Here is a 57,671-nt window from a genome sequence, read left to right as displayed (position 1 = left end):
GCGGCTGGGTGTCGTACCGCAGCACCGTCTCACCCGGCTCGCCCGCGCGGCCGTGCAGCAGCGCCACGTCCCGGTCGCCGAGGTCCACCTGCGCCATGATCTCCGACGTCGAGTACACGAGCCGCTGGCGCGCCAGGTCGTAGCCGGCCGCCAGGATCTTGAAGTCCCGCCCGTTCAACGCGACCGTCGGCGTGTACGGCGTGCCGTCGACGGCGAACGTCGTCGACACGGGCGCGGCCGACGTCGGGTCCTGGTGGCGCACGAAGTAGAACCGCGCGCCGGTGTCCGGGTTCCGCTTCACCCACACCCGGACCGCCGGGTCCGTCCCGGCCTGCTGCCCGAGGTCGTCGGTCCTGCGGAGGTCCTCGACCGACGCCAGCAGGTAAGCCTGCTGCTTGAGCACCGCCACCTTGTCGGTCGGCACCCGCTGCTCGTCGAACGCCGCGCCGTAGTCGTAGGACGTGTAGACCACGTTCGGGTCGGCCTGCCAGCCCCAGTTCGTGCCCCCGTAGGCCATGTAGACGTTGTGCACGGTGAACTGGTTCTCGATGTTGTTGTCGTAGAACATCCGCTCGAACGCCGGTCCGGTCATCGCCCGGCAGCGCTCGTAACCCGGGCCGCCCCACGGGTCGAACGCGCCGCCCTGGAACTCACCCCAGATGAACGGCCGGTCGCCGACGCCGGGGCGCAGGAAACGGTAGTCGGTCACGACCGGGAACGACGTGCGGTTGCAGTCGAAGCCCGCCGGGTAGGTGTCGGTGCCGTACAGCTCCGGCGCGCCGGCGCCGCTGGCCCACCGCAGGTTGCGGCCCTTGTCGTTGTGGAACAACGGAACCGTGATCCCGTCGGCCCTCGCGGCCGCCATCAGCTCGGCCATGTACACCGCGTCGGGGCCGTCGTACTCGTTCTCGATCTGGTACAGCACGACCGATCCGCCGCCGTCGGTCAGCTGGTGGCGCCGGATCACCGCGTCGACGTGGTCGTACCACTCCTCCCACGCCGCCTCGTAGTCGTCGGCGTTGGTCCGCGCCCTGCCGCGCTGCGTGGTCAGCCACGCCGGGAACCCGCCGGCGTCGGCCTCGGCGTTGATGTACGGGCCCGGCCGTGCGATCACGTAGAGCCCGACGTCCTCGGCGATGTCCAGCAGGCGGCCGACATCGCGGACGCCGGTGAAGTCGTACACACCGGGGGCGGGGGAGTGGTAGCCCCAGCTGAAGTACAGCGACACCGCGTTGAAGCCCGTGGCCTTCAGCTTCTCCAGCTGGTCGCGCCACAGGTCCTGGCTGGGCAGCCGGAAGTAGTGGAACTCGGCCGACCACAACCACTCCCGGTGCCCGTCGATCATCAGCGAGTACCGGTCGTAGGTGACGGTGTGGTGCCGCGGCGGTGCGGTGGCGGCGGCCGGGCCAGGGGCCGCCGGCAGTGTCGCCGCGATGACGGTGACGAGTGCGGCGAACACCCGCACCGTATGTTCCCGGCGCCGGCCGCCGGCGGGGCCCGGGGTCGTCGCCAGCACGGTGAGTCCGGACAGCGCGACCGCGGCCACGGTGAACGAGAGCAGGGCGTTCACGGCACTTTCCCTTCGTCGGGAGCGCTCCCGAACCTAGCGAAGCCGGCGAGGGCGGACCACCCCCCGCGAACGGCGTGGCGCGGGCATAGTGTGAGGCCGGCTGGCGATCGACACGGGAGGCGACCTTCGGGATGAGTGACGCGATCAGGGCGGAGACGGTCACGATGGCCGGGCACGGCGGGGACGAGATCGAGGCATACCTGGCCCGGCCGCTGGACGGCGGCCCACGGGGCGGCGTGGTCGTGATCCACCACATGCCCGGCTACGACGCGGCCACCAAGGAGATGGTCCGCACGTTCGCGGTCCACGGCTACGCGGCCATCTGCCCGAACCTGTACGCGCGGGAGGCTCCGGGCGCGAGCCCGGACGACGCGGCGGCGTTCGTGCGGGCCAGCGGCGGCGTGCCGGACGAGCGGCTCGTCGGTGACGTCGACGGCGCCGCGACCCACCTCAGGTCCCTCGACGGCGCGAACGGCAAGGTCGGCGTGATCGGGCACTGCTCGGGCGGCCGGCACGCGTACCTGGCCGCTTGCTCGCTGCGGCTGGACGCGGCGGTGGACTGCTACGGCGCGTTCATCGTCGAGAACGCCCCGGAGGGCATGCCGAAGGCCATGCAGCCGATCCTGCACCTCGCGCCGGGGCTGTCGTGCCCGCTGCTCGGCCTGTTCGGCAAGGAGGACAGGTACCCGGGCCCGGAGCAGGTGGCCAGGCTCGACGACGAGCTGACCCGGCTCGGCAAGCCCCACGAGTTCCACAGCTACGACAACGCCGGCCACGCGTTCTTCGCCGTCGACCGGCCCAGCTACCGGCCCGAGGCCGCGACGGACGGCTGGCAGAAGATCTGGGACTTCTTCGGCCGCACACTGAACTGAGGAGCAGCCATGTGCACCTACCAGACCGAGCGGATCGAGATCGACGGCAGCGGCAAGGGCGCCACCGGCTGGTTCGGGCTCACGAACGCGCAGGTGTACGTCGACCACCCGGTGCACGCGCAGTACGCGCACACCGTGAACATCGACTTCACCAACCCGGCCGCGGGCCCGGCGGCCCGGGTCGCGGTCGAGCTCACCGAGGAGGCCGCCCGCGCGCTGGCGGCGGCCATCAACGCGGCCCTCGCCGCGGCGCCACCCGGGCTGGCGTCGGCCACCCAGTAGCAGCCCCGGCCACCACGAGCCTCGACGACCCCCCGGACGACCTCGCCGGGGGGTCGTCGAACGTCGTGACGACGACACCGCCGCGGCCCCGATGCGCGAACACCGCGACACCGTTGTGGCGGCTCGTGAAGGCCTGGCGCGTCATGACGCCGTGCCCCGCACGCCACGGCGGCGGGTGGTCCGACACCCTGTGTGGCCGCGTCGTGACGGCGCGCCCCGGTCGCCGATGCGCTCGCCGCCCGGGCGTCACAGACCGCCCGAGATCTGCGATAACACGAACGTCTCGCGCCGGCACCGGTAACGCGTCAGACGTGTGCGGACGGGAAGAACTCGTAATTGTCCCCTGTGGACTCAACCGCCGGTGGTGATCACTGCCGGTGAGATTTCCCGTGCGCACCGGGACTAAAAGTCACTGGAATACGCCGGATTGGACGGTGTTTCGTACAGTTGACTACCGGTTGATACTCCGTTCCGCCCCATGCCGTTGGGTAGGAGGAGGTATTCGAAGAAAATCGGCCCACGTGCGTGGCGCTGCCGCCGAAATCATTAGCGAACGGTAGGCCAAACGGGTGTGTCGGCGCGTCAGATCGTGCCACCAAAGGGGCAGGACAGCAGGTCAAAGGCATGATCAACGATGTGACGGGTAGCTGGTCAGACCGTGGGTAACCGGACAATCACGTTAAGCATCGTTTACTTTTCGCCTTCTCACCCCGGGGGATCTGAAGTACAGTCGCCATCGCCGTCGACGAAAGTCGCCCGACGGCGACCCGGCGCTGAGTCCCCTCAGGGGGAATTTGCGCTGCACATTTCTGGTTGGGAGGTGACCGCGATTACGGCCACTGAACCGCGGCAGACCGGCGTATCGGAATGGGTCGACGAGGTATTGCTGACGGGTGCGGACAATGACGTCTGTTTACACCTGTCGACTGGCCCGATTGCCCGATCCGCACTACGCCGCATGGTCGGGGAGAAGCAGGAGACGCTGGTCGCCGCCGGACTGCGGCCGGGCGGCTGCGCGGCCCTGAACCTCCCGCCGTCGCTCGCCTACGTCGCCAACCTGCTCGCCGTCTGGCGTATCGGCGCCCAGGCCGTCCTGCTCGACCACCGGCTCACCTCCTACGAGGTCGACGCCGCACTCGAACGGCTCGGCGTGCAGGTGCTGGTCGCCACCGGCAGCACAAAGGGCAGTCCCCTCAACGTCTTCCACGACGTCACCGAGACGGTCACCGCCCGGAAGGGCAGACCCGCGGCCACCTCGCATGCCGTCCTTCAGCTCAGCTCCGGTTCGACCGGACCGTCCAAGGTGATCGGTCGAACGGCCGCCGACCTCGTCGCCGAGGTCGAGCGGTACACCCGGATCGACGGGGTGCCACTGAGCGGCGAGCGGATCATCCTGCTGCCCTCCATGGTCCACGTCCTCGGTCTGGTCGGCGGGCTCCTGTACGGGCTGCACGCGGGCGTCGAGCTGGTGCCGCCGCGGCGGCTCACCGGCGACAGCATCCTCGAGGCGGTCGCCGCGGGCAGCGCGCCCGCCACCGTGCTCGGCGTCCCCTTCCATATCGGACTGCTCAACTCCGTCGCCGACCCGCCGAAGCTCCCGCAGCTGAAACGGATGACCACCGGCGGCGAGCTCGTGCCCACCGCCGTCTCCTCGGCCTTCGACCAGAAGTACGGCGTGCCGCTGGGAAACATGTGGGGCATGACCGAACTCGGTGTCATCGCGACCGACCTGTTCGGCGAACACCGGCCCGCGGTGGCCCCCGCGCCGGGCATCGAGGTCCGCGAGGTGGCCGGAGAGCTACTGATCCGCCGCGCGGAGTCACCGTACGTCGGACTGTCCGACCCGGCCAGGTGGGCGGACGGCTGGCTGCACACGAAGGACGCCGGCCGGGTCGACCCGGACACAGGCCTCGTCACCGTGCTCGGCAGGCTCGACTCGCAGGTGTCGGTCGGCGGCCTCAAGGTGGACCTCACCGAGGTGGAGCACACCCTCACCGAGCTACCCGGCGTCGCGGCCGCGGTTGTGTTGTATGACAAGGAGATCACCGCCTTCGTGCAGCTGACCGGTGACGCCACGGGGGAGTCCGTGGAGGCCTCGCTCGCCGAGCGCGTCGCGGGCTACAAGCGGCCGAGGACCATGCACTTCCTGACCGCGCTGCCGCGTACCACGACCGGCAAACTGGTCCGCGATCGGACTGTGCTCCGCGACACAGTCCAATGAAGCCCTTACGCAACAGTGGTTTGCGACGAGTACCAAGTGACAGTGGAAGGTGAGAGATGGATGCTGCTGAGGTCCGTGAGTTCGTGCTGGAGACCCTCCAGGAGATGAACTACGACATCGAGGGTATCGACGACGACAGCACGTTGGGCCCGGCGGGTGTCGACCTGGAGTCGTTGGCCATGGCCGAGTTGGCCGTGCGCGTGGAGGACAAGTTCGACGTGCGGTTCGGCGAGGAGGAATCCGAGGAGCTCGCACTGATGACCGTCGGGGAGTTCGCCAGGACAGTGGCGGACCGGGTCGTGAACGTGGCCGGTGCGGGACAGGCTGGATGATTGAGAAACCCGCTGTGGCAAGGGAAGACGTCGTGTCCATGCTCGCGAGCCTCGGGGACCGGGCGGCCGGCGAGATCGGCGACCGGATCGACTCGATGCAGCTCGCATGGCTCATGCACCAGGTGGAACAACGCTACGGCGTGGAGATCGATCTGAACGACGGGCAGTACGCCCGGATGAGCACAGTGGACGGTGCGGTCGAGGTGCTGTGCGAGACCATCGGGGCGGCCGCACATGACTGAACCCCCGTTACGTGCCGGGATCACCGGCCTGGCAGTGGTCAGCGCACTCGGGAGAGGAGCGCAGGCACAGCTCGCCGACGCTCCCGCCTTCGGTCCGGTACGCCGGTTCGACGTGAGCGCGCGCAGGGTGGCGACCGCGGCGACCCTCGCCGACGCGGGCACCCTGGCCGACGAGCTGTCCGGCGTGATCGCCGGCGCGTGCACGGGACTCAGTGCGTTGGAACGTGCCAATACCCCACTGCTGCTGGGAATCCACGGTCACCCCGACGCCGGCCGGTCGGCGGCCGCGACCACGGCCGGGTTTGCCGCGAACCTGGCCGCCAGGGCCGGACTCGCCGGGGTGGCGAGGATCTACACCTGCGCGTGCGTCTCCGGCAGCACCGCCGTCGCGGACGCCGCCGCCGCGATCCGCGCGGGACGTTCCGGCCGGGTCGTGGTGGCGGCCGGCTATCTCGTGGAACCCGACCAGTTCGCCCTCTTCGACGCCGGCCGGGCACTCGCCACCGACGGGGCCGCCCGGCCGTTCAGCGCCGGCCGGAGCGGGCTGCTGCTGGGTGACGCCGTGTCGGCCGTCGTGCTCGAACCCGTTGGCACACGGGAGGTGGCGGCGGAGGTCGTCGGCTGGGGCCGCGCCGGCGACGCCCACCACGTCGTCCGGCCCGACCCGAACGGGCGGGGCCTGGCGCGGGCGGTCGGCGACGCGTTGCGCCGCGCCGGGATCGGCCCGGACGAGCTGGGTTACGTCAACGCCAACGCGAGCGGCGCCGACGGCGACTCGGCCGAGGCCGCGGCGCTGCGCGGTGCCCTCGACGGCCACCGGGTGCCGGTCAGCTCGACGAAGTCCGTGCACGGGCACGGACTCGAGGGATCGGGCCTGCTCGAGCTGGTCGTCACCGTCCTCGCCGTGCGGGCCGGCAAGCTGCCGGTCAACCACGGACACCTGGGCGCCGACCCGGACTGCGACCTGGACCTGATCCTCGACGCACCCCGGCCGGCCACCAGCCCCTACGCGCTGACCGTCAACGCCGCGTTCGGCGGCGCCGACACGGCCCTGCTCGTGAAGGCGGTCTCATGAGCGTCGTCCACGGAACGAGACCAACAGCACCAGGGGGCGACGTGCGGACCCTCGCCGAGGCGGTCATGCCACCGGGGACGGTGCCACCGCCGCTGCCGGGGTTCGTGGTGTCCTCGTTCAGCCCACTGGCCGCGGCCGCCGCCGAACGGTGTCTCGCGACCCGGCACGGGAACCCGCCGGCGCTCACGAGGACGGCGATCGTCCTCGTGAGCGGCAGCGGCGACGCGGGGATGGCCGAGCACGTCGCGCACCTCGTCGACGGCGGCCTCCGGCTCGGTCCGCTGCTGTTCTTCCAGGCCGTGCCCAACAGTGTCGCCGGGCACGTGGCCGCCCGCTGGGGCCTGCGCGGCCCCGTGGTCTGCCTGTGCCCGACAGGAGACCCGAAAGCCGACGGACTGGCCCAGGCTCGGCTGCTGGTCGACGACGGCGACGCCGACGAGGTTCTCGTCGTCCTCGTGGAGCAGACCGGCGCGGGGGACTCCGCGCACGCCCTGCTGGTCACCAAAGGAGACTCACCATGAACGCAAGGGGCCTGCGCGCCGTGCTGGCCGCCGACCCGGACATCGGCGCGGGCAACGTGCTGAGCAGGGTGCTCGCGCACGGCGCGGACCCCGCCGGTCCCGGGCTGATCTTCGACACCGAGGTCGACGGCCACCCCGCCGAGTACGAGCTCACCCTCGGCGAGCTGGACACCATGGTCGACGCCCGCGCCGCCTGGCTGCACGCCCGCGGCATCCGCCGGCGCGACCCGGTGGCCGTGTGGGCGACCGCCGCGGCGGACACGGTCCTGAGCTTCCTCGCCCTGACCCGCATCGGCGCGATTCCCGCGCTGATGAACGGAAAGATGACCCCGGACATCGCCGCCGAGTTCATCCGCAGGCTGCGGGCCAGGGGCGTGCTGGCCGACGCCGCGCACACCGCGCTGCTGGCCGGCCACGACCTCGGCACGGAGCTTCTCGGCCAGCCGGCCGAGCTCGCGTCGGGCGACCCGGCCGCCGCGCCGCCGCACTACCGCCACCACCAGGACGACCCGGTCGTCATCACCCACACCTCCGGCACCACCGGCGTGCCGAAGGCCGTGCTGCACCTGCATCGCACCCTCTTCGCCTCACAGCGCCACCTGCTGTCGATGCCACAGGCGCAGGGCACCAACCGCGTGCTCAACGCACTGCCCATCCCGCACACCGCGACCGTGCTCATGGTCAGCCAGATCCTCTGCAACCGCGGCAAGATGCTCTGTCTGTCCCAACAGGACGGTCCGACCGTGCTGGCCGCGATCGAACGCTGGCGACCGGAGGCGGTGTACGGGTTCGCCGTCACCTGGGCGGATCTCGCGCGGTTCGACCTGTCCACCCGGGACGTGGGATCGGTGCGGATGTGGTTCAACACCGGCGACTGCGCGCACGAGGCCCACATCCGGCGACTGGTCGCGGTCGGCTCACGCGAGACCGTCACCCGCGAGGGGCGCGTCCGCATCACCGGCTCGCACTTCGTCGACGGGCTCGGCTCGTCGGAGATGGGGCACAACGGTTTCCACGTCACCCACACCCCCGACAGCGACCACTACGGGCGCCGGATCGGCCGGCCCTACAAGTTCGCCGAGGTCGCGGTCCTCGACGAGGACGGCGAAGCGCAGCCCCCGGGCATCGTCGGCAGGCTCGGGTTCCGGTCGCCGACGCTCTCGCCCGGCTACTGGAACGACTCGGTCACCACGTTCCGGTCACGCCTCGCCGGCTGGTTCCTCACCGGCGACCTCGTGTACCGCGACGAGGACGGGAACTTCTACCACGTGGACCGCGACCCGGACGCGCTCGTCGGCGACGGCTTCTACACGGCGCTGTCCGAGGAGCGGGTTCTCGCGGCCTGCGCGGACGTCCTCGACTGCACGGTCGTGATCGTGCCCGAGGACGGGCGGATCGTCACCGACGTGCTGCTGGAGCTGACATCCGACGCCGACCCGGACACCGACCGCACCGAGACCGTCCGCGCCGCGCTCGGCGAGCGGGTCGGCGCCACGCTCGACCGCGTGGTCGCCGTGCGGCAGGAGGACATCCCGCTCACGGTGACCGGCAAGGTACGCAAGTTCCTGCTGCGGCAGCAACATCTGAGCAAGGAACCGGCATGACCGCGGCCGTCACGGGCATCGGGCTGCTGACGCCGGTCGGCAGGGGAGCGGCGGAGGTCTTCCACGCCCTGTGCGTCGGCAAGTCCGGCCTCTCCCTGCCGCCGGAAGGACATCCGGCCGCGGCGTCCGTGGACGTGGGCGGCTTCGTGCCGAACGTCGACCCACGCACCGTGGTGCCCGGCCCGGCCGCCACGGTGGTCGACAAGACCGTGGTGCTGGCGCTGCTGACCGCCGCGGACGCGCTCGCCGACGCCGGCATCGAGGTCGGCCGGGACGTCGACCCGCACCGCGTCGGCGTGATCGTCGGCGGCGTCGGCGGCATGGCCATGCTGGAGACCCAGGTGCTCGCCCGCGGCGGCCGCGGCCGGACCGCGGTGAGCCCGTACCTGCTCACCGGCGTCCTGCCGAACATGCCCGCGGCCAGGATCGCCATCACCCACGGGATCCGCGGCTACAGCTCCAGCCACGGCACGGCGTGCGCGTCCGGCGCGCAGTCGATCGCCGACGGGCTGCGGCTGATCCGCTCCGGCGACGCGGACGTCGTGGTGTGCGGGGCGAGCGAGGCGCCGCTGTTCCCGACGTTCGCGGACACGTTCGGCAACGCGCGGGCACTCGCGCGGCGCTGGGCGGACCCGACCGCCGCGAGCCGCCCCTTCGACACGCGGCGCAACGGGTTCGTGCTCGCCGAGGGCGCCGGCATGCTGGTGCTGGAACGCGTCGAGCACGCCAACGCCCGTGGTGCCGCGGCGTACGCCGACGTGACCGGCTGGGGCGCCACCACCGACGCGCACCACCCGACCACGCCGCGGCCCGACGGCGCGGGCGCGGTCGAGTGCATGCGCAGGGCACTCGCCAGCGCGGGGCTCACGCCCGGCGACATCGGCTACGTCAACGCACACGGCACGTCCACCAAGCTCGGTGACATCGCCGAGACCGCGGCGCTCGCGGGCGTGTTCGGCGCGGACGGCCCGCCGCTCAGCTCCACCAAGGCGCTGACCGGCCACATGCTCGGCACGTCCGGCGTGGTCGAGGCGGCGGCCAGCGCGCTCGCCGTGGCCCACGGTGTGCTGCCACCCACCTACAACCTCGACGAGGTGGACCCGGCGTGTCCGGGCGCCCACATAAGGACCTCCCCTCTGGAGCGGGAGATCGAGCACGCGCTGTCGAACTCCTTCGGCTTCGGCGGGCAGAACGTGAGTCTGGTGCTGAGCAAGGCAAGCACCGACAGGAAGCGGAACGGTTAGACACCCGAGCGGAGCTTGCGGAGCGGAAATAGTCATGAATCTCTCAGGGATAGACCACATCGAGTTGTACGTCGGGGACGCACGGCAGGCCGCGTTCTACTACTGCACGGCCTTCGGGTTCCGCCTCCAGGGACAGGGCGGCCCCGAGACCGGGCTCAAGGGACAGCGGTCGCTGCTGCTGAGCCAGGGCGACATCAGGATGGTGCTCACCTCGCCACTGAGCGCCGACCACCCGGCCGCGGAGTTCCTGCGCAGGCACGGCGACGGCGTCGCGGTGATCGCGGTGGAGGTCGACGACGCCGAGGGGGCGTACGAGGAACTGGTGCACCGCGGCGCGACGCCGGTGTCCGCGCCGGTCAGGTACACCGAGGCCGACGCGTCCGTGACCACCGCGGAGGTGGGCGGGTTCGCCGACGTCGCCCACCGCCTGGTGCAGCGCAGCGGCCCGCGGACCGAGTTCCTCCCCGGCGTGTTCCGGATGTCCGATGTGGACGTCCCGGCCGACGGCGAGGCGTTGCGGATCATCGACCACTTCGCGGTGTGCGTGCCGGCCGGTACGCTCGACGAGACGGTGCGGCACTACGAGGACGTGTTCGGGTTCGCGCAGATCTTCGAGGAGTACATCGAGGTCGGCGAGCAGGGCATGTACTCCAAGGTCGTGCAGAGCCCGTCGAAGCTCGTCACGCTCACGCTGATCGAGCCGGACACGAAGCGCCAGCGCGGGCAGATCGACGACTTCCTCGCCTGGCACGGCGGCGCGGGCGTGCAGCACATCGCGTTCAGCACCGAGGGCATCACCGGCACGGTGGCCGCGCTCACCGCGCGTGGCGTGCGGTTCGCGAACACGCCGGACAGCTACTACAACGCGCTGGCCGAGCGGGTGACCAACCTCGCGGTGCCGGCGGAGGAGCTGCGCGCGGCCGGCGTGCTGCTCGACCGCGACCACTGGGGTCAGCTGCTCCAGATCTTCACCGAGTCGATGCACGTCCGCAGGACCCTGTTCCTGGAGATCATCGAGCGCCGGGGCGCGCTCACCTTCGGCAGCGGCAACATCAGGGCGTTGTACGAGGCCAAGAACCGCGAGCTGACGGGCGTCTGAGGAGGAGACCGGTGACCACGACCGAGGAGTTCACACTGTCCGAAGAGGACAGTGTGCTGCTGCCGTCCGACGAGGACGTCGAGTTCTACGCCGAGCACGGCTGGTACCTGACCAAGAAGCTGTTCACCGACGAGGAGGTCGACGGCCTGGTCGCGGCCAGCGAGGAGTACTACGCTGGCGAGCGCTCGCGCCTGCTCCCGGTGCGGCCGCCCCGGCTGGCGTACTGGACGCCGGATCAGGGCAACGTGCAGCGGCACAACGACTACGTGCACTACGAGAGCGACCCGCTGGCGAGCCTACTGCTCAAGCCGATCATCGGCGCGGTGGCCGCGCGGCTGGCGCGGGCGAACGAGATCCGGGTGTTCCAGTCGACGCTCATCTACAAGCCGCCGATCGTGGGCCTGCCGTCCAACATCGTGCCGTGGCACTTCGACAAACACTACTGGGCGAGCTCGTCGTCGCAGAACATGCTGACCGCGTTCATCCCGTTTCACGACTGCTCCGAGGAAATGGGTACGATCACCATGGTGGACGGCAGTCACCGGTGGGCCGAGGTCGGTGCCGACGACAGCACGACCCGCCATTTCGCCGAACGGGACCGCTCGCAGCTGGAGCAGATGCTCACCGAGAACGCCGCGCACAACGGCGTCGGGGTGCGCAAGGTCCCTATGGTGATTCCCAAGGGGCACATGAGCTTCCATCACTGCAAGACCTACCACGGCAGCGGTGCCAACGTGAGCGCGCGGCCCCGGCGCGCGGTCTCGCTGCATTTGCAGGACGGCGCGAACGAGTTTCGCCAGTTCCCGTTGTCCGACGGTAGTCTCGCGTTCTACAATCATGACAGCCTCGTCCGAAAAACTTCGGACGGTCGCCCGGACTATTCGGATCCGGATTACTGCCCAATTCTGTGGCGCGACTGAGGAGCGCAATAATTGTCCAGATATGACTGGGGTCAGACGCACCCCGGAATCGAACGCCTCGAGAAGGCCGTCACCGAGGCCAGGAACCAGGTCGTCCAGCATCCGCTGTACGCCAACCTGGACACCCACGAGGCCATCGTCACGTTCATGGAGCACCACGTCTTCGCCGTGTGGGACTTCATGTCGCTGCTGAAGTCGTTGCAGCGCAACCTCACCTGCGTCACCGTGCCGTGGATCCCGACGGGCCCGACCGGCAGCAGGCGGCTCATCAACGACATCGTGATGGTCGAGGAGTCCGACGAGCTCGGCGACGGCTTCATCAGCCACTTCGAGCTCTACGTCAACGGCATGCGTGCCGCGGGCGCCGACACCTCGGCCATCGACAAGCTCATCGACCTGCTGCGTGACGGCGCCAAGGTGAAGGACGCGCTCGTGGCGGCGAACGTGCCGGCGGCGTCGGTGCGGTTCGCCGGCACCACCTGGGACATCATCGAGAAGCTGCCGGTGCACAGCCAGGCCGCGGCGTTCGCGTTCGGCCGGGAGGACCTGATCCCGGACATGTTCACCCAGGTCGTCGCCGTCAACGAGCGCAGCGGCAAGCTCGACGTGTTCATCGACTACCTGGAACGCCACATCGAGGTCGACGGCGAGCAGCACACCCCGATGGCGATGCAGATGGTCACCGACCTGTGCGGCGACGACGAGCAGAAGTGGCAGGACTGCGCCGAGACGGTCAACACCGCCCTCGCCGCCCGCGCCGCGCTGTGGGACGACATCCTCACCGCCATCAAGAACCGCTCGCACGGATGACGACGTCCGTGGCGGAGACGACGGTGGCCGGCGGGTTCGCGCGGCGCAAGCTGCTCGGCATCCTGTCGAGCAGCTGGGTCGCGCAGTGCTGCTACGCCGTGGCGAAGCTCGGCGTGCCGGACCTGCTGGCCGACGGGCCGTGCTCGGTGGACGAGCTCGCGGAGCGGTGCGGGGCGAACCCCGACGCGCTCGCGCGGCTGCTGCGGGGCATGGCGTCGATCGGACTGTTCCGCAGGACCGCGCCGCGGACCTACGCGCTCACGTCGGTCACCGAGTACCTCCGCTCGGACGTGCCGCACTCGCTGCGGCAGATGGCCGTCCTCGACGGCGAGGAGGTGTTCCGGTCCTTCGCGGACATCCTGCACACCATGCGGACCGGAACACCCGCCTTCGACCAGATCTACGGCGAGGCGTTCTACGACTATCTCAACACCGAACACGGCGTCGCCGCCACCTTCGCCGAGGCGATGAACGCGAACCAGCTGCCGGCGACGCTCGGCGCCTGCGACCTCGCGGGCGTCGGCACGCTCGTGGACGTCGGGGGCGGCAGCGGCGGGCTGCTCACCGAGGTGCTGAGCACGCATCCGGCGATGCGTGGCGTGCTCCTCGAGCTGCCGGAAGCCGTGCGCCAGGCCGGCAAGAAGCTCGCCGAGGCGGGCCTCGGCGGCCGGGTGGAGATCGTCGAGGGCAGCTTCTTCGAGACGGTGCCCGCCGGTGGGGACGCCTACGTCCTGGCCCGGGTGCTGCACAACTGGGCCGACGAGAAGGCCCTGGCGATCCTGCGGCAGGTGCGCGCGGCGATGGCGCCGGGCGCACGGCTGATCGTGTTCGAGCAGCTGGTGCCCGAGGAGGACAGCGACCCGGACGCGGCGTCCGGGATGGTCGACCTGCTCATGCTGGTCCTGCTGGAGGGCCACGACCGGACCGAGGACCACTACCGAGGGCTGCTGGCCGAGGCCGGCTTCGTGCTCGAGACCGTGCACCGGGGCACCGGCCCCAACGCGGACAGCGCCCTCGTGGCGGTGGCGACGTGATCACCCAGGTGTCGCTCGGCGCGTTGCTCTCCAGACAGGGACGGCGCGACCCGAACCCGTTCTACGCCGAGCTGCACCGCCAGGGGCCGGTGTGCGTGCTGACCGACCCCGCCGAGAAGTTCGACGTCGTCGTCCACGGCTACGACGCCGTCCACGAGGCACTCCGCGACCCGGCCCTGCACGTCATGACCGGCGACTACCCCGACCGCCGCGGCAGCACCCGGTGGCGGGCCCACCCCGCGCTGCGTGTGCTCGTCAACTCCATCTTCTTCACCGAGGGCCCGGACCACGCCCGCGTCCGCCGCCTGTTCAGCCAGGCCTTCAGCGCCCGCCGCGTCGCCGCGCTCGAACCGGCCGTCGAGCGGATCGCCGACCGCCTGCTCGACCGGCTCGCCGAGCGAGGCGCGGGCGGCGCCCCGGTCGACCTGCTCGCGGAGTACGCCCTCCCGGTCCCCAGCGACGTCGTCGGCGAGCTGCTCGGCGTGCCGGAGGAGGACCGCGGCTGGTTCCCCGCACGGGTCCGCGCGTTCGGCGCCATCCTCGACCTCGGCGCGGGCGTCTGGCGGTACCAGCAGGCCGCCGACCTCGCCGCCGAGGAGCTCACCGGCTACTTCGCCGAGCTGGTCGCCAAGCGCCGCGAGCAACCCCGCGACGACCTCGTCAGCGCGCTCGCCGCCGCCGGCGACCTGCACGACGACGAGCTGGTCGCCAACCTGCTCACCATGTACAACGGCGGCTTCGTCACCACCACCCACCTCATCGGCAACGGCGTCCGGATCCTCCTCGACGACCCGGCCGAGAAGGCGCGGGTCCTCGCCGACCCCCTACGGGCGGAAGGCTTCGTCCAGGAGGTGCTCCGGTACGAGCCGCCCACGCACTTCTCCATCCGCTGGGCCGCGGACGACACCGAGATCGCCGGCACGAAGATCCCGCGGGACAGCCGCGTGCTCGTCCTGCTCGGCGCCGCCAACCGCGACCCGCACCGGTTCACCGACCCCGACAGCTTCGACCCCGCCCGCGACGAGGGCCAGCCCCTGTCCTTCGGCGCTGGCATCCACTACTGCCTCGGCGCCGTGCTCTCCAAGCTGGAGGGCCGCATCGCGCTGCCCCGGCTCCTGCGCCGCTTCCCGGACCTCGCGCTGGCGGGCGACCCCGGCGAGCGCACCACGCTGATGCTGCGCGGCTACGAGTCCCTCCCGGTGACCGTCTCATGACCACGACCCTGGCCGACGTCGCCGCCTACCTGCCCGAGCGCCGCGTGACGGTCGAGGATTTGGGGCCCTCCCTGGGTCTCACCCCGACCCAGGTCCGCGTGCTCCGGCGGTTCAACGGGCTCGGCGAGGTCCGCCGGCAGCGGCCGGGCGAGTCACTGGTCGACCTGCTCGAAGCGGCCACGCGAGCACTCCCGACCCTGCGGGGCCGCGAACACCTCGTCCGCTACGTCCTCCACGCGCGCGGTGTGCCGGTCGTGGCGCCCTACCCGGTCAACCCGGTGCACGAGCTGAAGGCACGGCTCGGCCTCGACAACGCGACGGCGTTCGCGGTCACGCACCACGCGTGCGCGTCCGCGCTGCTCGCCATCGACCTCGCCGGGCGGCTCGTCGGCCGCGACCGGGGCGCGCTGGCGCTGGTCGTGGCGGGGGAGCAGGTGTTCACGCAGGACGAGCGGCTCGCCCCCGACCACCGCGTGTTCGGCGAGGGCGCCGGCGCCTGCCTGGTCGCCGCGGACGGTCCCGGCGACAGGCTGCTGTCCTATGTGGCCGACCAGCGCGGCGACCTCGACCACTGGGGCACCGACGGGCTCGGCGCGATGGAACGGTTCGCCCAGGAGTACACCGAACTGCTCGGCGACGTGGTCCTCACCGCCGTCAAGCAGGCCGACCTGTCCGTCGAGGACCTCACGCTCGTGCTGCCGCACAACGTCAACGTGGTGTCGTGGCGACGGGTGTGCCGGCGGATCGGGCTGCCGGTCGACAAGGTGCTGCTCGACAACGTGCCGCTCGCCGGCCACACGCCGTCGGCGGACACCTTCATCAACCACGCGTCGGCCGTCGCGCTCGGCCGCCTCGCCCCCGGCGAGGTGTACCTGACCGCCGGCGCGGGATTCGGCGCCGTCTTCTCGGCGATGGTCTTCGAGCGCGGCGTCTTCGAACAGCACGGGAGCGGACACATGGCGACAACCGAACTACGCACCCGGGTCGCCGACACCCTCACCGTCCTGTTGGGACGGTTGCTCGGCCGGGATCTCCCGGACCTGTCCGAGAAGACCAGGCTGATGGACGAGCTCGGCCTCAGCTCCTCCAGGACCCTGGAGCTGCTGCTGACCCTCGAGGACGAGCTGGACCTCCAGGTCGACGTCGAGGAGATCGACCGCGACGACCTCGCCTCGCTCGGTTCGCTCGCCGACTTCGTGGTCGCCCACGCGGACGGCGCGTGATGACCGGCCTGACACTCCGGCGCGTGTCGCACCGCGTCACCGGCACCGACTCCGAGCTCGCCACGCACCTGGCGTTGCAGCCCTACCTCGCCGACCTCGCGGCCACCCACGGCCTGGCGTTGCGCGGGGAGCTGGTCGGCACCGGCCAGTCCTACGCGGAGCTGGCGCCGATCGAGGCGGTCACCTCGCCGGACGAGCCCGTCGACCTGCTCGTGTTCGCCTACGGCGTGCCCGACGTGCAGCCGGGCCGCAACATCGCGTTGCACCTGGCGTCCCGCTGCCCCGGCCGGCCGCTCGCGTTCGCGATCTGCGACCAGGGCCCGGCCGCCGCGTTCACCGCGCTGCGGCTGATCGCCGACCACCCGTGCGAGCGGGCGCTGCTCGTCGTCGCCGAGCAGGCGACCGTGCCCTACCCGCTCATCGCGCCGGCACCCGTGCCGGACCGGCACGCGGCGGTCGCGCTGCTGTTCGAGCGCGGTCCCGCGCCCGTGGAGGTCCGGACCCACGCGGCACTGCCGCCCGAGGCCGTCGCCGCCGTGCTCGCCGCGGACATCGCCGAGCTCTCCGGCGCGCACGAGGCGGTGACGCTCGTGCTCGGGTCCGGCATGGACGGTGGGCTGGACGGGCTGCGGGCCGTGCCCGGCCTGCCCTACACCGGGCTGTGGGCCCGCCTCGCCGACGTCGAACCCGGCCGGCTGCCGGTGTTCGCGGACTATGACCCGGCACTCGGCTACCTGTGCGTGGCCGCGTGCCCCTTGAGTGTCCATATCGGACAGATGGTGCTAGCGGAGAGGGGGTGAATGCACATGCGGATCGAGGACAAGCCGTTGGAGGACAAGCCGTTGGCGGACAAGCCGATGGACGACCGTCTGGCGGACAAGCCGGTGGCGGACAAGCCCTGAGGGTGATCGCGCACTAGGTGTGCGGGGACGCGTCAACCGTCCCCGCACACCACACCATGATGCGCCGGTCGGCCGGCGCGCGCAGGAGAGGGGTCGCCGATGCGCCTACCCGGCCTTGACGTGCCGAAGGAGAGCCGGCTGCTGGTGTTCGTCGGCCTCGTCGACGCGATCGGCACCGGCCTGTACATCGCGGGCTTCGCGGTGTTCTTCACCCGCAGCGCCGGCCTCTCCGCCACGGAGGTCGGTGTCGGGCTGACCGTCGCGAACGCCTGCGGGCTGGTCGCGATGACCCCCATCGGCATGCTGGCGGACCGGATCGGTCCGCGGGCGGCGTCGATCCTGCTGCACTACTGGCGCGCCGCCGGGTTCGCCGCGTTCGCGTTCGTCGACGACTTCGTCGGCTTCCTCGTCGTGTCCTGCGTCGTCGGCATCCCGACCAGGGCCATCGACCCCGTCAGCCAGATGTACGTCGACCGGCACATCGGCAAGGACCTGCGCGTACGCGTGATGTCCGTGATGCGCGTCGTCTACAACATCGGGTTCTCCGTCGGCGGCGTGCTCACCACCGTGATCCTCGTCGTCGGTACCCGCCCGGCGTTCCTGGTGATCGTCCTCGGCAACGCCGCCACCTTCCTGCTCGCCGCGGTCCTGCTGGCCAGGGTGCCGCTGCTCGCCGACGACCCGCCGGACCGCAGGACCGCCCGCGGCTGGCCGAGGTCGCTGCGCCAGGGCCGGTACCTGGTCGTCACCGGCCTCAACGCCGTGCTGGTGCTGAACACGACCGTGCTGACCCTGGGCATCCCGCTGTGGATCGCGACGCGGACCGACGCGCCCACCGCGGTCGTCGGGCCGCTGATGGTGCTCAACACCGTGCTGGTGGTACTGCTGCAGGTCCGGCTCAGCCGCGGCTCCGACACCCGGGAGGGCGGGGTCCGGGCACTGCGGTGGGCGGCGCTGGCTTTCGCGGCCGCCACAGCCGTGCTGGCCCTGTCCGGCCTGATGAACCCCGCAGGCGCGGTGGTCGCGGTGGTCGTCGCGACGGTGCTGCTGACCTTCGGCGAGCTGTGGCACTTCGCCGGCCGGCTGTCCGTGTCCTACGCGCTCGCGCCCCGCGACCGGCAGGGCGAGTACCTGTCCGTCTTCTGGCTCGGCTCCGCCGCCGCGCTCATGGTCGGCCCGGCGCTGATCACCGTCGGGGTCGTCGACCGGGGCGGGTTCGGCTGGCTCGCGCTCGCGGCCGTCTTCGCCGTGACGGGCCTGCTCGTCGGGCCCGCCGTCGCCGCGGCCGCGCGGCAGCTGGAAAAAGAACACCCGGAGGCCGAGATGGTGCCGAATGCGACCTGACGACATCCCCACAGGCGAGCTGGTGGACCGGATCCTGGTCCCGTTCGACGGCGAGGGCGCCGGCGAGGCCGAGCTGACGTTCGGACAGCTCGGCCTCTGGCAGTCGATGCGGCCGGACCTGTCCAGGACCGTCGACTACGTCGCCGAGCCCCCACCCGGCACGACCGTCGACGACGTCGTGGACATGCTCGCCTTCATGGTGGGCCGGCACCAGTCGCTGCGCACCACACTGGTGCCGCGGCAGGACGGCCGGCCGCCACGCCAGAAGGTGGCCGCCCGCGGCGAGATCCCGCTCCTCGTCGTGTCCGCCGCCGGCGACGACCCCGCCGAGGTCGCCGAGTCGCTCTCGACGCACTGGCAGGTCGTCCCGTTCGCCTACGAGACCGAGTGGCCCGTACGCCTGGGCGTGGTCGTGGCCGCCGGCGTGGTCACCCACGTGGTCACCGTCATCCTGCACACCTCGATCGACGCGTTCGGGTTCAGCGCGCTGGTGGCCGACATCGGCGCCCGGGACCCGTCGACGGGTGCGCCCGCGGGCCCGGTCACCGGGCTGCCGCCACTCGCGCAGGCGGCGTGGGAGGCGACCCCGGCCGGCCGCAAGCAGAACGAACGGTCGCTGCGGTACCTGGAGAAGGTGCTCCGGACCGCGCCTGCCGACGTGTTCGGGCCGCCGCGGTACCCCGGCGAGCCGCACTACGAGCTGGTGCGCTACCGGTCCCGCGCGCTCAGCCTGGCCATCCACGCGGTCGCCGCACGGGAGCGGATCGACGACTCGCCGGCACTGCTCACCGCGTTCCTCGTCGGCGCCGCGCGCGTCACCGGCGCCCACCCGATGCTGACGCTCATGTTGGTGAGCAACAGGTTCCGTCCCGGCTACGCCGGCTCGGTGAGCGCGCTGATCAAGGTCACGCCGTTCCTGCTCGACCTCGCCGGCCGCACCGTCGGCGAGGCGGTCGTCCGGGCCGCGGGCAGAGCGCTGAACGCGTACAAGAACGCCTACTACAACGCCTACGAGCAGGACGAGGTCATCGAGCGCGTGGAGAGCGAGCGGGGCGAGCGGTTCGACCTGTCCTGCTACTACAACGACCGCAGGCAGGGAGATCGCGTGCACGCCGGTGTGCCGGCCCCGTCCGCCCAGGAGATCCGCGCCGCGCTCGCCGACAGCGAGCTGTCGTGGCGGCCGGAGGTCGGCATCCCGCGCACGAAGATCCACCTGTGCGTCGACGACCCGCCCGGTGCCGTCGAGCTGGTCCTGTCGGCCGACACCCGGTACCTGAGCCGCGACGACATGGCGGCCCTCGCCCGGGCGGTCGAGGAGGCGGCCGTACAGGCGGCGCTCGAACCGGACACACCCACCGGGATCAGCACGGACGTCCCGGTGGAGGCGGTTCGATGACGGACTCCACTGTGGACTCGACTGTGGGCACCGCGGTGGGCCTGTACCGGACGGTCCGGCTGGTCCGGCGGTTCGAGGAGCGGGCCGTCGAGCTGGTGCGCTCCGGCGACATCGTCGGCGGCATCCACCCCTACATCGGACAGGAGGCCGTCGCCGCGGGTGTCTGTGCCGCGCTCGGCCCGGACGACCTCGTCACCGGCACGCACCGCGGTCACGGCCACGTGCTCGCGAAGGGCGCGGACCCGGCCCGCATGATGGCCGAGCTGACCGGCCGCGTCACCGGGCTCAACCAGGGCCGCGGCGGGTCCATGCACGCCGCGGACTTCGGTGTCGGGATCCTCGGCGCCAACGCCATCGTCGGCGCCTCCGGCGCCATCGCGACCGGCGCGGCGTGGGCACGGCGACGGCTCGGTGCGCCGGTGGTCGCCGCGACCTTCTTCGGTGACGGCGCGGTCAACGAGGGCATGCTGCTGGAGTCGTTCAACCTCGCCGCGCTCTGGCGCGTGCCGGTCGTGTTCGTCTGCGAGAACAACGGCTACGCCACCACCATGCGGGTCGAGGACGCGGTCGCCGGCAGCATCACCGGCCGGGCCGAGGCGTTCGGCATCCCGGCGGCCACGGTGGACGGACAGGACCCGGCGGCGGTCCTCGCCGCGACCCGGGACGCCGTGGCGCGTGCCCGCGCGGGCGAGGGGCCGACCTTCCTCGAGTGCCGCACCCGCCGGTTCGACGCCCATCACACCTTCGAGCACAAGGTCCGCCTGCGTTACCGGACCGACGAAGCGGACCTCCGCACCCGCGACCCGGTCGACATCCAGGGTGCCCGGCTCGACGGGACCACCCGGTCCGAAGTGGACAGTGAGGTGGAGGCCGTGCTCGACGAGGCGGTCGCGTTCGCGCTGGGCAGCCCGTTCCCCGACCCGCTCACCGCGCTGGACCACCTGTACGCCAGCGGCCTGACCCCGCGACCGGGGAGTGATGTCTGATGCCGTGGCTGTCCTACCAGAAGGCGCTCAACCGGGCCCTGTTCGACGCGATGACCGCCGACGACACGGTGTTCGTGCTCGGCGAGGACGTCCGCGTCGCCGCGTCGAACGTGACAGTCGGGCTCGCCAGGCGGTTCGGGCCGGACCGCGTCCTCGACACCCCGTTGTCCGAGCAGGGTTTCACGAGCTTCGCCACCGGCGCGGCGATGGCCGGCATGCGGCCGGTGATCGAGTTCCAGATCCCGGCGCTGCTGTTCCTGTCCTTCGAGCAGATCGTCAACCACGCGCACAAGTTCTCGCTGATGACCGGTGGGCAGTGCCAGGTCCCGGTGACGTACGTGGTCCCGGGGTCCGGGTCCCGCACCGGCTGGGCCGGGCAGCACTCCGACCACCCCTACAGCCTGTTCGCCCACGTCGGTGTGAAGACCGTCGTGCCGGCCACGCCCACCGACGCCTACGGCCTGCTCAGATCGTCCGTCGAGGACCCCGACCCGGTCGTGGTGTTCGCCCCGGCCGCCGCGCTCGGCGTCCGGGAGGACGTGGACCTCGCGACGCTCGCACCCGTGCCGTTGGGCTCCGGCCGGATCCACCGGCACGGCGCCGACGTCACGGTCGTCGCCGTCGGCCACCTCGTGCACGACGCCATCGCGGTCGCCGACGACCTCGCGGGCAGCGTGTCGGTCGAGGTGTTCGACCCGAGGACGCTCTACCCGTTCGACTGGGACGGGCTCACCGAGTCGGTACGCAGGACCGGCCGGCTCGTGGTGGTCGACGACGCCAACCGCACGTGCGGGATCGCGGCCGAGGTGATCGCGACGATGGCCGAACGGGTGCGGCTCGCCGCGCCACCGGTGCGGGTCACCCGTCCGGACGGCGCGGTCCTGCCGTTCTCCATCGAGCTCGACCGCGCGACCCAGCCGAGCAGGGCACAGCTCGCGGCCGCGGTCGCACTCACGGTGAAGGAAAGGTAGTCATGGCAGCGACCGCGTGGGAACGGATGGGCGAGGCCGCCCGGTCCGCCATGATCGAGTGCGGGATCCGGAGCTGGGCGGGCGTCTACGACGGCGTCGCAACCAAGAACAAGCAGTGGCGGCCGTTGCGCCCGCCGCTGATGTCCCACGCCGAGTACGACGAGATCACCGGCCTCACGGCGCGACTCGCCGAGCTGGTCCTCGGCGCCTGCCAACGCCGCGCGGCCACCACGGGCGAGCTGCGCGAGCGGCTCGGCGTGCCGGCGGGACAGATCGAGCTCCTGGACGAGGACGCGCCACTCACCGAGGACCTGATCGTGGCGGTCCGGCCGGACGTGCTGCTCTCCGGCGGCGTGCCGAGGTTCGTCGAGTGCAATGTGGACAGTGCGCTGGGCGGCGCGTTCGACTCCGACGGCATAGCACGGCGGTTCCTGTCCGCCTACACCGAACACGGCGTCCCCGTGTCGCTGGCCGTGCCGGACTCCGCCGTGGACACCCGCTTCCACGCGATGCGCGACCAGCTCGGCCTCGCCGACGGTGCCACCTCGGTGATCCTGTTCCACATGGGCAGCGACTACCCCGACACCCAGGACGGGCACACGCTCATCAAGCTCCTCGAACCCGTGCGCGACCGCGGCCGCGCGGCCGGCCTCGACGTCGTGGTGTACCCGCTCGAATGGCTCACCCTCGACGACGGCCGCCTGCGGGCCGGTGACACGGTCCTCGACTCGGTGCTGCGGATGTTCGTGCCCCAGGACACACCGCGCGGCACGGGGTACGACGCGCTCGTGACCGCGTTGCGCACCGGCACCGTCCAGATGTTCACGCCCACCGCCACCTGGCTGCTCGCCAACAAGGCGACCTTCGCATGGCTGTGGGAGGACGTCGACCGGCTGCCGGCGGCGGACGCCGCGCTGGTCCGCCGGTACGTGCCCTACACCGAGGTGCTCACCGGCGCGGACAAGCCGCGGCACGACCTCGTCCTCAAGCCGACCGGAACCTACGGCGGCTCCGGGGTGGTCGTCGGGCGCGAGGTCACCCAGGAACGCTGGGACGAGGCCCTGCGTGCGGCCGTCGCGGCGGGCGGGCACATCGTGCAGGAGTACGTGCCCACCGACCGGCTCGCCATGCACTTCGTCGAGGTCGCCACCGGCGCCGTGCGTGCGGCCGAGGTGCCGTACTGCGTCGCGCCCTACCTGTTCGGCGGCCGGGCCGCGGGCGCGTACCTGCGGTTCGCGGTGCCGGACTCGGCGTCCGGGTCCGTGGTCAACCTCGGGCAGGGCGCGCTCACCAGCGGCCTGCTCCTCACGGACGGCTGACGTGCCCGGTCGCGATGTGGGCACCCAGCAGCCGGACCGCCTCGGCGACGGCGATCGCGTCGCTGCGTGCGTTCCCGTGCCTGCCGTCGCTGGAGAACATGTCCGGGTCGGTCGCCGCCGGGTGCGCGGTCAGGTTCAGGTGCAGGGTGCCGAGCTCCGCCGCGATCGCGGCGGTGTGCTCGGACAGCGTCTGCATCCGCGTGCGCAGCCCCGGCCGCAGCCAGTCGGCGATCGCGGGGGAGGGGGAGTAGGACACGTTGTACAGCCCCACCGTGATCACGTCCGCGCCGGCCGCCAGCAACGCGGTGACCATCGCCCGCAGCTCGGCGTCCACGCCGTCCGGCCGGTAGGTGGCCGGGAACGCGTCGTTGCCGCCGCACACCACGAGCGCGAGGTCGGGCCGGAAGTCCAGCGCCGGCCGCAGCTGGCGGGCGCGGATCTCCCGTGTCCGCAGGCCCCGGTGGCCGAGGTTGCGGTACTCGAAGTCCGGCGCGGCGGCGGACAGCTCGCCCGCGAGCCGGTCCGCGAGCTGCACCTCGCTGTAGCCCGGCACCGGCTCGGCCAGCCCTTCCGCGACACTGTCGCCGATGACGACGAACCGGCGCCAGGGGTGCCCGGCGAGCAGCCGGGCGCTCTCACCCTGGCGCAGGCAGTAGGGATCTTCCGACTCAGCGAAGGTGCACATGTCCACTCACGATGATCTGCGGGATCTGCGGGATCTGCGGGATCTGCGGGAGGCCGACCGCCGCGTGCTGGCGGTGACCACGGCGGTCGTCGAGCAGGTGCGGTCCGACCAGCTCGACCTGCCGACGCCCTGCACGGGTTGGGTGCTGCGGGATCTGTTGCGGCACATGGTAGGCAACAACAACGGGTTCGCCGCCGCGGCACTCGGCGCGCCGCCGGAGGTCGAGGTCTGGGACGGCGCGGGCGTCACCGACCCGGTCGGCGACTTCGCGGCGTCGGCCAAGCGGGTCGTCGAGGCGTTCGCGTCGGTCGAGCCGCTGACCGGCACGTTCGCCGTGCCTGGCTACGGCGACGTGCCCGCCGGGCAGGCCGTCGGCATGCACTTCATCGACTACCTGGCCCACGGCTGGGACGTCGCCGTGTCGATCGGCGTGGACGCCGGCCTCGACGAGGGCGCGTGCGACGCGGTGCTGCGGATCGGGTCGGCCTGGCCGCTGGACTCGCCGAGGATCTGGGGTCCGGACGCCGCGTTCGGCTACCGGGTCGAGGTACCCGCGGACGCACCCGTCGCCGACCGGATGCTGGGTTTCCTCGGCCGCTCTCCGTCGTGGCCAGAATGACGTCACGACACCCCCGTGCACGCTTCGCGGCGCCGGAGCGCTCCGCGGGCTCCGCTTCTTCGGCGTCGCTCCGCGGGCTCGGTGGCGTCGTGAGGGTTGATGGTTCGCTCCGCAAGCTCTGCTCACGGTACCGCCTGCGTCACCGGGGTGGCCTCGGTGCGATGCCGCCGCGACCAGAGCCAGGGGCCCGCGGTGGCGAGCGTGCACAGCACCCCGGCCACCAGGATGGCCGTGTTCAGGCCGAACCCCGTCACCGCGAGCCCGCCGAGGACACCGCCGATCGGGATGCCGGTGAACGTGATGGCCGTGCACACGCCGAACGCCCTGGTCTGCAGCTCGGGCGGCACCCGTTCGTAGAGCATCGCGCCGATGACCGGGTTGACCGCCGCGATGGCCAACCCGGAGACGAACGTGACCACGCAGACGAGCAGGACGTCGTGGGTGAGGCCGAGGATCAGCCAGCGGGGCGCGCCCGCGATGAGCGCGCCGAGCATGAACGTCTGGTACATCGGCAGTTTCGGCGCGATGGCCGTGAACACGACGCTGCCCAGCACGGCACCCGCCGCGAACGCGCCGAGCACGAGACCGAGCGCCTCCGGGGTGTGCAGCACCTCGGCGACCCAGACGGGGATGAACACCGCGACGCCGGCCTGGTTGAACATGTTGAGCGCGAACAGCATCACGATCATGCTGGGCAGCAGGTCGTCCCGCCACAGGACGCGGAACCCGCCACGCAGCGCGACGAGGTAACGCTCCGGGGCCTGGGGAGGGATCGCGCCCTCCGGCAGCCGCACCACGGTCGCGACGACCAGCGCGCACAGGGCGAACGACGCGGCGTCGACCCAGATCGCGCCGAGCGGCCCGACCCAGGCGATGAGCAGACCGCCTGCCGCGCTGCCGACGAGCATGGCGGTACGGGAGAAGCCCTCGTAGGCGGAGGTCACGCGGATGACCTTGATCCCGGCCTCCTCGGCGAGGGGGCGGAGCATCACGTGCTTGACGCGGTCGCCGAGCCCGCGCGTGGCGCCGGCGACCGCGACGAGGACGAGCAGCCACCCGAAGCCGAGCCTGGGCGCCGCGGCGATGCCCGCCATGGCGAGGGCACTGCCCGCGTCGACGACGATCGTCGCGCGCCGGACCCCGAGCCGGTCGGCGAGCGGCGCGGCCAGCACGCCGGACAGGACGTACGGCAGCATCTCCGCCCCGGCGACGAGGCCCATCTTCGTCGCGCTGCCGGTGGTGACCAGCACCAGCCACGGGATCGCCAGCATCGACACGCGAGTGCCCAGCACGGACACGACGTCCGCGGTGAACAGCGCGACGAACCGCCCCCGAGCACCCACCCCCTAACCGCCGATCTCGACGGCCGGGTGCTCGGCGGCGTACCGCGCCCGCAGCGCCTTCTTGTCGATCTTGTTCGCCCTGGTCAGCGGCAGGGCGTCGACGAACTCGACCGTGCGCGGCTCCCACATGTCGTTGAGTTCCTCGCCCACCATCGCCGACAGTTCCTCGCCGGTCACCGCCGCGTCGGCGGTGGGCACCACGTACGCGTGCACTACCTCGCCGATCACCGGGTCCGGCACCCCGATCACCGCGGCCATCCGCACCTGCGGGTGGCCGGCGAGCACGTCCTCGATCGGGCGCGAGTAGATGTTCCACGACCGCCGGTGCGTGATGATCATGTCGCTCGTGCGGTCCACGATGTACAGGAACCCGTCCTCGTCCAGGTGCCCGACGTCGCGGGTGCGCACCCAGCCGTCCACCAGCGTCTCGGCCGTCAGCTCCGGCTGGCCCCAGTACCCGGCGAAGTTCAGCCGGCTCGACACCCAGATCTCACCGTCGACACCGGTCGGCACGGCGTGCCCGTCCTCGTCGCGGATCTCCAGCCGCACGTCGCCGTACGGGGTGCCGGCCGAGCGGATCCGTCGCGGGTGCTCGGGATCCTCCGTCAGCCCGGGCAGCGCCGTGGTCACGACCGACTCCGACAGCCCGTACACGATCCGGATCACCGGGCCCCACAGGCGAATCGCCTGCCGCAGCCGCGACGGGGCCGCCGGACCCGCGCCGATGTTGAACATGAACATGTGGCTCATGTCCGTGGTCGCGGCGGCCGGGTGGTCCAGCACCTCGTAGAGCATCGGGGGTGACATGAACGTCGAGTTGATCCGCTCGCGGGCCACGGTCGCCAGGAACCGCTCCGCGGTCCAGGCGTCCTCGAGGAACAGCACCCCACCGGTGAACAGGTTGACGAACGCCGTGATCTGCCCGCTGACGAGCCACATCGGCGAGCTCGTCAGGTGCCGCAGCAACGGCGCGCCCGTCGAGGTGAACTGCCCCTCCGCGATCGCCAGCACCTGCAGGAAGAACGCGTGCGGCAGGTGCACCAGCTTGGGGGTGCCCGTGGTGCCGCTGGTCTGGAACACGGCCTCCGGCTCGTGGTCGCCGGGGGTGACCTCGGCGTTGTCCGAGTTGGCGAGCAGGTCGGGGCCGGGGCCACCGGGGCCGAGGCAGAACACGGGAACCTCGAGCGACGCCGCGATCTCGGCGCCCAGCCCGCCCTGCGTGCGCGGGTCGAAGACGAACGCGTCCGCGCCGCACCGCCGCACGTACTCGAGGATCTCGCGGCGAGCGGTGACCGGTGCGACCCAGAACGAACGGCAACCGAGGAGGTGGACGGCGAGCTGGAGAACCGGGCCCTCGAGCGGGTTCGCGACCATGATCAGCACACTCGCGCCGGACCGGACACCGTAGGCCCGGAGCGTGGCGGCCATTCGGTGCACCAGGTCGCGCAATTCGCGATAAGAAATACGGCGGTCGTCCTGGACGAGCGCTGCCCGCTCGCCGTAGCCGGCGAACAGTTCCAGCGCCCGTGTCACATATGTCCGTGTCCGGTCGCTCGCAATATCCATGCCCGCTCCGCTGGTCCATTCGGGGAAATCACGCCGACCGCGATTCGGACGAGAGAGTACCTGCCGGACGGCGGTCCGGCCAGTGGCTGATTGCGTTGACGACGTGGCAGGACAGGGTGGCGGAAGGTAGCTGCAAGCTATCGGTGAATTGCGCTCGGTTTCCGCGTAGTGCGGATGGGTACGAATGGTTGGGCTGGTCATACGAACACATTGGATCCATTCGCGAGATTGATTGACCTTGAATCGTCCCGGCGACTACGTTCCGGGCCCATAACTCGTGCCGCCGCCACCGGCGCGCGCAGGCTTTTTCTGGAGGTTCCACCGAATGAACAACCCGAGAAAATGGCGGTCACTGATCGCCACGGGGCTGCTGGCCGCGGTCACCTCGACCGTGCTCGTCGCCAGCGTCGGCGAGGCGGCCGAGGCCCGGCACGGCTCGCCGCGGGACTGGGTCGGTAGCTGGGCGGCGGCCGTCACCCGAGGCAACCTGTCGGGATCCACCTTCTTGGGTCTCAACAACCAGAGTGTCCGGCTGATCGTGCACGGCTCCGTCGGCGGCTCGAAGGTCCGCATCCGGCTCACCAACCTCCACGGCGAGCAGGCGGTGACCGTGGGGCACGCCACCGTCGCGAAGCCGGACACCACCACCCCGGCGCTGTCCGACGTCGACGCGTCGACCATCCACGAGCTGACCTTCGGCGGCTCGTCCACCTTCGTGATGCCCAAGGGCGCCGAGCTGCTCAGCGACCCGGTCGACCTGCCCGTCGGCAACGACCAGGACCTCGTGGTCAGCGTCTTCTTCCCGACCCCCACCGGCCTCACCACGTTCCACTCCACCACCCGGCAGAACAACTACGTCGGCCCCGGTGACCTCGCGAGCGACCCCGGCGGCGCCGGCTACACCACCCAGCGCACGTGCTGCTGGTTCTTCCTGTCCGGTGTCGACGTGCTCCGCAAGGACGCCGCCGGCTCGGTGATCGTGTTCGGCGACTCGCTCGCCGACGGCCACGGCACCACGTTCAACGGCAACCTGCGCTGGCCCGACCAGCTCTTCGACCGGTTGCAGGCCAAGGTTCCCCAGCGGCACCTGCCCGGCGTGCTGAACATCAGCCGCGGCGGCGCCCGGCTCACCCACGAGGCCCTGGAGCCCGGCGACGGCGGCTTCAGCGGGTTCCCCGAGCTCGGCGACAACGCGTTCTCCCGGCTCAACGAGGACGTGTTCTCCGAGACCGGCGCGCACGCGGTCATCATGGACCTCGGTATCAACGACATCTGGATGAACAACGACCCGCCCGCGACGATCATCGCCGCGATCCGCCAGCTCAACCAGCAGATCAGGCAGCGCGGGTACACCGTCATCGTCGGCACGCTCGGCCCGTTCAACGGCCTCAACGGCGGCACCGCGCTGGTGTGGACCCCGGAGAAGGAGGCGACACGCAACGCGGTCAACGACTACCTGCGCACGCACCGCAGCGAGTTCGACGCGGTCGTGGACTTCGACAAGATCGTCCGTGACCCGGCCGACCCCACCAAGCTGAAGCCGGAGTACGACGGCGGTGACCACATCCACCCGAACGACGCCGGCTCCAAGGCGATGGCCGCGGCCATCCCGCTGAACCTCATCGTTCGCTAGGGAAAGAGGTCCCGGTGGCGGCCAGGCGCCACCGGGACCGCTCACATCCGGCGCCGAAAGGACGACATAGAACCATGGAAGCCGATTCGATCGTTGCTGGGCTGTACACAGAGGAGGCCCGGCACGATCCGAACCCGTGGTACGCGAAGCTGCACGAGTTGGGGACCGCGTCGCGGCTCGACCCGGCCGCGAGCGTGTACTCCGCCGTGGCGAACGGGTTCTCGGCCGTCGACGAGGTGCTGCGCGACCCACGCTTCATCAAGACCATCGGCCCCGCGGACAAGCTGGACCACCCCGTGCTGGCCACGCTGGCCCGCTCGATGATGTTCAGCCTCGAACCCGACCACGGGCGGATGCGCGGGCTGTTCAACAAGATCTTCACCCCACGCCGCATCGCCGGGCTGGAGGGCCAGCTCCTGGCGGCCATCGACGGCATGCTGGACGGGATGGCCGAGCTGGGCGCGGACGGCGCGCCGGTCGACTTCGTCGCCGAGTTCGGCTACCGGTTCCCGACCAAGGTCATCGGTTTCCTGCTCGACCTGCCCGAGTCCGACCTCGCGTGGTTCCGCGAGCGGGCCCACCGGATCGACCGGTACCTCGACCTCGGCGGCAAGTCCGACGAGAAGCTCCAGTCCGCGGACGACGCGGTGGGGGAGCTGACCGAGTACTACCTGCGGCTGATCGCCGACCGCCGCGCGAACCCGGGGACCGACATCGTCAGCGGGCTCGTCGGGCTCATCGACTCCGGCAGCGACCGGATCACCGACATCGAGCTGGTCGCGAACCTCGTGGTGCTGCTCAACGCCAGCTTCGTGACGACCATGAACCTGCTCGGCAACGGCCTCATCCCGTTGCTCGCGCGCCCGGAGCTGGTCGACCGGGCGCGGGCCGACGCGGACTTCGCGTCGCGGTGCGTCGAGGAGGTCCTGCGCTACGACAGCCCGGTGCAGCTGCTGACGCGTGTCGCGGGCGAGGACACCGAGCTCGCCGGCGTGCCGATCGCCGAGGGCGGCATCGTCCTGGTGCTGATCGGCGCCGCGAACCGGGATCCCCGCAAGCACACCGATCCCGGCGCGTTCGACCCCGACCGCGCCGACGTCGGCCACCTGAGCTTCGGCGGCGGCGCCTACTTCTGCCTCGGCGCCGCACTGTCCAGACTGGAGGGACGGCTCGCGTTCCCCCGGCTGTTCCAACGGTTCCCCGGCCTCGCGCTGGCCGGCGAACCGACCCGCAGCGACGGTTTCCTGCTGCGCGGCCACAGCGTCATCCCGGTCGCGACCGGAGGCAGCGGTGCCGCTTGACCCACAGGTGGCCGCGATGCGTGCCGAACGAGCGGCCCGCGGCGCGACGCCGCTGTACGAGATGACCCTGGCGCAGGCCCGTGCGGCCGACCTCGCCGACATCCGCGCGGGCGGTGGGGATGCCGAGCCGGTGTTCGAGGTCACCGACCACACGTTCCCGGGCCCGGACGGCGAGCTGCCGGTCCGCGTCTACCGGCCGTCCCCCGGCCGTCCACTGGGGACACTCGTGTACTTCTTCGGCGGCGGTTGGACCCTGGGCGGCATCGACACCTCCGACGGCGTGTGCCGGGCACTCGCGAACGCCGCGGGCTGCCTGGTCGTGACCCCGGGCTACCGGCGGGCGCCCGAGCACCCGTTCCCGGCCGCGGTGAACGACTGCCTCGCCGCCGTGTCCTGGGTCGCCGAGAACGCCGGGGCGCTCGGCGCGGACCGCATCGCGGTCGGCGGCGACAGCGCGGGCGGCAACCTCGCGGCCGTGGTGGCGCAGCAGCGCGGCGACCTGGCCGCGCAACTGTTGGTCTATCCCAACACCTGCTACCACGCGGACACGGAGTCGTTGCGGGACAACGACGACAGGTGGATGTTCAACCGCCACTCCGTCGACTGGTACTGGCGCAACTACCTGACCGTCCCCGAGGACGGCCGCGACCCCCGGGTGTCGCCGCTGCTCGCCGAGGACCTGTCCGGGCTGCCGCCCGCGCTCGTGATCACCGCCGAGTACGACCCGCTGCGCGACGAGGGCGAGCTGTACGCCGAAGCGATGCGGGCGGCCGGCGTGCGCGTGGAGTCGGTCCGCTACGACGGGATGGCACACGGCTTCTTCACGATGTCCGGCGTGCTCGACGACGCGCGCCGTGCCGTCGCGCAGGCCGCCGAGTTCCTGCGGAAGAACGTGTCCGATGGCCCGTGACGAACCACTGACCGTCGCCGACGTCGCTCGGCTGGCCGAGGCGCGGCTGCCGAAGGAGCTGTGGGACTACGTCGAGGGCGGCAGTGGCGCGGAGACGACCCTGGCGGCCAACCGCGCCGCGCTCGACGCGGTCGCGTTGGTGCCCAGGGTGCTCGGCGGGACGGAGGCGCCCGACCCGACGACCCGGCTGCTGGGCTCGGCGGCCGCGCTGCCGTTCGCCGTGGCGCCGATGGCCTACCAGCGGCTGCTGCATCCCGACGGCGAGCTGGCGACCGCGGCGGCCGCCGCCGCGGCCGGGGTGCCCTACCTCGTCAGCACCCTGAGCAGCGTGCCGGTCGAGGACCTCGCGAAGACCGGTGCCACACTGTGGTTCCAGCTCTACTGGCTGCGGTCGCGCGGCCTCGTGGAGTCGCTCGTGAGGCGTGCCGAGGACGCGGGCTGTGAGGCGCTGATGGTGACCGTCGACGTGCCGGTCATGGGCCGGCGGCTGCGGGACGTCCGCAACTCCTTCGCACTGCCCGACGACGTGGTCGCCGCCCACCTCGACGAGGGTTCGGTGGGCCGGGCACACGACCACCGGCACGGTTCGTCGGCCATCGCCGCGCACACCGCGGCGGCGTTCGCGCCCGGCCTCGGCTGGGCCGAGATCGAGTGGCTGCGCGGCAGAACGCCACTTCCCTTGGTGCTCAAGGGAGTCCTGGATCACCGGGACGCCGTGCTCGCCGTCGAGTCCGGTGTGGACGCCGTGGTCGTGTCCAACCACGGCGGCCGCCAGCTCGACGGCGCCGTCCCGAGCATCACCGCGCTGCCCGCCGTCGCCGAGGCAATGGCCGGGCGCGCCGACGTGTACCTCGACAGCGGTGTCCGCAGCGGCACCGACATCCTCCGCGCGCTGGCGTCCGGCGCACACGGCGTGCTCGTCGGCCGGCCCGTGCTGTACGGGCTCGCGGCCGACGGCGCCCGCGGCGCCGGGCACGTGCTTTCGCTGCTTGCTGAAGAGGTCCGTGACGCGATGACGCTGGCCGGCTGCGCCGACGTCGCCGCGGCGCGGGCGTTGTCCACCGTTCGAACTGTGAGGACCTGATGAGCATCGCCGACGTGTCGTCCGAGGATCGTCCGCCGCTGGCGCTGGCGTCCGTGACGGAGCTGCCGAGGGTGCACACCGACCTCGACACCGAGGACCTGCACCCCTCGATCGAGGATCCGGCGCTCAACTCGATGAACTTCCTCAACGAGGTGGCCAACCACTACCCGGACGCCGTGTCGCTCGCGGCAGGCCGGCCGTTCGAGGAGTTCTGGGAGACCGACGAGCTGTCGAGGTACCTCGCGCGGTTCAGCCAGCACCTGCGCGAGGACCGGGGGTACAGCGAGGAACGGGTGCGCCGGACGCTGTTCCAGTACGGCCGCACCAAGGGGATCGTGCACGAGCTGGTGGCCGCCAACCTCGAGCTGGACGAGGGGATCGTCGCCGACCCGGAGTCCATCGTGGTCACCGTGGGCTGCCAGGAGGCGATGGTCCTGGTCCTGCGGGCACTGCGTGCCGGCCCGCGGGACGTGCTCCTCGCCGTGTCGCCGACCTACGTCGGGCTCACCGGCGCGGCCCGCCTGGTCGACATGCCGGTCCTGCCGGTGGCGAGCGGCGAGGCCGGCATCGATCTCGACGACCTGCTGTCGCGCATCCAGGGCGCCCGCGCGGCCGGGCTGCGGCCGCGCGCCTGCTACGTGATGCCCGACTTCGCGAACCCGTCCGGCGTCAGCATGTCCGAGCAGACGCGGCGGGCACTGCTGTCCCTCGCCCGCGAGGAGGACTTCCTGCTGCTGGAGGACAACCCGTACGGACTGTTCCACGGCGACGCCTCCCGCGTGCCGACGCTGAAGGCGCTCGACGAGTGCCGCCGCGTGGTGTACCTGGGCTCGTTCGCGAAGACGGTGCTGCCCGGCGCGCGGGTCGGCTACGTGGTCGCCGACCAGACCGTCCGGGGTGGCGACGGCACCGTCCGGCTGCTGGCCGACGAGCTGTCCAAGATCAAGAGCATGCTGACCGTGAACACCCCGGCCCTGGCCCAGGCGGTCGTCGGCGGCAAGCTGCTCGAACACGGCTGCAGCCTCGTGCGTGCCACCGCACGGGAACGGGAGGTCTACGCGGCCAACCGGACCAGGGTCGTCGAGGGCCTCGCCGCCCGCTTCGGTGACGACTCCCTGGTCGGCTGGAACGTGCCGATGGGTGGCTTCTTCGTGGTGGTGACCGTCCCGTTCACCGTGGACGACGCGTTGCTGACCCGGTCGGCCCGCGACTACGGCGTGCTGTGGACCCCGATGCACCACTTCTACGACACGGGCACCAGCAACGCGGACGGCATCCGGTCGCTGCGGCTGTCGTGCAGTGTGGTGAACGCCGAGCAGATCGACGCCGGCCTGGACCGGTTGGCGTTGCTCATCAACGACGAGCTGGCGAGAACCCGCCGCTGAGGGTGGTGCTTCGCCTCAGGCGAAGTAGTGGCCCTTCTCGAGGTCGTCGAGGAGGCCAGGCTGGGTCGGCTGCCAGCCGAACCGTTCGCGGGTGAGGGTGCTCGACGCGGGGCTGTCGAGGCCGACGGCCATGGCCAGCCAGCCGAAGTGCGCGGCGGCGTCGTCGGGGGCGATCGAGGTCACCGGCAGGTCCAGGTGCCGGCCGATCACCTCGGCGATGGCGCGGATCGCGACGCCCTCGTCGCCGACCGCGTGCAGGACCGAGCCGGCCTCGGCCTGCTCCAGCGCGAGACGGAACAGGTGCGCGGCGTCGATCCGGTGGACGGCGGGCCAGCGGTTGGCGCCGTCGCCGACGTAGCCGGAGACGCCCTTGTCGCGGGCGGTGCCGACGAGGGACGCGACGAAGCCCTGGTCACCGTCGCCGTACACGGTCGGCGAGAGCCGCATGACCGACGAGCGGACGTCGCGTGCGGCGAGGTCGAGCGTGAGCCGGGCCGTGCCCTGGCGGGTCGCGAAGCCGCCCGGCAGGTCCGTCGCCGGGTCGAGTCCGTCCAGCTCCGTCGCCACCCGGCCCGGCAGCAGCCCGACCACGCCGGACGCGAGGACGAACGGGCGGCCGGACCCCGCGAGCGCGTCGCCCATGGTCTCGACGGCGCGACGGTCCGCGTCGGCGGCGGCGGCGAAGTCGCCGGTGAACGCCAGGTCGTGCTTGAACGCCAGGTGGATGACGCCGTCGGCGGCCGTGGCGGCGTCCCGCAGGACGTCGAGGTCGTCGAGGGTGCCGAGGACCGCCTCGGCGCCGGCGGCGGTCAGTGCCCGCGCGGAGGCGTCCGAGCGGGCGAGGCCGGTGACGGTGTGACCGGCGCCGGTCAGCTCGGGAACGACGGCCGACCCGATCCAGCCCGACGCGCCGGTGACGAACACATGCATTGGTGAACCCCTTTGGATGGCAGTTACTGACATCAACATAGCGCGGTTGTCAGTCGCTGTCATCACGACTCGCGTACGCGGTCGCTGACCTGCGAGTTCCGGGTTACGCTCCGCGTGAGAGGGGGTCCACTGTGGATGGTGCACCCGCCCCCGTGGCGCCGATGCTGGCGGCCGAGGGACCGCTGCCGGTCGGGGGCGGGTGGGCGTACGAGACGAAGTGGGACGGGTTCCGCTGTTGCATGTGCGTCGGCCCACGCGGCACGACGAGGCTGACCAGCCGGCCGGGCAACGAGATCACCAACGTGTACCCGGACCTGCAGGGCGCGCTGGCCGAGGCGCTGGCCGGCCGGTCCGCCGTGCTGGACGGCGAGCTGGTGGTGCTCGGTCACGAGGGCCGCCCGGACTTCCACCTCATGCAGTTCCGTCACCAGCGCGGGCCCACCGCGGACCTGCTGCGCACCTCGCCGGTCACCTACATCGTCTTCGACCTGCTGGCACTCGGCGACGAGGTCCTGCTGAGCGCCCCGTACACCGAGCGGCGGGCGCTGCTCGCCGACCTCCCGGTCGCGAACCCGCGAATCGCCGTCCCGCGCCACTTCACCGCCGACGACATCGACCCGTACGAGCTGCTCGCGGTGGTCGAGGAGCAGGAGCTGGAAGGCCTGGTGGCCAAGCGGCTCGAGTCGCGCTACCACCCCGGTCGCCGCAGCCGGGACTGGATCAAGCACCCGCTGATCAAGACGCAGGAGGTGCTGGTCGGCGGGTGGCGGCAAGGGAAGGGCAACCGCTCCGGGCGGGTGGGCGGGCTGCTCCTCGGCACCCACGACGCACAGGGCCGCCTGCGGTACGTGGGCGACGTGGGCACGGGGTTCTCCGAACGGGCGCTGGACGAACTGCTGGACCTGCTGACCCCGCTGGCGACCACGAGCAGCCCGTTCCACGACGAGGTACCGGCGGACCGGCGCCGGGGTGTCCACTGGGTGGAACCGCGGCTGGTCGGTCAGGTCGTGTACCGGCAGTTCACCTCCGAACACCGCCTCCGCCACACCGCCTGGCGCGGCCTGCGCCACGACGTCCTACCCGAACAGGTCACACTGGACTACCCGTAGGGACGGACGGCGCCTCGAACGCGCAGGTCCAGCGTCCACAACGGCCGTCCGGTGCGGCGCGGTTCCCGGGCGTTCCGGTCCTCGATTACTGCGCGCTTACCCGGGCGGTCGACGATGGACAGGCATCGCCGCTGGTGGCTGAACCCGGCGTCTCGGCCCGTTGGCACACAGATGGTTACCGATCGTAAAGATTCCGCAACCATCATCAGTCACCCTGGGCGACAGTGGGCACACTGACCGCTACCGTCGGGGGCTGCGATCATGAGCTACGAGTCGACGACCGGCACCGTCCGTCCCGCCCGGTGGGCCGTGTTCGCCCTTCTGGCGCTGGCCATCGTGGTGGACCAGCTCGGCAAGTGGTGGGCCTGGCGGCACGCCCCGCTCGCGAAGATCAACTACGGCGGCAACATCTTCGTGGGCGACACGATCAGCCGGTGGTACGCCGACCCGACCACCGGGGCGCTGCTCGACCTGATGGACTTCGGGGTGCTGAGCGCGGCGGCGTTCGTCCTGATCCGCCGCCGGCCGCCGCCGGTCGTCCTCGTGCCCGGCGGCCTGATGGTCGGCGGCTGGATCAGCAACCTGTTCGACCGCCTCGGGATGCACTACGTGACCGCTCCGGGCAGCGTGCGTGGCGCGGTCGACTTCATCCCGCTCGGCCCGATCCGCTACAACGTGGCGGACCTGTTCATCGTCTGCGGGACGGTGCTGTTCCTGCTCGCCGTGGTCGCGACCACCCTGTCCACGAGCCGGACCCCGGCCGCATCCCCTTCGCCCCCGACGAGACACGGCCGGCGCCGGACGTGGTTGTCCGGTGTCGCCTCCGCCACCTGCCTCGTCGTCGCCGTCGCCTTCGGCGCGGTGAACTACGGCGGCGTGACCACACCGAACGCCCCTGCCAGCCAGGAGACCACCCGCTGACCAGGCGTACGGTCAGCGGGTGTTCCGGGAGCGTGCGGTCTGGTCCGGCGGTGACGCGTACGAGGCGTACGTCGGCCGGTGGAGTCGTGTGGTCGCCGAGGTCTTCGTGCGGTGGCTGGCCGTGCCCGCGGGCCGGCGTTGGCTGGATGTGGGCTGTGGCACCGGCGCGCTGGCGGACCGTGTGCTGGCCCTGGCGGGGCCGGCGCACCTCGTCGGCGTGGATCCGTCCGAGGGATTCCTCACGACCGCTCGCGCGCGGGTCGTGGACACACGGGCGACCTTCCTCCGCGGTGGTGCCCAGGCGTTGCCGTTGCGGGGTCGGAGCGTGCACACCGTGGTCAGCGGCCTGGCGCTCAACTTCGTCCCCGACCCCGCCCGGGCGGTCGCCGAGTTCGCCCGGGTCGTCATGCCGGGTGGTGTGGTCGCCGCCTACGTCTGGGACTACGCCGAGGGCATGGCCATGATGCGGTACTTCTGGGACGCCGCGGTCGCACTCGACCCGGCGGCCGCCGAGCTCGACGAGGGGCGTTTCTCGTTGTGCCGGCCCGATTCCCTCGCCCGGCTGTGGACGGATGCGGGGCTGGCCGAGGTGCGCGTCGAGGCCATCGCGATACCGACGGTGTTCACCGGGTTCGACGACTACTGGCGCCCGTTCCTCGGTGGAGTGGGGCCGGCGCCCGGCTACGTCGTGTCCCTGCCCGGCGAGCACCGCGATGCCCTGCGTGACGCGCTCCGTGCCAGCCTCCCCACCGATGCCGACGGCAGTGTCCGGCTGACCGCCAGCGCCTGGGCGGTACGCGGCACGGCCGTCGAGCCGGCCCACCGCGCGCCAGCACCCGTGCCAGCGCCTACTTCGCCGCGCTGATGGCCTCTTCCAGGGAGTCGTGCCGCGGTAGGTCCATCAGCTCGGCGGCCCGGAAAAGGGGGCTGCTGCGCGGAATGACGACCACCGCGATGTTCGTCCCGGTGAGACGGTCGAGTGTCGCCAGTCCCGCGCTGTCCAGGTAGCCCAGTTCGCTGAGGTCGAGCACGACCGGCCGCGCGGCTGGCACGTCCTCCATCGACACCGCGAACTCCGACACGTTCGTCACGTCCAGCTCCCCGGTCACGGCGACGACGACCGGAGCGTCGTCGGTCACGACGCGGAGGGCATAGCTGGCCGCCGTCATGGTCTCACTCCTGCCTCCGGGCGGCGGTGGGTCATGGTGACGCGTGTTCCCCTGTTCGTCCGAGTCGTGTGCACCGTGTCGGCCAGGCCGTTGATCAGCGTCAGGCCGCGACCGCGCACGGCGTCGCGCCGGCTGGCGGACGAGTCGTTGTTCCACGCCCCGGTGTCGCTGACCGTGATCGCGATCTGGTGCTCGTCCACGAAGCCCTCGACGCACACGGTCGGCCCCAGGTCCGGGTCGCTGCCGTGCTCGATGGCGTTCGACAGCGCCTCGCACGTCGTCAGCAGCACGTCGTGGGTCGTGTCCCGGTCGAGGCCCAGGGGGGCCAGCCAGTCGCGCACAGCGTGGCGCAGTGCCGGGATCTGGTCGACCTGCGCGGGCACCACGGCGAAGAACCCGTTCTCGTCGACGCCGGGGCACCGCACGGCCACCAGCACCACGTCGTCGGTGTAGCCGCCGGCCGGGCGCATCCGCCGCAGCACCTCGTCGCACACCTCGCCAGTGGGCAGCCCGGCCGACGCGGACGCCGCCTCCGCCAGGCGCGCGAACCCGGCGTCGAGGGACTCGCCGCGGCGTTCGACGAGCCCGTCGGTGTAGAGCAGGAGCAGTGCCCCCGGCGGGAACTCGGCGTGTCCCAGCGGTCCGTCGGCGGTGCGGAAGGCGCCGAGTGCGGGACGCCGGCCGTCACCGAGGTAGCGGGTGGTCCCGTCGGACAGCACGAGCAGCGGGTAGGGGTGGCCGGCACAGGCGTACTCGAGCGTGTGGGCGCGGCTGTCGACCACGGCGTAGGCGACGGTCGACGACGCCGCGCCCGGGGTGTTGGCGGCGCTCTGCTGCAACACGTTCAGCACGGCCGTCGGTTCGGCGTCGGTGATGGTCGACGTGCTCGTGGCCGCCCGGAGCTTGCTCATCACGGTCGCGGCACGCAGGCCGTGGCCCACGACGTCGCCGACCGAGACGCCGAGCCGGGCGGGGTCGGCCATGGGCATGGTCAGGTACCAGTCACCGCCCACCCGCATGGCCTCGGCCGCGGGCTCGTACACCGCCGCGACGACCGCCGCCGCCGAGCGCCGGTCGAGGTCGAGCAGGTGCTCCTGGAACCCGACGGCGATGCGGTGCTCGCGCTCGGCGGCCCAGATGCGGGTCACGGCGACCGAGGTCGCGGCGGCCGTCTCGGCGATCGTGTCCAGCTCGGTGGGGGAGAAGGCGCGTGGGCGGGGCCAGCACAGGGCGACGGCGCCGGTCACCCTGCCGAGGCCGTCCCGGAGCGGGTGGATCACCGCGGCGCGGACGGTGTCCTGGAAGTCGCGTGCCACCCACTCGAAGCGCGGCGCGGCGGGTTCGGTGTCCAGTATGACCATCGGCGTGCCGGTCCGCAGCACCTCCGCGAGCGGGATGGACGCGTCGACGGACACCAGGTAGTAGCGATCCCGCAGCTCCGTCGGGATGTCACCGGCGTAGGTGATCCGGATCCGCGAGTCCTCGAGCCGGCCCAGCGCCACGGCGGTGGCGTCGCGGGAACCGTGCTCGGAGGACAGCAGCACGTCGAGCAGGTCGTCGGTCGACCCGGCCTTGCCCAGGGCCGCGCCGAACTCGGCGACGTCGGTCAGGTGCCGCTGTGCCGCCTCGTCGCGTACCCGCGCGGTCCGCTCGCGGCCGGCCGCGCTGAGGCGGGCCGCGACCCGGGTGATCAGGTCCTCCGACGAGAACGGCTTGGGCAGGTAGTCGTCGGCGCCGTGGGCGAAGCCGTCGCCCGCGGCCTCGACCCCGGCGCGGGCGGACAGCATCAGCACCGGGATCCGCGCCAGCTCCGGGTCGGCACGCAGTGCCTCGACGAGCCCGAAACCGTCGAGGTTCGGCATCATCACGTCCGTGATCACCACGTCCGGGTGGTGCCGGCGGGCGCCGTCGAGTGCCGCCTCGCCGTCGGCGAAGACCAGCGTGTCCCAGCGCGCGGAGAGCACGTGGTGCAGGTGCCGGCGCATGTCGGCGTTGTCGTCGGCGACGAGCACCACGCCGCGGTCACCCCGCGGTGCCGCCTCGCCGCCGAAGGTGTCGAGCCACTGCATCGCCTCGTCGACGTACGGGTTGCCGTCGCCGAGGTCGGGGGAGACGGCCACCGTCGCGTCGTCGTCGGCGGCGGGGAGGGTGATCGTGACCGCCGTGCCGGCGTCCAGCTCGCTGGTCAGTTCGATCGTGCCGCCCTGGAGGTCGACCAGGCTCCTGACGAGCGACAGGCCGATGCCGCTGCCCTCGACACTGCGGCCACGTGGGTTGCTCGCCCGGTAGAACCGGTCGAACAGGTGCGGCAGGTCGTCCTTCGCGATGCCGATGCCGGTGTCGGCGACCCGCACGAGAACCGTGCCGTCACCCGCTTCGACCGTCACCGTGATCGCGCCGGCGAGCGTGTACTTCACCGCGTTGGACAGCAGGTTCAGCAGGATGGTCTCCCACATCCGCACGTCCACGTCACCGGTCGCCGCCGCGCACCGCACCACGAGGTCGAGCCCGGCCCGCGTGCACAGCTCGGTGAACGACGACGCGATCCGCTCGGTGAGCGCGCCGACGTCGACGCGCACCCGGTCGGCGGTGGCGCGGCCGGCCTCGGTGCGGGAGAAGTCGAGCAGGGAGTTCACCAGCCGCAGCAGCCGGCCGGCGTTGCGATGCACGACCGCGAGGCGGGCGAGCTGTGCCGAGTCGTCGCGGGCGGCGGACATCGCGTCCTCGACCGGCCCGAGGAGCAGCGTCAGCGGGGTCCGGAACTCGTGGCTGACGTTGGCCAGGAACGCGGTCTTCGCCTGGTCCAGCTCGGCGAGGGAGTCCGCGCGCCGCCGTTCCCGCTCATACGAGCCGACGGTCGCGAACGCCGAGGACACCTGGTCGATCAACAGGCGGCAGAAGGCGCGGTACTGGTCGTCGAACGGGCGGCGGGGGTTGAGCCCGATCACCACCCCGCCGCGTGCCGGCTCGTCGCCACCGCCACCCACGGGAAGCACCAGCGCCCGCTCCGGGCAGTGCGCCAACACCGTCGACAGCCTGGGCAGGCGGCTGGGCAGGTCGTTCACCACGAAGCCCGACGGGTCGTAGTCGGTGACGAGGGCGTCGAGCGTGCGCGGGAGCAGGCCCGCCACGGCCGGCGTGGCGGCCAGCAGCCTGGACGAGCCGACCGTGCCGACCGCGGCGTCCCGGCCGTAGAACGCCAGGAACGGCAGGTCGGGCACTGGATCCGCGCACATCCGCGCCACCGCCTCGACCACGTCGCCGACGGTCCTCGTCTCCATCAACGCCGACGCCGTGGTGTTGAGGAGGTTCAGCCTGCGCTCGCCGAGCACCCGTTCCGTGGTCTCGGTGACCGCGCAGAAGATCCCGTTCACCGTGCCCGTGCCGCCGATGATCGGGCTGTAAGTGAAGGTGAAGTACCGCTCCTGCGCACGGCCGGCGGTGACCAGCGCCAGCAGCAGGTCGACCGACCAGGTGGCGTGCCCGCTCGCGATGACACCCGAGAGCATCGGCCCGATGGAGTCCCAGATGTCCCACCACACCCGCCCACCGGGCTCGGCGAGGGCGCCCGGGTGCCGGTCGCCGAGCACGGACAGGTACGCGTCGTTGTAGACCAGGTACAGCTGTTCCGGGTCGAGCCACAGCAGGATGGGAAACCGCGAGGTCAGCGCGACGGCGACCATGGCACGCCACTCGGGCGGCCACCCGGACAGCGGGCCCAGCGGGTGGTTCGCCCAGTCGTACTCGGCGAAGCGGCGACCCATCTCCCCACCCAGCGCGACCGCCTCGGCGAGATCGCCCGGCAGATCGTCACGCGCTGTCACGGTTTTCCTCCACCGTCGGGTCGGGTCAAGGTCAATAGTCAAGTAAGACTCTACGGCTCGCACGGTCGGGGCGTGGAACGGTCGGCGTGTGACGCAGGGCGACCGCGGGAGCATCGTTGTTCGCCGAAACGTGGTTGCTGCCGATCCAGCTGAGCATTCGGCGCGATGCCGACCGTGCCGGCATCGAGCGCCTGCCGCGCACCGACGGGATCCGGGTCGTCGCGATGGTGGTCCACTTCGGCTTCGCGGTGGTCGTCATCGCCTCGAGCTAGCGGTGCCAGGTGCCGACGCTGTCGACGAGCCGGTCGATGAGCGCGTCCGAGACGTCGCCGCGCTGCATGGCGGTGCGGTACACGATCGGACCGACCAGCAGGGCCGCCACGTCGGCGGCGCCGGCCGTGGTCGCCAGCTCGCCGCCCTCGACGGCCAGCTCGATGGCGGCGTGGATGCGTTCGGCGATGGTTCGAGTCGACTCGTCCTGCTGGTGGGCGATCTCGGGGTCCCACATCGCCGACTGCGCCAGGGTGACCGCGACGGCGGCGACGGCCGGTACCGCCAGCTCGTCGGCCAGCTGCCGGAGCTGGCGGCGCAGCCACGGCCGGACGGGCGCCTCGGGATCCCTGAACAGCGGCAGGTCGGTGCCGCCCATGGCGTCGAGCAGCAGTTGCTCGGCCCGCGGCCAGTGCCGGTAGGCGGTGGCCCGGCCGACGCCGGCCTGCTGGGCGACCCGCTGATGGGTGATCGCCCCGGGCCCCTCGCTGACCAGCAGCTCCCGGGCCGCGACGAGCATCGCCTCCCGGCTGCGCGTCGCCCGCGGGTCCGTCGAGTAGCTCACCGACGCATCCTACGAGACAACTTGCCTCAGTGTCGGCGCGCACACCGCCCCGCCGGGCGTACCGTCGCGGTCTTCTGACCCGCGAACGTGCCCGGCTGTCCGCCACGACCAAGAAAGCGATGTCGAGTTGTCGGTGACGACGAACACAGTCGGGCCGAACATTCCTACCGTCATCGCGCATGAGCAACCTCCACGACGTCCAGGCCTGGCTCGGCAGCAACCTTCCCCAGCTGCTCGCGCGGTACGGCGTTCCTGGCGCGGCGTGGGCCGTGCTGCACGGCGACCAGGTGGTCGACGGGGCCGCCGGCCTGCTCAGCAAGTCGACCGAGGTCGAGGCGACCGCCGACTCGGTCTTCCAGATCGGGTCGGTCACCAAGCTCTGGACCAGCACGCTGGTCATGCAGCTGGTCGACGAGGGCAAGGTGGACCTCGACCGGCCGGTGCGCACCTACCTGCCGGAGTTCCGCATCGCCGACGAGGCGGCCGCCGCGGCGATCACGGTCCGGCAATTGCTCAGCCACACCGCCGGGTTCGAGGGCGACATCTTCACCGACACCGGCGTCGGCGACGACTGCCTGGAGAAGTTCGTCGCGACCCTGGGCGAGGTGCCCCAGCTGTTCCCGCCCGGCGAGCAATTCTCCTACAACAACGCCGGCTACTGCGTGCTCGGCCGGCTCGTCGAGGTGCTGCGCAAGCAGTCCTACGACGAGTGCCTGCGCGAGCACCTCATCAGGCCGCTGGGGCTCACCCACACCGCGCCCAGCCCGTACGAGGCGATCATGTTCCGCGCGGCCGTCGGCCACGTCGAGCCGGAGCCGGGGGCCGGCTACGTGCCCGCCCCGGTGTGGGCGCTGACGCGGTCCAACGCCCCGGCCGGCTCGATGTTCGCGATGCGGCCCCGCGACCTCGTCGCGTTCGCCCGCATGCACCTCGACGACGGCCGGGCGAGCGACGGCACCCGCGTGCTGGCGCCGGGGACCGCGACCCGGATGCACGCGCGGGAGGTGAACCTGCCGGAGCTCGGTCTCATGGGGACCTCGTGGGGGCTCGGCTTCGAGCGGTTCGACACACCGACCGGCACGATCATCGGTCACGACGGCAGCACCATCGGGCAGGGCGCGTTCCTGCGCATCGTGCCGGAGGCGAACCTCGCCGTCGCGTTGCTGACCAACGGCGGTGACGTGGTCTCGCTGTACCGCGACGTCGTCGGCCACGTCCTCGAGGCGCTCACCGGCGTCGGACTTCCCGCGCTGCCCGTGCCGCCGGCGGATCCGCGGCGGATCGACGCCGCGCGGTACGTCGGCACCTACTCCGCCGAGGTCTTCGACCTCACCGTCAGCCAGGACGACGACGGCCGGATCTGGCTCGAGCAGACCCCCAAGGGCGCCTTCGTCGAGATGGGTGGGAAGGTCGAGCGGCACGAGCTAGTCCATTACCGGGACAACATGCTGATCCCGGTCGAGGCCGACCGCGGCATGCACATGCCGCACGCCTTCGTGGGCGACGACGGCACCGGCCACGCGCTGTACCTGCACCTCGGTCGCGCGGTCCGCCGCGCGAGTGCCTGACCAGCCCCCACCTGAACGGGAATCGCCATGAAGCGCTCCACCCTCGGCATCTCCGGCCTCGGCATCTGCCTGGCCGTCGTACTCACCGGCTGCGGCGGCGCGGCCTCGGACGGGGGGAACGCCCTCGTCGTCGACGGCGGCACCTTCACGTTCGCGCTGTCCTCGGACCCGGGGAGCCTCGATCCGCAGATGGGCGCGGGCACCTCGCTGTTCACCGTCACCCAGTTCGCCTACGACCCGCTGGTGAGCGTCGACGGCGAGACCGGCGAGATCCGCTCGGAGCTCGCCACGAAGTGGGAGCTCGCCGAGGAGACGGTCAAGCTGACGCTCGCCGACGGCATCACCTGCGCGGACGGCGCCAAGCTGACCGCCACGAACGTCGCGGACAACCTCAACTTCGTCGCCGACCCGAACAACAAGAGCCCCTTCCTGGGGACCTTCTTCCCGGTCGGCGCGAAGGCCGAGGGCGACGACGCGGCCGGCACCGTGACGATCACGCTGGCCCAGCCTGCGCCGTTCGTCCTCAACGGGCTGGCCGGCCTCCCGATCGTCTGCCCGAGCGGCCTGGCCGACCGTGCGAAGCTCGCGACGGCCACCGCCGGCACCGGCCCGTACCAGCTCACCGAGGCTGCGTCCGGCGACCACTACACGTACAAGATCCGCGACGGCTACAAGTGGGGACCGGCCGGCGCGACGACCGCGACCAAGGGACTGCCCGACACGGTCGTGATCAAGGTTGTCCAGAACGAGACGACCGCGGCCAACCTGCTGCTCTCGGGCGGTCTGAACGGCGCCCAGATCGCCGGGCCGGACGCGGACCGCCTCGACAAGGCCGGCCTGTTCACCGCGACCACCCCCGCGATCGTGGGGGAGCAGTGGTACAACCACGCCGCCGGCCGGGTCACCAGCGACGCGAAGGTCCGCATGGCGCTCACCCAGTCGCTCGACCTCGACCAGCTCCAGAAGGTGCTCACCGCGGGCCACGGCCGCACCGGCACCACGATGGCCGCGAACGCGCCGGTCGCCTGCCCCGGTGACTCGGTCTCCGACTCGCTCCCGAGGGGTGACGCGAAGTCGGCGGGCGCCCTGCTCGACCAGGCGGGCTGGAAGGCCGGCAGCGACGGCACGCGCACCAAGGACGGCAAGCCGCTGACGCTGACCTTCCTGTACCAGAACAACCTCGGCAGCAGCGGCGACGCCGCGGCCGAGCTCGCCGTGAAGCAGTGGAAGGCCATCGGCGTCCAGGCCACCGCGCACAGCCAGAACGAGACGACGCTGACCGGCACGATCTTCGGCGCGGGCGACTGGGACGTCTCGTGGGTCTCGCTCAACGTCAGCAGCCCCGACCAGCTCGTGCCGTTCCTGTCCGGTCCGGCCGCGCCGGACGGCACCAACTTCGCCGCGATCGCCGACTCGACCTACGACGCGGCCGTCAAGAACGCGATGGCCATCCCCGGCAAGGAAGGCTGCAAGGACTGGCTCGACGCCGAGTCCGCGCTGATCGCCAAGGCCGCCGTGGTGCCGTTCGCCTACAACGACGTGCGCACCTTCGGCAAGGGCGCGAAGTTCGAGACCCCCGGGCAGCTGATCCCGACCAGCATCCGCATGCTGGCGAGGTAGGGCTCCCATGACCGTCAGCTCGACCGTCGCGCCACCGGCCCGGAACGGGGTCCGGACCCGCCCGTGGGTCCGGTTCGGCGCCCGGCGCCTCGGCCGGCTGCTGGTCTCGCTGTGGGTGCTGGTGACCGCGTCGTTCGCGATGATCCACCTCATCCCGGGCGACCCGGTCCGCGGCGCGCTCGGCCCCACGGCGCCCGCGGAACTGGTGGCGGCGCGGCGGCAGGCGTTGGGCCTGAACGACCCGATCGTCACCCAGTACCTGCACTACCTGAAGGGCCTGTTCACCGGCGATCTCGGCACGTCGCTGTCCTCACGGCTGCCGGTCGCCGACGTCATCGCGCAGCGGCTGCCGGCCACGCTGACGCTGGCCGTGCTGGCGTTCGTGGCGTCCGTCATCGTGGCGATCCCGCTCGGCGTCGCCATGGGCGTGCTGACCAGGCGCGGTCACGGCCGGCGCACCGAGCTGACGTTCACCACCACCAGCATCGTCGTGGCGACGATTCCGGACTTCCTCATCGGCGTCGCGCTGGTCTACGTGTTCGGGGTCCGGCTCGGCTGGCTTCCGGTCGCCGGCAACGACACCGCGGCGGCATACGTGCTCCCGGTGTTCTCGCTGGCGATCGGGCCGGCCGCGATCCTCGCGCGGATCGTGCGTGTCGAGCTGGTCGGCGTGCTGCAGGCGGACTTCGTGCGCACCGCCCGCGCCAAGCGGCTGCCGGCGCGGACCGTCTACCTGGGACACGCGCTGCCGAACGCGGTCACGGCGGCGCTGACGCTGTGCGGGCTGCTGCTGAGCGCGATGGTCGCGGGCACCGTCCTCGTCGAGAACGTCTTCGCCTGGCCCGGGCTCGGGAGCACGATCGTGCAGTCGATCCTCAACAAGGACTATCCCGTGGTGCAGGCCATCGTCCTCGTGTACGGCATCGGTGTCCTCGTCGTGAACACCGTCGTGGACGTCGTGCTCGCCCGGCTCGACCCGCGCTCGCTGATCCGGGAGGACTGAGTGAACCGACGCTGGTCGCGGGTCGTCCGCACGCCGCTGGGCCTCACGGCGACCGTGCTGATGGCGGTCGTCCTCGCGCTCGCCGTACTCGGTCCGCTGCTGTGGGACGCCGGCGCGGAGGCCGTCGACACGGACAACATCATGGCCCAGCCGGCGGGCGCGCACCTGGCCGGCACGGACAGCCTGGGCCGCGACATCCTGCTGCGGGTCCTCGTGGCCACCCGGCTCTCGATCGGGTTGGCGCTGCTCGCCGTCGTGATCACGGTGGTCGCCGGGCTGCTGCTCGGGTCGGCGCCACTCCTGGTGGGGCGTCGGTTCGGCAGGCTGCTGTCGGCCGCGGTCAACGTCGCGGTGGCGTTCCCGGGGCTGCTGCTGGCGTTGTTCTTCGCGGTGGTGTTCGGGGTCGGCGCGACCGGCGCGGTGATGGCGATCGGGTTGGCCGGGGCACCGGCGTTCGCGCGCCTGACCCAGACGCTGGTGGCGGGGGTCGCGGCACGGGACTACGTCTCGGCCGCGCGGGTGGCCGGCGTCGGGCGGGCGCGGATCCTGTTCCGCCACGTGCTGCCGAACATCGCGGAACCGTTGGTGGTCAACGCGACCATCGGTGCGGGCACCGCGCTGCTGTCGTTCGCGGGGCTGTCGTTCCTGGGGCTGGGCGTCCAGTCGCCGTCCTACGACTGGGGACGGTTGCTGTACGACGGGATCGGCGTCATCTACGTGAACGCGGCCGCGGCGCTGGCGCCGGGCGCGGCGGTGCTGCTCGCGGGGCTGGCGTTCAACCTGTTCGGCGAGTCGGTCGCGAAGGCACTCGGCGTCAGCACGGGCCCTCGGGTGGTGCGGGTGGGCGGCGCGGAGCCGCCGGTCGTCGAGGACACCCGTGCCACGCCGTCCGACGTGGTGCTGGACGTCCGGGACCTGGAGGTCGTCGTGCCGGGGCAGCACGGTCCGGTGCGGCCGGTCCGCGGGGTGTCGTTCGCGGTGCGGCGTGGCGAGGCGGTCGGCATCGTGGGGGAGTCGGGCTCCGGCAAGTCGCTGACGGCGCTGGCGGTCACCCGCCTGGTCGGCGACGACGGCCGCGTCGACGCGACCCGCCTGGAGCTGCTCGGGCACGACCTGCGCGCGCCGGACACCGCGGTCCGGCAGCGCCTGCTGGGCACGTCCCTCGCGATGGTCTTCCAGGACCCGATGACGTCGTTCAACCCCGGCCGGCGGATCGGCGGGCAGCTGGCCGAGGTGGCGACCCACCACCAGGGCATGAGACGGCGGGCCGCGCTGGCGCGGGCGGTGGACCGGCTGGCTGCGGTACGGATCCCCGATGCCGCGACGCGCGCTCGGCAGTACCCGCACGAGTTCTCCGGCGGCATGCGGCAGCGCGCGATGATCGGCATGGGGCTGATGGGGTCGCCGGCGCTGATCGTGGCGGACGAGCCGACGACGGCGCTGGACGTGACCGTGCAGCAGCAGGTGCTGGACCTGCTGGCCTCGATCCGCGCCGCGGACGACGTGGCGCTGATGCTGATCAGCCACGACGTGGCCGTGGTGGGCGAGGTCTGCGACCGGGTGCTGGTGATGTACGCGGGGCGGATCGTCGAGGACCTCCCGGCGGCCGACCTGGCGGGTTCGGCCCGGCACCCGTACACCCGCGCGCTGATCGACGCCGTCCCCGACATGACGACCGACCTGACCGAGCCCCTGGCGACGATCCCGGGCCGCCCGGTCGACCCGGCCGACGTGCCACCGGGCTGCGCGTACGCGGCCCGCTGCCCGCTGGCCGACGACCGCTGCCGTGCCCTCGACCCGGAGCTGACCGGCGACGCGACCCACCGCGTGGCCTGCTGGCACGCGGGCGAACCCCTACCTGCCAGACACGAGACCGACGAGTTGGTGGAGTCCCCGTGAGCGAGCCGCGTTTCGAGGACGGGACGGTCCGGCGTGCAGCCGTCGAGTTGGTGGGGTCGCCGTGAGTGAGCTGCTTTTCGAGGACGTCACGGTCCGGTACGGCCGGACGACCGCCGTCGACGGTGTCAGCCTGGCCGTGCCGGCCGGCGAGATCGTCGGGCTGGTCGGTGAGTCCGGGTCCGGCAAGTCGACCCTCGCCAAGGCTGCCGTCGGCCTGGCGCCGTTGACCGCGGGCCGGATCAGTCTCGACGGTGTGCCCGTGCCGACCCGGGGCCGGCATCGCCCGCTGCAGATGGTCTTCCAGGACCCGTACTCCTCCCTCGACCCCCGCATGACCATCGGCGAGAGCGTCGCCGAGGCCATGCCCCCCGGCCGGTCCCGCGCCGCGCGCAGGACCGAGGTCGAACGGCTCCTCGACCTCGTGCACCTCGACCCCGCCAGCGCCGCCGCGCTGCCCTCCCGGCTCTCCGGCGGCCAGCGCCAGCGGGTCGCCCTCGCCCGCGCCCTCGCCGCGGACCCGCGCGTGGTCATCGCCGACGAGATCACCTCCGCCCTGGACGTCTCCATCCAGGGCGCCGTGCTCAACCTCGTCCGCGAGCTGCGACGCGAGCTCGGCCTCTCGATCCTGTTCATCTCCCACAACCTCGCGGTGGTCCGCTACGTCGCCTCGCACGTCGCGGTCATGCACCGAGGCAGGGTGGTCGAGCACGGGCCCGCCGCGCGCGTGCTCGCCGAGCCCAGCCACGAGTACACCCGCGAACTGCTCGCCGCCATCCCTGGACGAAGGAGTCGGTCATGACCCGCATCGAGGACCTCGCCGACCTCGCGGTCCCGTCCCAGCCCGCGCTGTCCCCGGACGGCGCCCGGGTCGCGTACGTGCTCCGGACCCTCGACACCGACCAGGACCGCAACGTCGACGAGCTGTGGCTGGTCGACACCAGCGGCAGCACACCTCGTCGCCTCAGCACCGGGCCGAGCGACCTCGCTCCGGCCTGGTCACCGGACGGCCGCCTGCTCGCTTTCCTCCATGACGGGCAGGTGGCCGTCCTCGACGTGGGGGCACCGGGTGTGCTGGAGCGGCTGACCGACCTGCCGCTCGGCGCGGGCGCCCCGCAGTGGTCGCCGGACGGCCGCCGCCTCGCCTTCACCGCACCGGTCGACCCGACGGGTGGGGCGAAGGGACCGATGGTCTCCGACGGCCTCGACTACCAGGCCGACGGCGCGGGCCTGTACGGCGCGGTCCGTACCCAGCTGCACGTCCTCGACCTTGACGGCCACGAGGTCCGCCAGCTCACCGACGGCCGCGAGAACGTCGGCGCCCTCGCCTGGTCCCCCGACGGCGTGACCATCGCCTTCACCCGCCGCGCCGGCGCCGACACCGACCTGCGCCACCGCACCCCGGTCCACCTGCTGAAGGTCGACGAGCCGCACACCCGGCCACAGGTCGTCGCCTTCGCCGACGGGGTGGCCACCACCGTCAGCTGGGCCGGCGACGCGCTGCTCGTGGTCGGCTGGGCAGGCGACCCCAACGGTCACGCCCGGCTGTTCCGGGTCGAGGACGGGGAGGTCACCGAGCTCGCCGGGGACACCGACCGCAACGTGATGCCCGGCGCGGCCGCCTACCCCGGCGGCCTGCCGCGGGAATACGACGGCCGGGTGTTCTTCTGTCTCCGCGACCACGGGTGCAGCCACCTGTGGTCGGTCGCCGCCACCGGCGGTGACGCACGCCCGGTCCTCAATGGTGCGGGCCGGGTCGTGTCGGGTCTGTCCGTCGCGGCAGGGCGCGCCGCGGTCGGGCTCGGCACCAGCACGTCGTTCGGCGAGATCGGGGTCGTCGACCTCGCGAGCGGCGCCGTCGTCGTGCTGACCAACCACGGCCCCGACGTCGACCTCCACCGCCGCGAGGAGCGGTGGTTCACCGTCTCCGACGGCACCGAGGTCCAGGCGTGGCTGATGCACGACCCCGCGCGCGGCGGACCGCGGCCGCTCCTGCTCGACATCCACGGCGGCCCGCACAACGCCTGGAACGCCGCCGCCGACGAGATCCACCTGTACCACCAGGACCTGGTCGACCGCGGCTGGGCGGTGCTCATGGTCAACCCCCGCGGCAGCGACGGCTACGGCGAGGCGTTCTACGACGGCGTGCGCGGCGCCTGGGGCGTCGCCGACGCGAAGGACTTCCTCGAGCCGCTCGACCAGCTCGTCGCCGAGGGGTTCGCCGACCCGGACCGGCTCGCGGTCGCCGGCTACAGCTACGGCGGGTTCATGACCTGCTGGCTGACCGGCCACGACGGCAGGTTCGCGGCCGCGGTGGCCGGCGGCACCGTCAGCGACCTGGTGAGCATGGGCGGCACCAGCGACGACTGCAACCTCCTCAGCGTGTACGAGCTCGGGGGCACGCCCTGGCAGGAGCCGGATAAGTACGCGGCCATGTCACCGCTCACCCGCGTCGCCGACGTCCGCACGCCGACGCTCGTCATCCACGGCGGGGCCGACCTGACGTGCCCGGTCGGCCAGGGCCAGCAGTGGCACACCGCGTTGCGTGAGCTGGGTGTGCCGACCCGGCTGGTGGTCTACCCGGACGCCTCGCACCTGTTCATCCTGACCGGTCCGCCGTCGCAGCGGCTCGACTTCAACCACCGCGTCCTGGACTGGCTGGAGCAGCACACCACCCGCGGCGGCCGGCCCCGCGTCGACGCCGCCCACTGGCAGCGGCGCCTGGCGCGGCTCGCCGAGCGGCACAAGGTGCCCGGCGCGCAGCTCGGCATCCTCCGCCTCGGGAGGGGCGGCGCGGACGACGAGCTGGTCGAGGCCGCGTACGGCGTGCTCAACGTGCGCAGTGGCGCGCCAGCGCGCACCGACGCGCTGTTCCAGATCGGCTCGATCACCAAGGTGTGGACGGCGACCGTCGTGATGATGCTGGTCGACGAAGGGTTGCTGGACCTGGACACCCCGGTTGCCGAGGTGCTGCCCGAGCTGCGGCTCGCCGACCCCGAGGTGACGAAGTCGGTCACGCCGCGGCACCTGCTCAACCACACCAGCGGCATCGACGGCGACGTGTTCACCGACACCGGCCGGGGCGACGACTGCCTGGAGCGCTACGTCGACGTGCTCGGCGAGGCCGGGCAGAACCATCCGCTCGGCGCCACCTGGTCCTACTGCAACTCGGGGTTCTCCGTGCTGGGCCGGGTCATCGAGAAGATCACCGGCAAGACCTGGGACCAGGCGATGCGTGACCGGCTGTTCACCCCGCTGGGGCTCACCCACACGGTGACCCTGGCCGACGAGGCCCTGCTCTTCGCCGCCGCGACCGGCCACGACGAGCGGGCCGGCGAGACCGTCCCCGCGCAGGTCTGGGCGCTGCCCCGCTCGATCGGCCCGGCCGGGCTCGTCACCTCGACCGTCGGGGACGTGCTCGCCTTCGCCCGCATGCACCTCAAGGGCGGCGTCGCCGCCGACGGCACCCGGGTCCTGAACGAGGACTCCTGCGCGGAGATGACCACGTTCCAGGCCGACCTGCCCGACAAGTACGTCCTCGGCGACTCGTGGGGGCTCGGCTGGATCCGGTTCGGCTGGGACGGTCACCGGCTCATCGGCCACGACGGCAACACGCTCGGCCAGGCGGCGTTCCTCCGGGTGCTCCCCGACCAGGGCCTCGCCGTCACGCTGCTCACCAACGGTGGGCACAGCCGTGACCTCTACGAGGAGCTGTACCGGGAGATCTTCGCCGAGGTCGCCGGCGTCACGATGCCGGCGCCGTTCACGCCGCCCGCGGAGCCGGCGGCGGTCGACGCGACGCCGTTCGCCGGCGTCTACGAGCGGACCGGGGTGCGGGTGGACATCACGAACGGCGCGGACGGCCCACGCCTGCGGACCACGCTGCTGGGCCCGCTCGCCGAGTTCGAGCCGGATCCGGTCCAGGAGTACACACTGGTCCCCGTTGGACCGGCACTGTTCGCGATCAGGGCGCCGGAGACCCAGACATGGATGCCGGTCACCTTCTACGAGCTGCCGACCGGCGAGAAGTACGTGCACTTCGGGGCACGCGCGACACCGAGGGTGGGCTGATGCCGGCACTGAACGAGTTGCTCGCCGACATCCGCGCGCTGGTCGAGTGCGAGTCACCGTCCGCCGACCTGGCCGCCGTCGGCCGCTCGGCGGAGGTCGTCGCGCGGGTCGGCACGGCGCGCCTGGGGGTCGCGCCGGAGCGGATCGCGCTGGACGGCCGCGCCCACCTGCGCTGGCGGCTCGGCGCGGAGCCGTCGCGGGTGCTGGTGCTCGGCCACCACGACACCGTGTGGCCGATCGGCTCGCTGGCCGACCACCCGTGCACCGTCGAGGACGGGGTGCTGCGCGGACCGGGCTGCTTCGACATGAAGGCCGGCCTGGTGATGGCGTTCCACGCGGTCGCCGGGCTCGACGGCGTCACCCTGCTCGTGACCGGCGACGAGGAGCTGGGCGCGCCCAGCTCCCGCGAGCTGATCGAGAAGGAGGCCAGGGCGGCGTCCGCCGCACTGGTACTGGAGGCGTCCGCCGACGGCGGCGCGCTCAAGACCGAGCGCAAGGGCATCTCGCTGTACGAGGTGGGCGTGGTCGGCCGGGCCGCGCACGCCGGGCTCGAGCCGGAGCGCGGGGTGAATTCCACGGTCGAGCTGTCCCACCAGGTGCTGGCCGTCAGCGCGATCGCCGACCCGTCGGCCGGCACCACGGTCACGCCGACCGCCGCCCTCGCGGGCACCACCACCAACACCGTGCCCGCCGCCGGGTCGTTCGCGGTCGACGTACGCGCCAGGACACAGCGGGAGCAGGACCGGGTCGACCGGGCGATCCGGGCGTTGCCGCCGGTGCTGCCCGGCGCGCGGATCGAGGTCACCGGCGGCCCGAACCGGCCGCCGCTCGAGGCGGCCGCCTCGGCGGCCCTGTACGAGCGGGTGTGCCGGATCGCCGCGCGCCTCGGCATGCCCGAACCGGGCAGTGCCGCGGTCGGCGGCGGCTCGGACGGGAACATCACCGCGGGTGTCGGCACCCCCACCCTCGACGGACTCGGCGCGGTCGGCGGCGGCGCGCACGCGGCCGACGAGCACGTCCTGGTAGACGAGCTGCCCGGCCGGACCGCGCTGCTGCGCGCACTGGTCGAGGACCTGCTGGCGGACTCGACGAACCCGCTCCTCGGTTCTGGTGCGACACGACCATGACCGGCCCCGACGAGGACAGGAGCATGAGCGGCATGAACACCGCGACCGACTCGAGTGAGACCGTGGCGACCGGGCTCGACCACGCCGTGCACGCGGCGAGCACGGCGGCGCGGAAGGCCGGCGTCGCGGTGCGCGAGCTCACGGACCTCACCGAGCTGAACCAGGTGGTCGAGCTGTTCGCCGTCATCTGGGGCCGCGCCGCGAACCCGCCGGTGACGATCGAGCTCCTCCGTGCCTTCACCAAGGCCGGCAACTACGTGGCCGGGGCGTTCGAGGACGACCGCATGGTGGGTGCCTGCGTCGGCTTCTTCCACGAACCGGCCGGGGAGGCGCTGCACAGCCACATCGCCGGCGTGTCGCCGGTCGCCACCGGCCGCAGCGTGGGTTTCGCGCTCAAGCTGCACCAGCGGGCGTGGGCGCTCGCGCGCGGGGTGGCCGAGATCGCCTGGACCTTCGACCCGCTGGTGGCACGCAACGCCTACTTCAACCTGGCGAAGCTCGCCGCGCGCCCGGCCGAGTACCTCACGAACTTCTACGGCCCGATGCTCGACGCCATCAACGGCGACCACGACTCCGACCGGCTCCTGGTGAGCTGGCGGCTCCGCGACCCCGCCGTGGCCATCGCGAGCACGGGTGGCGGCGTCGGCGCCGTCGCGGCGGACGAGGTCGCGGCGGGCGCGGTGTACGCGCTGACCATCGGCGACGACGGTGGCCCGGTGCCCGGCCGGCTCGACGGCGCGACCTCGCTCGTCGCCGTGCCGAGGGACATCGAGGGGCTCCGTACGGTCGACCCCGGGCTGGCGCGCCGGTGGCGGGTGGCCGTGCGGGACGCGCTCACCGGGCTGGTGGGCGCCGGTGGCCGGATCGACGGGTTCGACCGGGCCGGCTGGTACGTCGTGCGGAGGGAATCATGAAGCTGACCGGAGTGGAACTGCGCCGCGTCGAGATGCCGCTGGTGGCGCCGTTCCGGACCTCCTTCGGCACCGAGACGACCCGCGACATCCTGCTGGTGCGCGTGGTCACGGACGACGCCGAGGGCTGGGGCGAGTGCGTGGCGATGAGCGGCCCGCTGTACTCCTCGGAGTACGCCGACGCGGCCGCGGACGTGATGCGGCGCTTCCTGGTCCCGGCGTTGACGGCGGCTCCGCTGGCGGGGGCGCACGCGGTCGCGGGCGTGCTGGCGCCGTTCAAGGGGCACCGCATGGCCAAGGCGGCGCTGGAGACGGCGGTGCTGGACGCGGAGCTGCGTGCGGAGGGCCGCTCGTTCGGCCGCGAGCTGGGCGCCGTGCACGACCGGGTGCCGTGCGGGGTGTCGGTCGGCATCATGTCGTCGGTGCCGGAGCTGCTCGACGCCGTGGGCGGCTACCTGGCCGAGGGCTACCTGCGGATCAAGCTCAAGATCGAGCCCGGCTGGGACGTCGAGCCGGTCCGCGCGGTGCGTGAGCGCTACGGCGACGACGTCCTGCTGCAGGTCGACGCGAACACGGCCTACACCCTGGGCGACGCGCGGCATCTGGCCCGGCTGGACGACTTCGGGCTCCTCCTGATCGAGCAACCGCTCGACGAGGAGGACGTGCTCGGCCATGTGGACCTGGCCCGACAGATCCGGACGCCAGTCTGCCTGGACGAGTCCATCACCTCGGCGCGCGATGCCGCGGCCGCGATCCGGCTGGGCGCCTGCCAGGTGGTGAACATCAAACCCGGGCGGGTCGGCGGGTACCTCGAGGCGCGTCGCATCCACGACGTGTGCGTGGCACACGGTGTACCGGTGTGGTGCGGTGGGATGCTGGAGACCGGCCTCGGCCGTGCGGCCAATCTCGCTCTCGCCGCCCTGCCCGGGTTCACCCTGCCGGGCGACACCTCGGCGTCCGGCCGCTACTACGCCGCGGACGTGACCGAGCCGTTCGTCCTCGACGACGGCCATCTCGATGTGCCGTCGGGTCCGGGTCTCGGGGTGGTGCCGCTGCCGGAGCGGCTGACCGAGATCACGCAGACGACCGAGTGGCTCGCCGGCTGAGGTTGCCGGCCCGAAAATTGTCGGATCCGACCAACCGGGTGACCGGATCTGGGGTCCGGGAACTAGTGGACGTCGGCGCGTTCGCCTAACGTGGCACTGTGCAGCGTCCGCGCGCGAGTCTTGGCCGGGTCATCGACGACCTGGGTGCCACCCTGCTCGACCTCGCGCACGGTGACCCCGATCGCGCCGGGGACATCGGCGGGGTCGTCATCCACGATCCCCTCGACCACCCTGTGCTACCGCCGCACGCGCTGGTACTCGGCATCGGGGTCGACGCCCCGGACGAGGTCGCCGCGCTCCTGCGCACGCTGGGCCGGCAGCGGGCGGTGGCACTGGTGCTCCGGGCACCGGTCCCACTCACCGACGAGGTCCGGGCCGCCGCCGACAAGGCCGGCGTCGCCGTGCTCGGGCTGAGCCGCGGCGCGCCCTGGAGCCACCTCAGCGAGATGCTCCGCTCCCTCCTCGCGGTCGGCGACGTCCGGGTGGACCAGGCGGAGTCGCTGGGCGGCCTGCCGTCCGGCGACCTGTTCGCCGTCGCCAACGCGATCGCGTCGCTGCTCGACGCGCCGATCACCATCGAGGACCGCAACTCGCGGATCCTCGCGTTCTCCGGCCGCCAGGACGAGGCCGACGCGCAACGCGTCGAGACGATCCTGGGCCGGCAGGTGCCGGAACGGCTGTCCCGGGTCCTGCACGACCGCGGGGTCTTCCGGGAGCTGCTGCGCAGTGACCGGCCCGTCTTCACCGGCCCCATCCCCGACGGCAGCGGCAGCCAGACGCTGCCGAGGGTCGCCGTCGCCGTGCGTGCCGGCGACGAGGTGCTCGGCTCGATCTGGGCCGCGGTGCCCGGCCGGCTCAGCGCGGAACGCGAGGACGCGCTGTGCGAGTCGGCCAAGCTGGTCGCCCTGCACCTGCTGCGGGTGCGTGCCGGCGCCGACGTGCAGCGGCGGGTACGGGCCGACCTGGTGAGCTCGGCACTGGAAGGCGGGGCCGGCGCCGCCGAGGCGCTGGAACGGCTGGGGCTCGCGAACCGCACGCTGCTGGTACTGGGCGTCGCACTGGACGAACGCCGCGACGAGCTGGACAGCGCGACCGTGGTCCAGGACCGCCAACGGCTCGCGGACGCCTTCGCCATGCACGTGTCGGCGATCCACCCCCGCTCGGCGGCCGCGGCCATCGGCGCGGTCACCTACGGTCTGCTACCCGGGTCCGGGGACAAGGCGGAGTCCCGCGCGGTCCGCACGCTGCAGGACTTCCTCGACCGCGTCGGCGACCGCCTGCCCGCGATCGCCGCGGTGGGACCGGTGGCGGTCGACCTGTCCGATGTGGCCCACAGCCGGTCCTGTGTGGACCGGGTGCTGCGGGTGCTGCGTGAGGGGAGCGCGCACCGGCGGATCGGCCGGCTGGACGAGCTCCAGGGCGAGGCACTGATCCTGGAGCTGCGTGACCTGGCCGCGGCCCGCGGCGACGAGCCGGCGGGCGCGCTGGCCCGGCTGATCGACTACGACCGCCGCCACCACGGCAACCTGGTGGAGACCCTCCGCGCGTGGCTGGACGCGTTCGGCGACGTCGTGGCGGCCGCGGAGTCGGTTTTCGTGCACCAGAACACCTTCCGGTACCGCCTCCGGCGGGTCGCGGAGGTCGGCGAGTGCGACCTGAGCGACCCCGACCAGCGGTTCGCCGTGATGCTGCAGCTGCGGGTCCTCCGGATCTAGCCCTGATCCAGGCCTGAGCTAGTGTCCCGCGCCGGAAATCAGGCAACTAATTCGGCGGCCCAGCTTCCCGCTGGCGGCGTTGCCGGTTCGCCCAAGTACGACCCAGTACGAGGGCGAACCGGCGTCTTGCCAGCAGAAACCCGGATCCACCGACTTAAT

General features: G+C 72.1%; 48 protein-coding genes and 1 pseudogene (1 of these 49 running past the window's edge). 41 read left to right on the top strand and 8 right to left on the bottom strand.

Annotated elements, in window-relative coordinates; translation table 11 throughout:
- Positions 1-1,570: the 5' portion of a beta-galactosidase gene (locus VET29_RS24420; protein ID WP_324924409.1), read on the bottom strand. 1,340 nt of this gene lie to the left of the window's left edge; only the first 1,570 of its 2,910 coding nucleotides appear in the window; its start codon is at positions 1,568-1,570; its stop codon lies beyond the left edge, outside the window.
- 131 nt (positions 1,571-1,701) lie between these two features.
- Here VET29_RS24420 and VET29_RS24415 point away from each other — a divergent pair, with 131 nt between their 5' ends.
- From VET29_RS24415 to VET29_RS24315, 21 genes are all read left to right on the top strand, one after another.
- The gene (locus VET29_RS24415) at positions 1,702-2,442 is read left to right on the top strand and encodes a dienelactone hydrolase family protein (RefSeq protein ID WP_324924407.1); all 741 of its coding nucleotides are present in this window, start codon (positions 1,702-1,704) and stop codon (positions 2,440-2,442) included.
- 9 nt (positions 2,443-2,451) lie between these two features.
- Positions 2,452-2,724 carry a DUF6295 family protein gene (locus VET29_RS24410; RefSeq protein ID WP_324924405.1) on the top strand — a complete coding sequence of 91 codons (273 nt, stop codon included), beginning with the start codon at positions 2,452-2,454 and terminating at the stop codon, positions 2,722-2,724.
- A gap of 958 nt (positions 2,725-3,682) precedes the next feature.
- Positions 3,683-4,945 (top strand): class I adenylate-forming enzyme family protein, encoded by a 1,263-nt coding sequence (locus tag VET29_RS24405; RefSeq protein ID WP_324924403.1) that lies wholly within the window; start codon positions 3,683-3,685, stop codon positions 4,943-4,945.
- A gap of 56 nt (positions 4,946-5,001) precedes the next feature.
- Positions 5,002-5,277, top strand: coding sequence for an acyl carrier protein (locus VET29_RS24400; protein WP_324924401.1), 276 nt, complete (start codon positions 5,002-5,004; stop codon positions 5,275-5,277).
- Positions 5,278-5,291: 14 nt separating this feature from the next.
- A complete protein-coding gene (locus tag VET29_RS24395) occupies positions 5,292-5,519 on the top strand; it encodes a hypothetical protein (protein ID WP_324924399.1) in 228 nt (75 codons plus the stop codon).
- A complete protein-coding gene (locus VET29_RS24390) occupies positions 5,512-6,594 on the top strand; it encodes a beta-ketoacyl synthase N-terminal-like domain-containing protein (protein WP_324924397.1) in 1,083 nt (360 codons plus the stop codon). The genes VET29_RS24395 and VET29_RS24390 overlap by 8 nt, the downstream gene beginning before the upstream one ends.
- Positions 6,591-7,115, top strand: coding sequence for a hypothetical protein (locus VET29_RS24385; RefSeq protein ID WP_324924395.1), 525 nt, complete (start codon positions 6,591-6,593; stop codon positions 7,113-7,115). The genes VET29_RS24390 and VET29_RS24385 overlap by 4 nt, the downstream gene beginning before the upstream one ends.
- Positions 7,112-8,719 (top strand): class I adenylate-forming enzyme family protein, encoded by a 1,608-nt coding sequence (locus tag VET29_RS24380; protein ID WP_324924393.1) that lies wholly within the window; start codon positions 7,112-7,114, stop codon positions 8,717-8,719. Before VET29_RS24385 ends, VET29_RS24380 begins: the two co-directional genes overlap by 4 nt.
- Positions 8,716-9,963, top strand: coding sequence for a beta-ketoacyl-[acyl-carrier-protein] synthase family protein (locus tag VET29_RS24375; protein WP_324924391.1), 1,248 nt, complete (start codon positions 8,716-8,718; stop codon positions 9,961-9,963). Before VET29_RS24380 ends, VET29_RS24375 begins: the two co-directional genes overlap by 4 nt.
- 34 nt (positions 9,964-9,997) lie before the next feature.
- Positions 9,998-11,062, top strand: coding sequence for a 4-hydroxyphenylpyruvate dioxygenase (gene hppD, locus VET29_RS24370; protein WP_324924390.1), 1,065 nt, complete (start codon positions 9,998-10,000; stop codon positions 11,060-11,062).
- 11 nt (positions 11,063-11,073) lie between these two features.
- Positions 11,074-11,982: a phytanoyl-CoA dioxygenase family protein gene (locus tag VET29_RS24365; protein WP_324924388.1), complete on the top strand. Its 909-nt coding sequence runs from the start codon at positions 11,074-11,076 to the stop codon at positions 11,980-11,982.
- A gap of 12 nt (positions 11,983-11,994) precedes the next feature.
- The gene (locus VET29_RS24360; protein WP_324924386.1) at positions 11,995-12,792 is read left to right on the top strand and encodes a DUF3050 domain-containing protein; all 798 of its coding nucleotides are present in this window, start codon (positions 11,995-11,997) and stop codon (positions 12,790-12,792) included.
- Positions 12,789-13,826 carry a methyltransferase gene (locus VET29_RS24355; RefSeq protein WP_324924384.1) on the top strand — a complete coding sequence of 346 codons (1,038 nt, stop codon included), beginning with the start codon at positions 12,789-12,791 and terminating at the stop codon, positions 13,824-13,826. The genes VET29_RS24360 and VET29_RS24355 overlap by 4 nt, the downstream gene beginning before the upstream one ends.
- Complete coding sequence (locus VET29_RS24350; RefSeq protein ID WP_324924383.1) at positions 13,823-15,040, top strand: cytochrome P450; 1,218 nt, start codon at positions 13,823-13,825, stop codon at positions 15,038-15,040. Before VET29_RS24355 ends, VET29_RS24350 begins: the two co-directional genes overlap by 4 nt.
- Positions 15,037-16,263 (top strand): 3-oxoacyl-[acyl-carrier-protein] synthase III C-terminal domain-containing protein, encoded by a 1,227-nt coding sequence (locus VET29_RS24345; protein WP_324924381.1) that lies wholly within the window; start codon positions 15,037-15,039, stop codon positions 16,261-16,263. The genes VET29_RS24350 and VET29_RS24345 overlap by 4 nt, the downstream gene beginning before the upstream one ends.
- Entirely contained in the window at positions 16,263-17,063 is an 801-nt protein-coding gene (locus VET29_RS24340) for a hypothetical protein (RefSeq protein ID WP_324924379.1), read from the top strand. Before VET29_RS24345 ends, VET29_RS24340 begins: the two co-directional genes overlap by 1 nt.
- A gap of 201 nt (positions 17,064-17,264) precedes the next feature.
- The gene (locus VET29_RS24335; protein WP_324924377.1) at positions 17,265-18,509 is read left to right on the top strand and encodes an MFS transporter; all 1,245 of its coding nucleotides are present in this window, start codon (positions 17,265-17,267) and stop codon (positions 18,507-18,509) included.
- Entirely contained in the window at positions 18,499-19,905 is a 1,407-nt protein-coding gene (locus VET29_RS24330) for a hypothetical protein (RefSeq protein WP_324924376.1), read from the top strand. The genes VET29_RS24335 and VET29_RS24330 overlap by 11 nt, the downstream gene beginning before the upstream one ends.
- A complete protein-coding gene (locus VET29_RS24325; RefSeq protein WP_324924374.1) occupies positions 19,902-20,891 on the top strand; it encodes a thiamine pyrophosphate-dependent dehydrogenase E1 component subunit alpha in 990 nt (329 codons plus the stop codon). Before VET29_RS24330 ends, VET29_RS24325 begins: the two co-directional genes overlap by 4 nt.
- Positions 20,891-21,862, top strand: a complete 972-nt coding sequence (locus VET29_RS24320) for an alpha-ketoacid dehydrogenase subunit beta (RefSeq protein WP_324924372.1) — start codon at positions 20,891-20,893, stop codon at positions 21,860-21,862. Before VET29_RS24325 ends, VET29_RS24320 begins: the two co-directional genes overlap by 1 nt.
- Positions 21,863-21,864: 2 nt before the next feature.
- A complete protein-coding gene (locus VET29_RS24315; protein WP_324924370.1) occupies positions 21,865-23,181 on the top strand; it encodes a hypothetical protein in 1,317 nt (438 codons plus the stop codon).
- On the opposite strand, the gene VET29_RS24310 is transcribed toward VET29_RS24315, so the two are convergent.
- Positions 23,168-23,866 (bottom strand): SGNH/GDSL hydrolase family protein, encoded by a 699-nt coding sequence (locus VET29_RS24310; RefSeq protein ID WP_324924368.1) that lies wholly within the window; start codon positions 23,864-23,866, stop codon positions 23,168-23,170. The two genes, VET29_RS24315 and VET29_RS24310, sit on opposite strands and share 14 nt — an antisense overlap.
- On the opposite strand from VET29_RS24310, the gene VET29_RS24305 reads away from it, so the two are divergent.
- Positions 23,865-24,485, top strand: a complete 621-nt coding sequence (locus VET29_RS24305) for a TIGR03086 family metal-binding protein (protein ID WP_324924366.1) — start codon at positions 23,865-23,867, stop codon at positions 24,483-24,485. The two genes, VET29_RS24310 and VET29_RS24305, sit on opposite strands and share 2 nt — an antisense overlap.
- 122 nt (positions 24,486-24,607) lie before the next feature.
- Here VET29_RS24305 and VET29_RS24300 read toward each other — a convergent pair whose 3' ends face one another.
- Both VET29_RS24300 and VET29_RS24295 read right to left on the bottom strand, forming a co-directional pair.
- Positions 24,608-25,828, bottom strand: coding sequence for an MFS transporter (locus tag VET29_RS24300; RefSeq protein ID WP_324924365.1), 1,221 nt, complete (start codon positions 25,826-25,828; stop codon positions 24,608-24,610).
- A gap of 3 nt (positions 25,829-25,831) precedes the next feature.
- On the bottom strand, positions 25,832-27,361 hold the full coding sequence (locus VET29_RS24295) for an AMP-binding protein (RefSeq protein WP_324924363.1): 1,530 nt from the start codon (positions 27,359-27,361) through the stop codon (positions 25,832-25,834).
- Positions 27,362-27,719: 358 nt separating this feature from the next.
- On the opposite strand from VET29_RS24295, the gene VET29_RS24290 reads away from it, so the two are divergent.
- The 5 genes from VET29_RS24290 to VET29_RS24270 all read left to right on the top strand — a co-directional run bounded on the left by VET29_RS24290 (position 27,720) and on the right by VET29_RS24270 (position 33,707).
- The gene (locus VET29_RS24290) at positions 27,720-29,027 is read left to right on the top strand and encodes a GDSL-type esterase/lipase family protein (protein ID WP_324924361.1); all 1,308 of its coding nucleotides are present in this window, start codon (positions 27,720-27,722) and stop codon (positions 29,025-29,027) included.
- 74 nt (positions 29,028-29,101) lie between these two features.
- Positions 29,102-30,328: a cytochrome P450 gene (locus VET29_RS24285; RefSeq protein WP_324924359.1), complete on the top strand. Its 1,227-nt coding sequence runs from the start codon at positions 29,102-29,104 to the stop codon at positions 30,326-30,328.
- A gap of 16 nt (positions 30,329-30,344) precedes the next feature.
- Positions 30,345-31,238 (top strand): alpha/beta hydrolase, encoded by an 894-nt coding sequence (locus tag VET29_RS24280; RefSeq protein ID WP_324924357.1) that lies wholly within the window; start codon positions 30,345-30,347, stop codon positions 31,236-31,238.
- Positions 31,228-32,322: an alpha-hydroxy acid oxidase gene (locus tag VET29_RS24275; RefSeq protein ID WP_324924355.1), complete on the top strand. Its 1,095-nt coding sequence runs from the start codon at positions 31,228-31,230 to the stop codon at positions 32,320-32,322. Before VET29_RS24280 ends, VET29_RS24275 begins: the two co-directional genes overlap by 11 nt.
- Entirely contained in the window at positions 32,322-33,707 is a 1,386-nt protein-coding gene (locus tag VET29_RS24270; protein WP_324924353.1) for a PLP-dependent aminotransferase family protein, read from the top strand. Before VET29_RS24275 ends, VET29_RS24270 begins: the two co-directional genes overlap by 1 nt.
- Before the next feature lie 15 nt (positions 33,708-33,722).
- On the opposite strand, the gene VET29_RS24265 is transcribed toward VET29_RS24270, so the two are convergent.
- Positions 33,723-34,637 carry an SDR family oxidoreductase gene (locus tag VET29_RS24265; protein WP_324924351.1) on the bottom strand — a complete coding sequence of 305 codons (915 nt, stop codon included), beginning with the start codon at positions 34,635-34,637 and terminating at the stop codon, positions 33,723-33,725.
- A 161-nt stretch (positions 34,638-34,798) separates the two neighbouring features.
- Here VET29_RS24265 and ligD point away from each other — a divergent pair, with 161 nt between their 5' ends.
- From ligD to VET29_RS24250, 3 genes are all read left to right on the top strand, one after another.
- Complete coding sequence (gene ligD, locus VET29_RS24260; protein ID WP_324924427.1) at positions 34,799-35,746, top strand: non-homologous end-joining DNA ligase; 948 nt, start codon at positions 34,799-34,801, stop codon at positions 35,744-35,746.
- A 261-nt stretch (positions 35,747-36,007) separates the two neighbouring features.
- Complete coding sequence (locus VET29_RS24255; protein WP_324924349.1) at positions 36,008-36,667, top strand: signal peptidase II; 660 nt, start codon at positions 36,008-36,010, stop codon at positions 36,665-36,667.
- Between the two features lie 19 nt (positions 36,668-36,686).
- Complete coding sequence (locus tag VET29_RS24250) at positions 36,687-37,532, top strand: class I SAM-dependent methyltransferase (RefSeq protein ID WP_324924347.1); 846 nt, start codon at positions 36,687-36,689, stop codon at positions 37,530-37,532.
- On the opposite strand, the gene VET29_RS24245 is transcribed toward VET29_RS24250, so the two are convergent.
- Together VET29_RS24245 and VET29_RS24240 are read right to left on the bottom strand one after the other, a co-directional pair.
- Positions 37,516-37,836, bottom strand: coding sequence for an STAS domain-containing protein (locus tag VET29_RS24245; protein ID WP_324924345.1), 321 nt, complete (start codon positions 37,834-37,836; stop codon positions 37,516-37,518). The genes VET29_RS24250 and VET29_RS24245 overlap by 17 nt on opposite strands.
- Positions 37,833-41,660 carry a SpoIIE family protein phosphatase gene (locus tag VET29_RS24240; protein WP_324924343.1) on the bottom strand — a complete coding sequence of 1,276 codons (3,828 nt, stop codon included), beginning with the start codon at positions 41,658-41,660 and terminating at the stop codon, positions 37,833-37,835. Before VET29_RS24240 ends, VET29_RS24245 begins: the two co-directional genes overlap by 4 nt.
- Positions 41,661-41,776: 116 nt before the next feature.
- Here VET29_RS24240 and VET29_RS24235 point away from each other — a divergent pair, with 116 nt between their 5' ends.
- Entirely contained in the window at positions 41,777-41,932 is a 156-nt protein-coding gene (locus tag VET29_RS24235) for a hypothetical protein (protein WP_324924341.1), read from the top strand.
- Here the strand turns inward: VET29_RS24235 and VET29_RS24230 are convergent.
- On the bottom strand, positions 41,929-42,495 hold the full coding sequence (locus VET29_RS24230; protein WP_324924338.1) for a TetR/AcrR family transcriptional regulator: 567 nt from the start codon (positions 42,493-42,495) through the stop codon (positions 41,929-41,931). The two genes, VET29_RS24235 and VET29_RS24230, sit on opposite strands and share 4 nt — an antisense overlap.
- 179 nt (positions 42,496-42,674) lie before the next feature.
- Here VET29_RS24230 and VET29_RS24225 point away from each other — a divergent pair, with 179 nt between their 5' ends.
- The 10 genes and pseudogenes from VET29_RS24225 (at position 42,675) to VET29_RS24180 (ending at position 57,512) form a co-directional block, all read left to right on the top strand.
- A complete protein-coding gene (locus VET29_RS24225; RefSeq protein ID WP_324924336.1) occupies positions 42,675-44,063 on the top strand; it encodes a serine hydrolase domain-containing protein in 1,389 nt (462 codons plus the stop codon).
- Positions 44,064-44,090: 27 nt separating this feature from the next.
- Complete coding sequence (locus VET29_RS24220; RefSeq protein WP_324924334.1) at positions 44,091-45,683, top strand: ABC transporter substrate-binding protein; 1,593 nt, start codon at positions 44,091-44,093, stop codon at positions 45,681-45,683.
- Positions 45,684-45,690: 7 nt separating this feature from the next.
- Positions 45,691-46,686: an ABC transporter permease gene (locus tag VET29_RS24215; protein ID WP_324924332.1), complete on the top strand. Its 996-nt coding sequence runs from the start codon at positions 45,691-45,693 to the stop codon at positions 46,684-46,686.
- A gap of 60 nt (positions 46,687-46,746) precedes the next feature.
- A complete protein-coding gene (locus VET29_RS24210; protein ID WP_324924425.1) occupies positions 46,747-48,585 on the top strand; it encodes a dipeptide/oligopeptide/nickel ABC transporter permease/ATP-binding protein in 1,839 nt (612 codons plus the stop codon).
- A 61-nt stretch (positions 48,586-48,646) separates the two neighbouring features.
- A pseudogene (locus VET29_RS24205) lies at positions 48,647-49,363 on the top strand (ABC transporter ATP-binding protein); the annotation flags it as partial.
- A 17-nt stretch (positions 49,364-49,380) separates the two neighbouring features.
- Positions 49,381-52,653 (top strand): serine hydrolase, encoded by a 3,273-nt coding sequence (locus tag VET29_RS24200; RefSeq protein ID WP_324924330.1) that lies wholly within the window; start codon positions 49,381-49,383, stop codon positions 52,651-52,653.
- Positions 52,653-53,780, top strand: a complete 1,128-nt coding sequence (locus tag VET29_RS24195) for a M20/M25/M40 family metallo-hydrolase (RefSeq protein ID WP_324924328.1) — start codon at positions 52,653-52,655, stop codon at positions 53,778-53,780. The genes VET29_RS24200 and VET29_RS24195 overlap by 1 nt, the downstream gene beginning before the upstream one ends.
- Positions 53,781-53,812: 32 nt before the next feature.
- Entirely contained in the window at positions 53,813-54,694 is an 882-nt protein-coding gene (locus VET29_RS24190; RefSeq protein ID WP_324924423.1) for a GNAT family N-acetyltransferase, read from the top strand.
- A complete protein-coding gene (gene menC / locus VET29_RS24185; protein ID WP_324924326.1) occupies positions 54,691-55,797 on the top strand; it encodes an o-succinylbenzoate synthase in 1,107 nt (368 codons plus the stop codon). The genes VET29_RS24190 and menC overlap by 4 nt, the downstream gene beginning before the upstream one ends.
- A gap of 98 nt (positions 55,798-55,895) precedes the next feature.
- The gene (locus VET29_RS24180; protein ID WP_324924324.1) at positions 55,896-57,512 is read left to right on the top strand and encodes a PucR family transcriptional regulator; all 1,617 of its coding nucleotides are present in this window, start codon (positions 55,896-55,898) and stop codon (positions 57,510-57,512) included.
- The last annotated feature ends 159 nt before the right edge of the window (positions 57,513-57,671 follow it).

Origin of the sequence: Actinophytocola sp., assembly GCF_035634895.1 — a bacterium.
In the GTDB taxonomy this organism is placed as follows: Bacteria; Actinomycetota; Actinomycetes; order Mycobacteriales; family Pseudonocardiaceae; genus Actinophytocola.
The sequence above is the reverse complement of the archived record's forward strand: the minus strand, read 5'-3'. Positions and strand labels throughout refer to the sequence as shown.

Bases quoted from the DNA above. Each gene is read 5' to 3' on its own strand.
- VET29_RS24415 (WP_324924407.1), top strand. From the start codon at position 1,702: ATGAGTGACGCGATCAGGGCGGAGACGGTCACGATGGCCGGGCACGGC.
- VET29_RS24410 (WP_324924405.1), top strand. From the start codon at position 2,452: ATGTGCACCTACCAGACCGAGCGGATCGAGATCGACGGCAGCGGCAAG.
- VET29_RS24405 (WP_324924403.1), top strand. From the start codon at position 3,683: ATGGTCGGGGAGAAGCAGGAGACGCTGGTCGCCGCCGGACTGCGGCCG.
- VET29_RS24400 (WP_324924401.1), top strand. From the start codon at position 5,002: ATGGATGCTGCTGAGGTCCGTGAGTTCGTGCTGGAGACCCTCCAGGAG.
- VET29_RS24390 (WP_324924397.1), top strand. From the start codon at position 5,512: ATGACTGAACCCCCGTTACGTGCCGGGATCACCGGCCTGGCAGTGGTC.
- VET29_RS24385 (WP_324924395.1), top strand. From the start codon at position 6,591: ATGAGCGTCGTCCACGGAACGAGACCAACAGCACCAGGGGGCGACGTG.
- VET29_RS24380 (WP_324924393.1), top strand. From the start codon at position 7,112: ATGAACGCAAGGGGCCTGCGCGCCGTGCTGGCCGCCGACCCGGACATC.
- VET29_RS24375 (WP_324924391.1), top strand. From the start codon at position 8,716: ATGACCGCGGCCGTCACGGGCATCGGGCTGCTGACGCCGGTCGGCAGG.
- hppD (WP_324924390.1), top strand. From the start codon at position 9,998: ATGAATCTCTCAGGGATAGACCACATCGAGTTGTACGTCGGGGACGCA.
- VET29_RS24355 (WP_324924384.1), top strand. From the start codon at position 12,789: ATGACGACGTCCGTGGCGGAGACGACGGTGGCCGGCGGGTTCGCGCGG.
- VET29_RS24345 (WP_324924381.1), top strand. From the start codon at position 15,037: ATGACCACGACCCTGGCCGACGTCGCCGCCTACCTGCCCGAGCGCCGC.
- VET29_RS24340 (WP_324924379.1), top strand. From the start codon at position 16,263: ATGACCGGCCTGACACTCCGGCGCGTGTCGCACCGCGTCACCGGCACC.
- VET29_RS24335 (WP_324924377.1), top strand. From the start codon at position 17,265: ATGCGCCTACCCGGCCTTGACGTGCCGAAGGAGAGCCGGCTGCTGGTG.
- VET29_RS24330 (WP_324924376.1), top strand. From the start codon at position 18,499: ATGCGACCTGACGACATCCCCACAGGCGAGCTGGTGGACCGGATCCTG.
- VET29_RS24325 (WP_324924374.1), top strand. From the start codon at position 19,902: ATGACGGACTCCACTGTGGACTCGACTGTGGGCACCGCGGTGGGCCTG.
- VET29_RS24320 (WP_324924372.1), top strand. From the start codon at position 20,891: ATGCCGTGGCTGTCCTACCAGAAGGCGCTCAACCGGGCCCTGTTCGAC.
- VET29_RS24315 (WP_324924370.1), top strand. From the start codon at position 21,865: ATGGCAGCGACCGCGTGGGAACGGATGGGCGAGGCCGCCCGGTCCGCC.
- VET29_RS24305 (WP_324924366.1), top strand. From the start codon at position 23,865: ATGTCCACTCACGATGATCTGCGGGATCTGCGGGATCTGCGGGATCTG.
- VET29_RS24310 (WP_324924368.1), bottom strand. From the start codon at position 23,866: ATGTGCACCTTCGCTGAGTCGGAAGATCCCTACTGCCTGCGCCAGGGT.
- VET29_RS24290 (WP_324924361.1), top strand. From the start codon at position 27,720: ATGAACAACCCGAGAAAATGGCGGTCACTGATCGCCACGGGGCTGCTG.
- VET29_RS24285 (WP_324924359.1), top strand. From the start codon at position 29,102: ATGGAAGCCGATTCGATCGTTGCTGGGCTGTACACAGAGGAGGCCCGG.
- VET29_RS24280 (WP_324924357.1), top strand. From the start codon at position 30,345: ATGCGTGCCGAACGAGCGGCCCGCGGCGCGACGCCGCTGTACGAGATG.
- VET29_RS24275 (WP_324924355.1), top strand. From the start codon at position 31,228: ATGGCCCGTGACGAACCACTGACCGTCGCCGACGTCGCTCGGCTGGCC.
- VET29_RS24270 (WP_324924353.1), top strand. From the start codon at position 32,322: ATGAGCATCGCCGACGTGTCGTCCGAGGATCGTCCGCCGCTGGCGCTG.
- VET29_RS24265 (WP_324924351.1), bottom strand. From the start codon at position 34,637: ATGCATGTGTTCGTCACCGGCGCGTCGGGCTGGATCGGGTCGGCCGTC.
- ligD (WP_324924427.1), top strand. From the start codon at position 34,799: ATGCTGGCGGCCGAGGGACCGCTGCCGGTCGGGGGCGGGTGGGCGTAC.
- VET29_RS24255 (WP_324924349.1), top strand. From the start codon at position 36,008: ATGAGCTACGAGTCGACGACCGGCACCGTCCGTCCCGCCCGGTGGGCC.
- VET29_RS24245 (WP_324924345.1), bottom strand. From the start codon at position 37,836: ATGACGGCGGCCAGCTATGCCCTCCGCGTCGTGACCGACGACGCTCCG.
- VET29_RS24225 (WP_324924336.1), top strand. From the start codon at position 42,675: ATGAGCAACCTCCACGACGTCCAGGCCTGGCTCGGCAGCAACCTTCCC.
- VET29_RS24220 (WP_324924334.1), top strand. From the start codon at position 44,091: ATGAAGCGCTCCACCCTCGGCATCTCCGGCCTCGGCATCTGCCTGGCC.
- VET29_RS24215 (WP_324924332.1), top strand. From the start codon at position 45,691: ATGACCGTCAGCTCGACCGTCGCGCCACCGGCCCGGAACGGGGTCCGG.
- VET29_RS24210 (WP_324924425.1), top strand. From the start codon at position 46,747: ATGGCGGTCGTCCTCGCGCTCGCCGTACTCGGTCCGCTGCTGTGGGAC.
- VET29_RS24200 (WP_324924330.1), top strand. From the start codon at position 49,381: ATGACCCGCATCGAGGACCTCGCCGACCTCGCGGTCCCGTCCCAGCCC.
- VET29_RS24195 (WP_324924328.1), top strand. From the start codon at position 52,653: ATGCCGGCACTGAACGAGTTGCTCGCCGACATCCGCGCGCTGGTCGAG.
- VET29_RS24190 (WP_324924423.1), top strand. From the start codon at position 53,813: ATGAACACCGCGACCGACTCGAGTGAGACCGTGGCGACCGGGCTCGAC.
- menC (WP_324924326.1), top strand. From the start codon at position 54,691: ATGAAGCTGACCGGAGTGGAACTGCGCCGCGTCGAGATGCCGCTGGTG.